This is a genomic window from Roseimarinus sediminis, from assembly GCF_050433125.1.
Taxonomy (GTDB): domain Bacteria; phylum Bacteroidota; class Bacteroidia; order Bacteroidales; family Prolixibacteraceae; genus Roseimarinus; species Roseimarinus sediminis.
In genome coordinates, this window is sequence record NZ_JBNPXV010000008.1 from 57,672 (window position 1) to 115,342 (window position 57,671).

Annotated in this window: 49 protein-coding genes (2 of these 49 cut by a window edge); 34 read left to right on the forward strand and 15 right to left on the reverse strand. The window is 45.0% G+C overall.

The genetic code is table 11. The features are described from left to right. The 6 genes from FHS86_RS11760 to FHS86_RS11785 all read right to left on the reverse strand — a co-directional run. A protein-coding gene (locus FHS86_RS11760) for a LacI family DNA-binding transcriptional regulator (RefSeq protein ID WP_429413605.1) crosses the window boundary here: on the reverse strand, window positions 1-772 show its 5' portion. 263 nt of this gene lie to the left of the window's left edge; 772 of the gene's 1,035 nt are visible here — the first part of the coding sequence; the start codon lies at window positions 770-772; its stop codon lies off the left edge, out of view. A 122-nt stretch (window positions 773-894) separates the two neighbouring features. Then, window positions 895-1,593: an SIMPL domain-containing protein gene (locus FHS86_RS11765; RefSeq protein ID WP_429413608.1), complete on the reverse strand. Its 699-nt coding sequence runs from the start codon at window positions 1,591-1,593 to the stop codon at window positions 895-897. Window positions 1,594-1,801: 208 nt separating this feature from the next. Further along, complete coding sequence (locus tag FHS86_RS11770; RefSeq protein WP_429413611.1) at window positions 1,802-3,829, reverse strand: M13 family metallopeptidase; 2,028 nt, start codon at window positions 3,827-3,829, stop codon at window positions 1,802-1,804. A gap of 378 nt (window positions 3,830-4,207) precedes the next feature. Next, on the reverse strand, window positions 4,208-5,440 hold the full coding sequence (locus FHS86_RS11775; protein ID WP_429413614.1) for an ammonium transporter: 1,233 nt from the start codon (window positions 5,438-5,440) through the stop codon (window positions 4,208-4,210). Between the two features lie 44 nt (window positions 5,441-5,484). Further along, window positions 5,485-5,841 (reverse strand): P-II family nitrogen regulator, encoded by a 357-nt coding sequence (locus tag FHS86_RS11780; protein WP_429413617.1) that lies wholly within the window; start codon window positions 5,839-5,841, stop codon window positions 5,485-5,487. Between the two features lie 40 nt (window positions 5,842-5,881). Further along, window positions 5,882-6,505: a TorF family putative porin gene (locus tag FHS86_RS11785; RefSeq protein ID WP_429413620.1), complete on the reverse strand. Its 624-nt coding sequence runs from the start codon at window positions 6,503-6,505 to the stop codon at window positions 5,882-5,884. Window positions 6,506-7,023: 518 nt separating this feature from the next. Here FHS86_RS11785 and FHS86_RS11790 point away from each other — a divergent pair. The 9 genes from FHS86_RS11790 (at window position 7,024) to FHS86_RS11830 (ending at window position 16,829) form a co-directional block, all read left to right on the forward strand. Next, a complete protein-coding gene (locus FHS86_RS11790) occupies window positions 7,024-8,322 on the forward strand; it encodes a phenylacetate--CoA ligase family protein (protein WP_429413623.1) in 1,299 nt (432 codons plus the stop codon). 74 nt (window positions 8,323-8,396) lie between these two features. Then, complete coding sequence (locus FHS86_RS11795) at window positions 8,397-8,822, forward strand: ACT domain-containing protein (protein WP_429413626.1); 426 nt, start codon at window positions 8,397-8,399, stop codon at window positions 8,820-8,822. A 467-nt stretch (window positions 8,823-9,289) separates the two neighbouring features. Next, complete coding sequence (locus tag FHS86_RS11800; RefSeq protein ID WP_429413629.1) at window positions 9,290-10,129, forward strand: prephenate dehydratase; 840 nt, start codon at window positions 9,290-9,292, stop codon at window positions 10,127-10,129. A 78-nt stretch (window positions 10,130-10,207) separates the two neighbouring features. Then, window positions 10,208-11,527 (forward strand): aminotransferase class I/II-fold pyridoxal phosphate-dependent enzyme, encoded by a 1,320-nt coding sequence (locus FHS86_RS11805; RefSeq protein WP_429413632.1) that lies wholly within the window; start codon window positions 10,208-10,210, stop codon window positions 11,525-11,527. 2 nt (window positions 11,528-11,529) lie between these two features. Next, a complete protein-coding gene (locus FHS86_RS11810; RefSeq protein WP_429413635.1) occupies window positions 11,530-11,757 on the forward strand; it encodes a 4Fe-4S dicluster domain-containing protein in 228 nt (75 codons plus the stop codon). A 33-nt stretch (window positions 11,758-11,790) separates the two neighbouring features. Continuing rightward, window positions 11,791-12,876 carry a 3-methyl-2-oxobutanoate dehydrogenase subunit VorB gene (locus tag FHS86_RS11815; RefSeq protein WP_429413638.1) on the forward strand — a complete coding sequence of 362 codons (1,086 nt, stop codon included), beginning with the start codon at window positions 11,791-11,793 and terminating at the stop codon, window positions 12,874-12,876. 3 nt (window positions 12,877-12,879) lie between these two features. Continuing rightward, window positions 12,880-13,698, forward strand: coding sequence for a thiamine pyrophosphate-dependent enzyme (locus FHS86_RS11820; protein WP_429413641.1), 819 nt, complete (start codon window positions 12,880-12,882; stop codon window positions 13,696-13,698). 4 nt (window positions 13,699-13,702) lie between these two features. Then, window positions 13,703-14,248 carry a 2-oxoacid:acceptor oxidoreductase family protein gene (locus FHS86_RS11825; RefSeq protein WP_429413644.1) on the forward strand — a complete coding sequence of 182 codons (546 nt, stop codon included), beginning with the start codon at window positions 13,703-13,705 and terminating at the stop codon, window positions 14,246-14,248. Window positions 14,249-14,423: 175 nt separating this feature from the next. Beyond that, window positions 14,424-16,829, forward strand: a complete 2,406-nt coding sequence (locus tag FHS86_RS11830) for a T9SS type A sorting domain-containing protein (protein ID WP_429413647.1) — start codon at window positions 14,424-14,426, stop codon at window positions 16,827-16,829. Between the two features lie 105 nt (window positions 16,830-16,934). Here the strand turns inward: FHS86_RS11830 and FHS86_RS11835 are convergent, their stop codons facing one another. Together FHS86_RS11835 and FHS86_RS11840 are read right to left on the reverse strand one after the other, a co-directional pair. After that, window positions 16,935-20,078: an ATP-binding cassette domain-containing protein gene (locus tag FHS86_RS11835; RefSeq protein ID WP_429413650.1), complete on the reverse strand. Its 3,144-nt coding sequence runs from the start codon at window positions 20,076-20,078 to the stop codon at window positions 16,935-16,937. A gap of 95 nt (window positions 20,079-20,173) precedes the next feature. Further along, complete coding sequence (locus FHS86_RS11840) at window positions 20,174-21,010, reverse strand: hypothetical protein (RefSeq protein ID WP_429413653.1); 837 nt, start codon at window positions 21,008-21,010, stop codon at window positions 20,174-20,176. 504 nt (window positions 21,011-21,514) lie between these two features. Here FHS86_RS11840 and FHS86_RS11845 point away from each other — a divergent pair. Further along, on the forward strand, window positions 21,515-23,875 hold the full coding sequence (locus FHS86_RS11845; RefSeq protein ID WP_429413656.1) for a family 16 glycosylhydrolase: 2,361 nt from the start codon (window positions 21,515-21,517) through the stop codon (window positions 23,873-23,875). 312 nt (window positions 23,876-24,187) lie between these two features. Here the strand turns inward: FHS86_RS11845 and FHS86_RS11850 are convergent, their stop codons facing one another. Then, entirely contained in the window at window positions 24,188-24,604 is a 417-nt protein-coding gene (locus FHS86_RS11850) for a DUF6249 domain-containing protein (protein ID WP_429413659.1), read from the reverse strand. Window positions 24,605-24,815: 211 nt separating this feature from the next. Here FHS86_RS11850 and FHS86_RS11855 point away from each other — a divergent pair, with 211 nt between their 5' ends. From FHS86_RS11855 to FHS86_RS11960, 22 genes are all read left to right on the forward strand, one after another. Continuing rightward, complete coding sequence (locus tag FHS86_RS11855; RefSeq protein ID WP_429413662.1) at window positions 24,816-25,379, forward strand: RNA polymerase sigma factor; 564 nt, start codon at window positions 24,816-24,818, stop codon at window positions 25,377-25,379. Then, window positions 25,366-25,722, forward strand: coding sequence for a hypothetical protein (locus FHS86_RS11860; RefSeq protein ID WP_429413665.1), 357 nt, complete (start codon window positions 25,366-25,368; stop codon window positions 25,720-25,722). Before FHS86_RS11855 ends, FHS86_RS11860 begins: the two co-directional genes overlap by 14 nt. A 581-nt stretch (window positions 25,723-26,303) precedes the next feature. Then, the gene (gene hisG, locus FHS86_RS11865; protein ID WP_429413668.1) at window positions 26,304-27,164 is read left to right on the forward strand and encodes an ATP phosphoribosyltransferase; all 861 of its coding nucleotides are present in this window, start codon (window positions 26,304-26,306) and stop codon (window positions 27,162-27,164) included. A gap of 142 nt (window positions 27,165-27,306) precedes the next feature. Then, entirely contained in the window at window positions 27,307-28,587 is a 1,281-nt protein-coding gene (gene hisD, locus FHS86_RS11870) for a histidinol dehydrogenase (protein ID WP_429413671.1), read from the forward strand. Between the two features lie 75 nt (window positions 28,588-28,662). Further along, on the forward strand, window positions 28,663-29,046 hold the full coding sequence (locus FHS86_RS11875) for a four helix bundle protein (RefSeq protein WP_429413673.1): 384 nt from the start codon (window positions 28,663-28,665) through the stop codon (window positions 29,044-29,046). Window positions 29,047-29,105: 59 nt separating this feature from the next. Continuing rightward, entirely contained in the window at window positions 29,106-30,140 is a 1,035-nt protein-coding gene (gene hisC, locus FHS86_RS11880) for a histidinol-phosphate transaminase (protein ID WP_429413676.1), read from the forward strand. A gap of 76 nt (window positions 30,141-30,216) precedes the next feature. Next, window positions 30,217-30,558 carry a four helix bundle protein gene (locus FHS86_RS11885; RefSeq protein ID WP_429413678.1) on the forward strand — a complete coding sequence of 114 codons (342 nt, stop codon included), beginning with the start codon at window positions 30,217-30,219 and terminating at the stop codon, window positions 30,556-30,558. A gap of 45 nt (window positions 30,559-30,603) precedes the next feature. Further along, complete coding sequence (gene hisB, locus FHS86_RS11890; RefSeq protein WP_429413681.1) at window positions 30,604-31,725, forward strand: bifunctional histidinol-phosphatase/imidazoleglycerol-phosphate dehydratase HisB; 1,122 nt, start codon at window positions 30,604-30,606, stop codon at window positions 31,723-31,725. Window positions 31,726-31,768: 43 nt separating this feature from the next. Continuing rightward, window positions 31,769-32,140, forward strand: coding sequence for a GxxExxY protein (locus FHS86_RS11895; RefSeq protein WP_429413683.1), 372 nt, complete (start codon window positions 31,769-31,771; stop codon window positions 32,138-32,140). A 55-nt stretch (window positions 32,141-32,195) separates the two neighbouring features. Then, entirely contained in the window at window positions 32,196-33,080 is an 885-nt protein-coding gene (gene purU, locus FHS86_RS11900) for a formyltetrahydrofolate deformylase (protein ID WP_429413686.1), read from the forward strand. Between the two features lie 10 nt (window positions 33,081-33,090). Further along, window positions 33,091-33,792, forward strand: coding sequence for a hypothetical protein (locus FHS86_RS11905; protein WP_429413689.1), 702 nt, complete (start codon window positions 33,091-33,093; stop codon window positions 33,790-33,792). Continuing rightward, entirely contained in the window at window positions 33,789-34,337 is a 549-nt protein-coding gene (locus FHS86_RS11910; RefSeq protein ID WP_429413692.1) for a TlpA family protein disulfide reductase, read from the forward strand. Before FHS86_RS11905 ends, FHS86_RS11910 begins: the two co-directional genes overlap by 4 nt. Window positions 34,338-34,424: 87 nt before the next feature. Then, window positions 34,425-35,024 (forward strand): imidazole glycerol phosphate synthase subunit HisH, encoded by a 600-nt coding sequence (gene hisH, locus FHS86_RS11915; protein WP_429413695.1) that lies wholly within the window; start codon window positions 34,425-34,427, stop codon window positions 35,022-35,024. Window positions 35,025-35,061: 37 nt separating this feature from the next. After that, entirely contained in the window at window positions 35,062-35,448 is a 387-nt protein-coding gene (locus tag FHS86_RS11920) for a four helix bundle protein (RefSeq protein WP_429413698.1), read from the forward strand. A 25-nt stretch (window positions 35,449-35,473) separates the two neighbouring features. Further along, window positions 35,474-36,199 carry a 1-(5-phosphoribosyl)-5-[(5-phosphoribosylamino)methylideneamino]imidazole-4-carboxamide isomerase gene (hisA, locus tag FHS86_RS11925; protein WP_429413701.1) on the forward strand — a complete coding sequence of 242 codons (726 nt, stop codon included), beginning with the start codon at window positions 35,474-35,476 and terminating at the stop codon, window positions 36,197-36,199. A 115-nt stretch (window positions 36,200-36,314) separates the two neighbouring features. Beyond that, window positions 36,315-36,941 carry a hypothetical protein gene (locus FHS86_RS11930; RefSeq protein WP_429413704.1) on the forward strand — a complete coding sequence of 209 codons (627 nt, stop codon included), beginning with the start codon at window positions 36,315-36,317 and terminating at the stop codon, window positions 36,939-36,941. 1 nt (window position 36,942) lies between these two features. Continuing rightward, a complete protein-coding gene (locus FHS86_RS11935; RefSeq protein WP_429413707.1) occupies window positions 36,943-37,626 on the forward strand; it encodes a DUF3307 domain-containing protein in 684 nt (227 codons plus the stop codon). 59 nt (window positions 37,627-37,685) lie between these two features. Beyond that, window positions 37,686-38,441, forward strand: coding sequence for an imidazole glycerol phosphate synthase subunit HisF (hisF, locus tag FHS86_RS11940; protein WP_429413709.1), 756 nt, complete (start codon window positions 37,686-37,688; stop codon window positions 38,439-38,441). A 97-nt stretch (window positions 38,442-38,538) separates the two neighbouring features. Next, on the forward strand, window positions 38,539-38,847 hold the full coding sequence (gene hisE, locus FHS86_RS11945; RefSeq protein WP_429413712.1) for a phosphoribosyl-ATP diphosphatase: 309 nt from the start codon (window positions 38,539-38,541) through the stop codon (window positions 38,845-38,847). Window positions 38,848-38,851: 4 nt separating this feature from the next. Beyond that, window positions 38,852-40,030: an MFS transporter gene (locus tag FHS86_RS11950; RefSeq protein ID WP_429413714.1), complete on the forward strand. Its 1,179-nt coding sequence runs from the start codon at window positions 38,852-38,854 to the stop codon at window positions 40,028-40,030. 131 nt (window positions 40,031-40,161) lie between these two features. Next, window positions 40,162-41,577, forward strand: a complete 1,416-nt coding sequence (locus tag FHS86_RS11955) for a monomeric [FeFe] hydrogenase (protein WP_429413717.1) — start codon at window positions 40,162-40,164, stop codon at window positions 41,575-41,577. A gap of 43 nt (window positions 41,578-41,620) precedes the next feature. Next, complete coding sequence (locus FHS86_RS11960) at window positions 41,621-42,487, forward strand: N-acetylmuramoyl-L-alanine amidase-like domain-containing protein (RefSeq protein WP_429413720.1); 867 nt, start codon at window positions 41,621-41,623, stop codon at window positions 42,485-42,487. A 3-nt stretch (window positions 42,488-42,490) separates the two neighbouring features. Here FHS86_RS11960 and FHS86_RS11965 read toward each other — a convergent pair whose 3' ends face one another. The 4 genes from FHS86_RS11965 to argH form a co-directional block, all read right to left on the reverse strand. Continuing rightward, complete coding sequence (locus FHS86_RS11965) at window positions 42,491-43,270, reverse strand: glycerophosphodiester phosphodiesterase family protein (RefSeq protein WP_429413723.1); 780 nt, start codon at window positions 43,268-43,270, stop codon at window positions 42,491-42,493. A 161-nt stretch (window positions 43,271-43,431) separates the two neighbouring features. Further along, complete coding sequence (locus tag FHS86_RS11970) at window positions 43,432-44,859, reverse strand: glutamate synthase subunit beta (protein ID WP_429413726.1); 1,428 nt, start codon at window positions 44,857-44,859, stop codon at window positions 43,432-43,434. A 58-nt stretch (window positions 44,860-44,917) separates the two neighbouring features. Continuing rightward, window positions 44,918-49,456: a glutamate synthase large subunit gene (gene gltB, locus FHS86_RS11975; protein ID WP_429413729.1), complete on the reverse strand. Its 4,539-nt coding sequence runs from the start codon at window positions 49,454-49,456 to the stop codon at window positions 44,918-44,920. A 450-nt stretch (window positions 49,457-49,906) separates the two neighbouring features. After that, window positions 49,907-51,268, reverse strand: a complete 1,362-nt coding sequence (argH, locus tag FHS86_RS11980; RefSeq protein ID WP_429413732.1) for an argininosuccinate lyase — start codon at window positions 51,266-51,268, stop codon at window positions 49,907-49,909. 118 nt (window positions 51,269-51,386) lie between these two features. On the opposite strand from argH, the gene FHS86_RS11985 reads away from it, so the two are divergent. Further along, window positions 51,387-53,057 (forward strand): ArnT family glycosyltransferase, encoded by a 1,671-nt coding sequence (locus tag FHS86_RS11985; protein ID WP_429413735.1) that lies wholly within the window; start codon window positions 51,387-51,389, stop codon window positions 53,055-53,057. 20 nt (window positions 53,058-53,077) lie between these two features. Next, window positions 53,078-54,820: an ArnT family glycosyltransferase gene (locus FHS86_RS11990; RefSeq protein ID WP_429413738.1), complete on the forward strand. Its 1,743-nt coding sequence runs from the start codon at window positions 53,078-53,080 to the stop codon at window positions 54,818-54,820. Here the strand turns inward: FHS86_RS11990 and FHS86_RS11995 are convergent. Both FHS86_RS11995 and FHS86_RS12000 read right to left on the reverse strand, forming a co-directional pair. Further along, a complete protein-coding gene (locus tag FHS86_RS11995) occupies window positions 54,797-55,861 on the reverse strand; it encodes a M20 family metallo-hydrolase (RefSeq protein WP_429413741.1) in 1,065 nt (354 codons plus the stop codon). The genes FHS86_RS11990 and FHS86_RS11995 overlap by 24 nt on opposite strands. Window positions 55,862-55,950: 89 nt before the next feature. Continuing rightward, window positions 55,951-57,671, reverse strand: partial view of a thiol protease/hemagglutinin PrtT gene (locus tag FHS86_RS12000; RefSeq protein ID WP_429413744.1) — the 3' portion only. It continues 2,764 nt past the right edge of the window; only the last 1,721 of its 4,485 coding nucleotides appear in the window; the start codon falls outside the window, past its right edge; the stop codon is at window positions 55,951-55,953.

Below are 57,671 nucleotides of genomic sequence, written 5' to 3' on the forward strand. Positions count from 1 at the left end.
CGCCCAGTGCCGAAAAGTCGCTGGCCGAGAAAATGGCTTCGGGGAGTTGGCCCGAACGATAAAGCTGTTCGGCCACCCGTTCACCTTCAACCCGCATCAGCACATTCTCGAAAACCATGCTGCTGTTCACCTCAAGCCCTGCTTCATTCATGGCTTTCAGGTAGCCCTGGTAACGATCGGCATATACATTGATATGCAGGGGCCCTGTAAAATGAACGATCTTACGGTAACCTTGTTCGATCAGGTGCCTTGTAACTTCATAGCCCCCCGAAAAATTATCGTTCATTACATGATCGGCTTCTACATTTTTCAGTACCCTGTCGAAAAAAACAATGGGTACCTTTTCGTGCATAGCGGCCACGATGTGCTCTTCATTCAGTGTGCTTGTTGAGATGGACATGATGATGCCATCGACCCGGTTGTTGAGCAGGGTTTGGATGCTGCGGCGCTCGTTCTCATAATCTTCGTTGGTCTGACAGATCATAAGATTGTAACCCGCTGGATTGGTGATGGTTTCCATCCCGGCAATGGCATGCGAAAAAAAGTGCCGGTTAATACGTGGTATGATCACTCCGATGAGTTTGCCCTTTCCTTTTCGCAAATTGGAAGCCAGATGATTGGGCTTATAATTCATCTCGAGGGCCGTTCGTTTAACCAGCTCACGCGTTTTCTCACTGATGCGGCTGTAATCATTCAGCGCCCGCGAAACGGTCGATGCCGACATATTGAGCCGGGCTGCAATATCGTGTATGGTTACTTTGCGATTTTCCACAGTGCAAAGATAACAATTTAATGCAATCGATTGTACAAATCGATTGCATTTTTATATAACACAAATATTCAGCCTGTTAACAAAAAGGCAGGCAGATCAATTTCGGAATCGCTTGAAAGGGATTATTTCAGTTCAAAATAAAGCTGGACATTGTAAGATAGTCTGATGGCTTCGAACTGGATATCGGGCACTTCTACAACTTCTGAAAGTGCGTCGCTTCGCTTGGCCATCATCATCATATTGGTATTGCGTACCGGACCGTAAAAGCTTTCGTTCTCCCGAATATACAGGGCCCTTCCGATACTTTGTCCTGCCGCAGCCGCCAGGTCGGAAGCTTTTTCCTTTCCGGCTTTTACCGCATTGACCTTGACTTCACGGCGAAAATCTTCAATTTTTGAGTGATCAACGCGATCGATACCAATATTCGAAATTCCAATTTTTTCCAGCTCACGCATAACAGCTCCCGCAGTTGGGGCATCATGAACGAGCAATTCGTATTGCTTCGAGCTGAAAATATCATCCTTCTTCAACCAGTAAGATTCAAAATTACTGGCCAGATCCTTCATGGTAAGGTTTTCCTCTACTTTCAACTTCTTTAGCACCTCATACATTTTGTTTTCGAGGACCTCAACCGATTGTTTTCCCTTGTTGTCGACTTCCTTAATGGTGATGTTCAGATAAATTTCATCGGGGGTAAGATCCATCTCGGCCTTCCCGGTTACTTCAATGTAATTTTGATCGATAAAGTTTTTGGGGCCCTGGGCGCTTCCAATTACAGTGATCAGCATCAGCGATGCCAGTACTATTCCAAATGCTTTCATGCTTACTATTTTTTTAGATGATTATTTCTTAAAACGAATGATGGGACAAACAAATTCTGTACCGCATCCATAAAATACCTGTACGCGCATTTCAAATGAATCGTCAGGCAGGTTCAAGATACATTAAAAGCCTAATTGGTTGTGTTCAAGCTAAAAAAAAGAGCCTGAATTTCTTCAGGCTCTTATAATTCATCTCTTTGTCAATATCTTACCAAATTACAGCACGCTCTTCGGGAGACAAATACATGTAATCTCCTTCGTTTACATCGAAAGCAGCATGAAACTCGGGCATGTTGCGCAGAGGCCCCAACACCCGGAAACGTCCCAGCGAGTGGACATCTTCCTTGGTAAGTCTCAGTAATTCCTTGTCGCGCACATTACTGGCCCATAAATGAGCATACGAAAGGAAAAAACGCTGTTCGGAAGTAAAGCCGTTAATAGCTTCTGTTTTCTTACCTGCATTGCGAAAAGCCTGCAAAGAAATATTCAAACCGCCCAGGTCGGCAATATTCTCACCCAGGGTGAGTTTACCGTCGGCCTTCACCGTGTCAAGTACGTTAAAATTGTTGTACTGCTCAACCAAAACCTGTGCCCGCTCATCGAAGCGCTGTCCGTCTTCGGCTGTCCACCAGTCGTTCAGGTTTCCGTCCTTGTCATATTTACGCCCCTGATCGTCGAAACCATGGGTGATTTCATGCCCGATTACCACACCAATGGCACCATAATTCACGGCATCGTCGGCATCGAGGTAGAAGAATGGCGGCTGAAGGATGGCGGCCGGGAAGGCAATTTCGTTCATCGACGGGCTATAATAAGCATTCACCATTTGTGGTGGCATGTACCATTCCGACTTGTCGACGGGTTGATTAATTTTACTTCGGCTGTAAGCAGCATTGAATGCCCGTGAGCGCATTACATTGGCCAGATAACTGTCGGTACCCACCTGCAGATCGGAATAGTCGCGCCACTTATCGGGGTAGCCAATTTTCACATTGATGGTCGCCAGTTTTTCGTGGGCTTTCTGTTTGGTATCGTCGCCCATCCATTCGAGCTGATCGATCCGCTCGCCCAGGGCGATGCGCAGGTTTTCAACAAGATTCACCATGCGTTCCTTGGCTTCGGGCGGGAAATAGCGCGCCACGTACAATTGACCGATTGCCTCACTGAGGGAGCTGCTGGTACGTCCCTGAACCCTCTTCCAGCGATCGCGGTTTTCTTCCTGGCCTTTCATCACTTTGCCATAGAAGTAGAAATCCTGATCGACAAAGTCGGTCGACAAATAAGAAGCTGCTGAATTGATGACATTCCAGCTCAAATAGGCCTTCCAGTCATCAAGCGCTACCTCATTCATCATGGCACTGATTTCTTTGAAGAAAACAGGCATACCAACATTAATTTCCTTTTGTCCGGGAAGATCCATGGCAGCGAAGAAGGCATTCCAGTCGAAATCGGGCGAGAGTTCAGTCAATGCCACCAAATCCATCTTGTTATAGGTTGCATGCGGATCGCGTCTTTCAAGGCGGGTCATCGAGGCTTTGGCCAGGCGGGTTTCAAGCGCCATTACCTTTTGGGCCTTGTTAGTCGCCTGCAGTTCATCGTCGCCGGCCAGCTGAAACATTTTACTCATGTGCACCACATATTCCTCACGAATTTCTTCCGACCGCTTGTCGTTACTCACATAATAATCGCGGTCGCTAAGCCCCAGACCGCCCTGATAGAGCTGAGCAATCACCCAGTCGCTGTTCTGTTTGTCGGCTGAGCCAAAAAATGAAAAGAGGGTTCCATTACCACTTTGGTGATAACGAATAATGAGTTCTTCTACCTCCTTGATCGTTTGCAGCGCTTCAATCTCGTTGAGATACGGCATCATGGGTGCGGCTCCGTCGGCTTCAATTTTTACCGTATCCATGCCCGTTTTGTAGAAATCGGCGATTTTCTGGCCAATTGAACCCGGCTCATGTTTCTCTGCAGCCACTTCGTCGAAGAGTGTTTGCAATTGCTTTTCTGCCTCGTCGCGAAGCTTATCGAAACTACCAAAGCGACTCTTGTCACCCGGAAGCGGATTCATTGCTTTCCAGCCACCGTTGGCATACTGGTCAAAGTCGTGTGCCGGATCAACCGACAGGTCCAGATTCGCGGGATCGATTCCCTTTGGCTCTTCTTTTGGATTACAGGCAGAAAAGAGAACTGCCGTTAAGATCATCATCATAAAAGATACAATGCTAATTTTCTTCATTTGTTGCTATCATTAAAGTTTTGCGGCAGATACAAAGCTGCCTAGTCGTGTAATTTCAGATTATCTGACACTAAAATTCAGAATAATTACAAAGATAGAAGAACAATTGTTCCCTGCTACTGCCAGATATCAGCTAAAAAAAACCATCCCGGGAATGCGGGATGGTCTGGAAACGGGAAAAAAGGGAAACACTTCATTTGGGATCTTCAGAAACCCTGTTAAGTGACATTTGGGATTTTACTTTCAGTATTTACAATCTTCCTTATCTTAAACTTATCTTAAAAAATGGTCATTGCCTATTGCCAACAAAGCATGCAAACTGGTCTCAAAACTAATCTCTCACTCACAACACGCAATAGCGCAATGACCCTAAACTTATTAGTTGTATGCCGATTCACCATGTTCGTAAACATCGAGTCCTTCTTCTTCGACCTTGCGTTCAACGCGAAGTACTTTCGCCTTTTTAAGGATGAAGAAAAGCAACAATCCGGCACCGAAGGCCCAAACAAAGAAGGCGAGCACACCAATGGCCTGAACTCCCAGTAAATGAGCTCCGTGTCCGTAGAACAGCCCCTCGGAAGTTGAGAACAAACCAACGGCAAGCGTTCCAAAGGCACCGCTTACACCGTGCACCGAGATGGCACCAACAGGATCGTCAACCTTCAATACTTTGTCGATAAATTCAACCGCAAAAGGTAAAATAATACCAGCCATGATACCAATCATGAGTGCTCCTGCGGGATTCACCGCATCGGTTCCGGCCGTAATGGCCACCAGGCCTGCCAGTGCGCCGTTTAGCGAAAGCGACAAGGTAGGACGTTTGTATCGGAACCAGGCAACCAGCATGGCAGTTACAGCACCTCCGGCAGCAGCCAGGTTGGTTGTTACAGCTATATGTCCCAGTGCTACTGCGTTGTCGGTACCGGCAGCAGCCAGCTGCGAACCGGGGTTAAAACCGAACCATCCAAACCAGAGGATGAATACACCCAAAGCACCCAGGAGCAGGTTGTGACCCGGAATTGCAGTTGGTTTACCATCTTTTCCATATTTACCGATTCGAGGCCCTATGATTGCAGCGCCAGCCAAACCGACCCAGGCACCCACACTGTGAACAATCGATGATCCGGCAAAATCGTGGAAGCCCAGTTCGCTCAACCAGCCACCACCCCAGGTCCAGTGACCCGATATCGGATAAATCAGCACCGTGATAACAATCGTGAAAATCAGATAGGCCTTGAATTCGGTACGCTCGGCCATGGCTCCTGAAACAATGGTAGCCGCTGTTGCTGCAAAAACAGTTTGGAAAAACAGGTCGGCGTAGTCGGAATAATTATCTCCAAAGCCGCTGCTCATAAAGAACAAATCGGGAGTTCCTATTAAACCGGCAATTGAATCACCATACATAAGGGTAAAACCAATTACCCAGTAGAGTATCGAACCGATGGAAAAGTCCATCAGGTTTTTCATCAGAATATTGGCAGTGTTTTTCGAGCGGGTGAATCCTGCTTCAACCATCGCAAATCCCGGCTGCATAAACATCACCAGGAAGGCGGCGATCAGCAACCACATGTTATCTATGCCTATTTGCAGGCCTTTTATAGTTTCTTCCATCATCTTAAATTTTAATCTGTTAAACTTTTAGAACTTGCCGGGTGCTACACTTCTTCATCTTTGATATAGAGTGATTCATCACCAAACTCCCCGGTCCTGATCCGGTAGGATTCCTCAATGTTGACTATGAAAATCTTTCCATCGCCAATTTCGCCGGTACGTGCTGACTTCATAATGGCCAACACCGTTTTTTCGACATTCTTATCACGAACAATGATGGACAACTTGGTCCGCTCAATGGTACTGGTATCGTATTTGATACCCCTGTAAATTCTTCCCTGACGGGCTTTACCAATTCCCCTTACATCCCAGAAGGAGAAAAAATCAATTCCGGCTTCGGCCAGTGCATCCTTGACCTCCTCGAATTTTGATTTTCTTATAATTGCTTCAATTTTTTTCATGTGTTTGAATTTTATGTTATTAACTAAGTGTCAATTTCCATTAAAGCGAAATCCCAACCACAATAAAGAAAGCCTCGGTTGAAGGATTGAGAATTACTGAGCCTGACACGGGCAGGGAAAAACTTTCGCTCAGCTTGATTTCTTTGCTGGTTCCCAAACCTACATTGCAAAGCATAAAGCCACCATCGGAGGTATATTGCCCATCGCCTGCACCTACAAATACATCAAGCGCTCCAAATGAATATCCGGCTTCGAGGTAGGTATCCGAAATTCCATCGCCAATCATATAAGCGCCAGTCAGGCTCAAACCACCGGTTTCAAAACTGATCGATGGTTCCAGAAAATGCATCGCACCATCGAAATACGGACCACCGAAATAATAGTCGGTCAGTGTGATGCCCAGACCAAAGTCAAAACTGTACGAGGCATACAAATCCATCTCATAGCCTTCATTGTCAGATACACAAACCGAACCCCATGCTCCAAGCGACAAACCACCGGTGGTATAATCAAGCCATGGCTGAACTGCCGGACCATTACCAAATTTGGCACCGCGCCACACATAGCTGCTGTAAAGGTCAACACCAGTACTCATTTGTGCTTTGGCATCGATCGATGCCAGCCCCAAAACAATCAAAACGATTAAAACGTAAAACTTTTTCATAACAGTAATTTTTCAGAGGTTACACTTCGTATTATTTATCTATTCTTTTTCCTTCTTTTTGATCTCAACCATTACGATTGTGATTATGGGTTCAAAAGTAGACTTAATTTCGATTAGCACAAATCCACGATGGGGGTCTATGCCTATTTTGATGCTATTTATGAAGTTTTACCCCTTTTTGTAATGGGGGTATTTATTGTTTTTATACTTTTTTTATACTTTTTAGTCACAACAAAAGGGGCACAACCAATGAATTGTGTGCTTTTTGGCTTACAAAATGACAGGAATGATGCAATTATGACTTTTTGTTTTAATTAAATGTTAAATTATAATTTTTACTTTTCTTTAAGCATTTTTTTAATCTTTTTGTCGTCTTTTTAGTTCTTCTTCTTTCTTTTTGACATCATCTACTGTAATGACAATTGTCAATGTTTTCATTTTTTAATTACTTTTACTCTTTCTCAAAAAACCATTGTATACTTGTTACATAAAGCAAAACCTTAGCACAAACAAACCTTATGATTTGGAACGAAAGCATTGAATGCATCTCAAGGGATAAAATGAACGCGCTTCAATCGGAGAGATTAATTGCCACTGTGAAGCGCATTTACCACAACATCCCATACTACCGGAAGAAAATGCAGGCACTTGGACTAACCCCCGACGCCATTCGAAGTGTACACGATTTACACAAGCTGCCATTTACCACCAAGGCCGACCTGCGCGACAGTTATCCCTTTGGTTCATTTACCGCTCCCATGAGCGAGATTGTGAGGGTACATGCCTCGTCGGGGACAACCGGACGCCCGACCGTGGTGGGCTACACCCGCAACGACATTGCCATGTGGAGTGAAAATGTAACCCGTGCATTATGCATGGCCGGAGTTCATCCTAACGACATGGTACAAGTAGCCTATGGATACGGCCTGTTCACCGGCGGCCTGGGAATCCATTACGGTACCGAAAACCTGGGGGCAACCGTGATTCCAATTTCAGGCGGAAATACCAAAAAGCAGATCCAACTGATGCAGGACTTTCGTTCATCGGTGCTGTGCTGCACACCTTCGTATGCACTTTATATTGCCGAAGTATTAAAAGAAATGCAGTTAAGCCCGTCGGATCTCAACTTACGAATCGGGATACTGGGAGCCGAGCCCTGGACCGAGAACATGCGCAAACAGATTGAAGAGCAATTGCAAATCAAAGCCATTGACATATACGGACTGAGCGAAATTGTAGGCCCCGGCGTTTCGTGCGAATGCGAATACCAGGCAGGCATGCACATCAACGAAGATCACTTCATTCCCGAAATCATCAATCCCGACACCCTTGAGCCGGTAGCTCACGGAGAAATTGGGGAACTTGTTTTTTCAACCATTACCAAGGAAGGAATTCCACTCCTTCGCTATCGCACCCGCGACCTTACACGCCTCATTTACGACCAATGCGAATGCGGACGAACCCTGGTACGCATGGAAAAATGCAAGGGACGCAGCGACGACATGCTCATCATCAGAGGCGTGAATGTTTTCCCCTCGCAAATCGAAAGCGTGTTGCTCGAAATGAGCGAAACCGAACCACACTACTTATTAATAATAGAAAGAGAAGGGACACTCGACACCCTGAAAATCCAGGTTGAAGTACAGGAACAGTTTTTTTCGGACGAAATAAGGGCACTTCAGCTCCTCACAAAAAAAATAAGAAACAACCTTGAAAGCACTTTGGGCATCTCTGTCAATGTGCAGCTGGTAGAACCTAAAACCATCGAACGCACGGCAGGCAAGGCCAAACGTGTGATCGACAACAGACAGATTTAGAACGGACCTTGTAAAAAAACACTGGCCAACATAAACCATCAGCGCTTAACAACAAGATCTTAAAACCAAAAGCTATGATCATAAAACAACTTTCAGTTTTCCTTGAGAACAAGTCAGGGCGCCTTAGTGAAGTATCCAGCCTGCTTGGCGAGGCCGGAATCAACATGACAGCCTTCAGCATCGCCGACACCAGCGATTTCGGAATACTCAGGGTAATGGTTTCGGAACCCGAAAAGGCAAAAGAAATTTTGAAGGCCAATCATTTCTCGGTAAGCCTAACCGAAGTAGTATGCCTCAAATGCCCCAACGAGCCGGGAGCACTTGCCCGTGCCCTCCGCATTCTTCGCGAAGAAGACATACAGATTGAGTACCTTTACGCCTTTTCTGTCGACAATTCGGCGAATATTGTAATCCGTCCGGCGAATGTTCAAAAATGCATCGACACACTCAATCATCATAAGCTGGAGCTAATAAAAGCCAGCGACTTATATCAACTATAGAGGCTTGAAAGACATACAAAAAAAGGCAAAACATTCAATTGTTTAACAAAAGTTTCTGTTTTCAATGCTTTTTTAACTATTTTTCGAACGGAAATTATGGATCATCAGGCTGATTGCCATCTGGGAAACAGCTTATAAGTAAATATTTAGAACGATTGGTTATGGCTCAAACAATGGGTTATTTGTTTTTTGCCTTTTTTATTGAATGATTCCGGGAGGAGTGATAACCAACTTGTTATATCTGTTCCCGGGCACCTGTCCGGGTTTTTTTTTGCCTGAATTACAATAAAAAACACTAACAATATCCAAAGATGACAAAAATGAAACGAGCCTTGTGGAATACATTTCGCACACAGACAAATGTTCCGTCAGCTGACGGATGGCGAGTTCCATACGGGTAGCCAGAAAATTCAATGAAAAAAAACCTTGATCCAACAGATAATTAGCAACTTAAGAAATATAAACATATGAAAAAAGTAGCCATACAAGGTGTTGCCGGTTCGTTTCATGAAGATGCCGCCCAACGCTATTTCTCAGGTGAAGCAATTGAAATCATCGAATGCCGTACCTTCAGAAAGGTATGCCAAATGGTCGACCAGGATCAGGTGGACATTGCCGTGATGGCCATCGAGAATGCCATTGCAGGCAGCCTGCTCGAAAATTATGGACTGATGCGTGATTATCACTTAAAAATCACAGGAGAAATTTTTCTTCACATTAAGATGAATCTGATGGTGCTCCCGGGTGTAAAAAAGGAAGACATTCAGGAAATCCACTCCCATCCAATCGCGCTAAAGCAATGCGCCGAATACATCGATGCCTCGTTTGGTGAGATTTCACTCGACGACAATTTTGACACTGCCGGTGCTGCAAAGAATCTTGTGAAGCATAATCTTCGAAATGTTGCTTCCATCGGAAATGAGCGCACAGCCGAGCTATACGGACTTGAAATTCTTGAAAAGAGCATTGAAACCAACAAACGGAATTACACCCGTTTCTTAATTCTGTCCAAGCACAGCACGCCCAGCGAAGAAGCCAACAAAGCTTCCATTTGCTTCGAAGTTGGTCATTTCCATGGTTCATTGGCCAGGGTGCTGAATATTTTTGCCGAAAACAAGATCAACCTCACTAAAATTCAGTCGGTTCCCATTATTGGCAAACCCGACGAGTATTCCTTTCATGTTGACATCGAATGGGAAAACATCGAAAAATACGAACATGCCATTCATAAAGTGCTGAAGAATGTTTCAAGTCTGACCATCTTTGGAGAATACATCAGGGGCGAGCGTAAAATTCATGATGCCTGATTATAAATATCACTGAAAGCTATCATATTTTGTCACTTTTAATTTTTTTATCTTTCAATACTTTTTTTACATCGTAAAATGAAAAATACACCGATACAGGCCAATATCGTAAAAGCGAAACTTGAAGCACTCAACATCACCGACATGAACAAGGCTTCGATCAGAGAAGTAGTCGAAGTAGTGAACATGATTGAGGCGGAAAGTGGTGAGCGTTATGTTCGTATGGAAATGGGCGTTCCCGGTCTGCCGGCTGCTCCCATTGGTGTCGAAGCTGAAATTGCTGCATTGAAAATCGGAGTCGCCTCAAAATACCCCAACATCAATGGCATTCCCGAATTAAAAAACGAAGCAGCCCGCTTTGTTAAAAACTTCATGAACATAGATGTTGCGCCGGCCCACTGCGTTCCTACATCGGGAGCCATGCAGGGAACTTATGCCCTTTTCAGGGTTGCCTCGGTGTGTGATCCGAAAAAAGATACTGCCCTGTTCATCGATCCCGGTTTCCCGGTACAAAAACAACAGTTGATGGTAATGGGCGCTCAGTTCGAATCGTTCGACGTATACAATTACCGGGGCGAAAAACTGAGGGCAAAGCTTGAAAGTTTCCTGAGCAAGGGCAACATTCACTCCATGATCTATTCCAATCCGAACAATCCAACCTGGGTATGTTTCACCGAAGAAGAACTGAAAATCATTGCAGAACTGGCCGATCGTTACGATGTCATCGTGATGGAAGATCTGGCCTACTTTGGAATGGACTTCAGAAAAGATCTGTCGAAACCTGGCCAGCCACCGTACCAGCCATCGGTTGCCAATTACACCGATAACTATGTGCTATTCATTTCGGCTTCGAAGATATTCTCTTATGCCGGTCAGCGCATTGCCATGGTTGTGATGTCGGATAAACTGTACCAGCGCAACTATCAGGCAGCCGAAGAACGTTTCAAGATCAAAGGTTTTGGCAATGCAGTCATCTACCGTGTACTGTATGCGCTTTCGTCGGGGGTTACCCACTCAACGCAATTCGCATTGGCCGCCATGCTCAAAGCAGCCAACGACGCCCGTTTCGATTTTGTGGAGACACTGAAGGAATATGGCGACCGGGCGCACAGCATGAAAACACTTTTTACCGATAACGGATTTAAAATACTATACGACAAGGACGTTGATCAGCTCATCGCCGATGGCTTTTATTTTACCATCAGCTACCCGGGAATGGATGCCGGAGAATTGCTTTACCGACTCATGTTTTATGGCATCAGCGCCATCACGCTTTTGAGTACCGGCAGCACCATGGAAGGCTTAAGAGCCTGCGTTGCCCCGGTTGGCAGAGAACAGTTTCCGGTGCTGAAGCAACGTCTTGAACAGTTTAACAATGATCATCAAAAAAACCAATAAACATGGCACACGTCAGAGGAGCTGTTGTGGTTGAAAATGAAGCATGCAAAGGATGTAACCTTTGTGTGGCTGCCTGTCCGCAGGAAGTACTTCAACTCAACAAAAATGTAAACAGTAAAGGTTATCACTATTCGTACATGGCCCATCCCGATGCCTGCACCGGATGCACCAACTGTGCAGTGGTATGTCCCGATAGCTGCATAAGCGTTTACCGAACCAAAGTTGCTTAAATAAGCATATTAAAAACCAAAAATCGAAATAGAATGGGAGACTTACGTTTAATGAAAGGTAACGAAGTAATTGCAGAAGCAGCCATCCGCTGTGGCTGTGATGCATATTTCGGCTACCCGATCACTCCCCAGTCGGAAGTGATGGAAACACTCATGCTCCGCCGCCCATGGGAAGAAACAGGCATGGTAGTATTGCAGGCCGAAAGTGAAGTGGCCTCCATCAACATGCTCTTCGGGGGTGCTTCGGCTGGTAAAAAAGTAATGACTTCATCTTCGAGCCCCGGGATCAGTCTCATGGCCGAAGGTATTTCCTATATTGCAGGTGCCGAACTTCCGGCCCTCATCGTGAACGTTCAACGGGGTGGCCCCGGACTGGGAACGATTCAACCCTCGCAGGCCGACTATTTTCAGGCTACAAAAGGCGGAGGACATGGTGACTATCGGTTGATTGTTCTGGCTCCGGCATCGGTGCAGGAAATGAACGATTTTGTCGATCTGGGTTTTGAGCTGGCTTTCAAATACCGCAACCCGGCCATGATTCTTACCGATGGAGTGATCGGACAAATGATGGAAAAAGTTGAGCTCAGCGAATATAAACCACGTTGGACCAACGAAGAAGTTGAAAACAAAAACGGACACTGGGCGGCAACCGGCAAGAAGAGCCACCGTGAACGCCACATACTCACCTCGCTCGAGCTGCAATCGGAGAAGCAGGAAGCACATAATATCAAACTTCAGGCTAAGTACCGCAAAATGGAAGAAGAAGAGGTAAGGTATGAGCTCTTCGACTGCGATGATGCTGAATATGTAATTGTTGCCTTTGGCGTTTCGTCGCGCATAGCACAAAAGGCGGTAAGCCTGCTAAGGAATCAGGGAATCAAAGCCGGGCTCTTGCGCCCCATTACCCTCTACCCTTACCCTACAAAAATTATCGAAGAGCTGGCTGGCCGCGTCAAAGGTTTTCTTTCGGTTGAAATGAATGCCGGACAAATGGTTGAAGACATCAGGCTGGCTGTAAACGGACGCGTGCCTGTTAGCCACTATGGACGCATGGGGGGCATTATTGCCACTCCGGCCGAAGTGGTCGATGCAGTTAAAAACCAATTAATCGGAGGATAAATCATGGCAGAAACACTGAAAATAGAGGATATCATCCAGGATCAAAACAAGGTTTACGGCAAATCGAAAATCATGACCGACGTTCCCATGCACTATTGCTACGGTTGTAGTCATGGCGTAGTTCACAAACTGATTGCCGAAGTGATTGAGGAAATGGATATCCAGGGCGAAGTAGTAGGCGTCACTCCGGTTGGCTGTTCGGTATTGGCTTACAACTATCTCGACATCGACTGGATGCAGGCAGCCCACGGACGTGCACCGGCAGTGGCCACCGGCTACAAAAGGGTGAATCCCGAAAAATATGTATTTGCCTATCAGGGCGACGGCGACCTGGCTGCCATCGGAACCGCCGAAACCATGCATGCCGTTAACCGGGGTGAAAACATTGTAATGATATTCATCAATAATGGCATTTATGGAATGACCGGCGGACAAATGGCTCCAACCACCATGCTGGGCCAGGAAACTTCGACCTGCCCCTTTGGAAGGGATGTTGACCTGAATGGCTACCCGTTAAAAATCACTGAGCTACTGGCACAGCTCCCTGGTTCAGCCTATGTTACCCGACAGAGTGTACACACCCCGGGCAATGTGCGCAAATGCAAAAAAGCCATCCGTAAGGCATTCGAAAATTCAGCCAAAGGCATCGGAACCTCATTTGTCGAAGTGGTTTCAACCTGTAACTCAGGATGGAAGTTAACCCCCGAACAATCGAACCACTGGATGGAAGAAAACATGTTCCCCTTCTATCCACTTGGAACACTTAAGGACGGTGAACGTGACCAGCCTGATCAATACCTTGTGCAAAAACTAAAAAAGTAAAACCATGACGGAAGAAATAATCATAGCAGGTTTTGGCGGACAGGGCGTTTTGTCGATGGGCAAGATTCTGGCCTATTCAGGCATCATGCAAAACCAGGAAGTCTCATGGTTCCCTTCGTACGGACCCGAGATGCGCGGTGGAACAGCCAATGTAACCGTTATTCTGAGTGACGAACGTATTTCGTCGCCGGTATTAAACAATTACGACACAGCCATCATCCTCAACCAGCAATCGCTCGACAAATTCGAGCAAAGCATCAAGCCCGGCGGCACGCTGATTTTCGATCCCAACGGAATCGTACACGAGCCCACACGAAGCGACATTAAAATTTACAAGATCGAAGCTACAAGACTGGCTGCCGAGAAAGGACAAGCAAAAATATTTAACATGATCGTATTGGGTGCTTTCCTGAAAGCCAAGCCGATTGTTCAAATCGAAAATGTAAAGAAAGGACTTGAAAAGTCATTGCCCGAAAGGCACCACCATCTGATTCCAATGAACATTGAAGCATTGAAATACGGTGAAGAGGCCATGGTTGATTTAAATTGAAACAACAAATAAATCAGATTTGCATAAGGTGCGTGGCTTTTGTCATGCACCTTTTTTTACAAAAATAAGCTTTATAACATAATTCATCTTCATCTAAGCAAAACAGTTTCGTCGTAAATTGCTCACCACAAGAGGTTAATTATCCATCAATTTTATCAACTAACACTTTACGGGGATGAAAACAATAAGCTTATGTTTGCTGGCACTGCTCATATGCAGTGTTGGTTTTGCACAGGGTGTGGTAAAGTCGGCTGCACCAATTAAAAATGAAAAACTGACACCATCACTCCCTCCGGAGCCTTCAGGGCTGAAGGAACATCTATATAAAAGCAGCCATTCAGCCACCGACGACCCTGAACCCAGTGAATGGCATGTAGGCGGCCCGACGCTCAGTCATTTTCACAACCTGCAGGATGCCATTAACTCTGAAGAGGTAAAATATGGCGACATCATATACATTTACACCAATCATGTTGCCAACGGCTATCCTGTTGAAGGCATCTACATTTATAAAGATCTTGAGATCGTTGGCATAACCGACAATGAATTCGTTGCCCTTAATGGCGGCGCTAACAAACTTTCATCCGACCGACGCTGTGTTACCATTGCACAAGGGGTAAAGGTTACCATGCGGAATATCTCCATGTGCAACGGGAATGCCAGTGATGGAGAATATGGCATGGGCGGTGCAATTTACAACAACGGCCACCTGATTCTCGACGATGTCTTCATCTATAGCAACTTATCGAACTATGGCGGAGGCGCCATACACAATGCCGGCATACTGGAAGTAAGCAACAGTTTCTTTAACACCAATGACTCTTATCTGGGCGGAGCCATCTCCAACTCGGGCACCATGAAGCTCGACAACATTATTTTTTCTTACTGCAGGGCAAGCGGATTTGGTGGAGCCATTTATACCTTCGAAACCGGTAGTGAAGAGATCAGCAATTCACGCTTTGAACATTGTTCGGCTGAAAGTTCAGCAGGCGTTCATTATAACTGGGGCTACCCCGTTTACAAGAATTGCAGAATATGGGACAACAAAGCCATCAACTACCTGGGTGGAACCATTGTAAACGAAGGTCAGATGAATATCTCAGCTTGTGTCTTTTATGATAATACAGCAGAAACACTGGGTGGTGCCATTTCGAATTCGGGCATCCTGTTTGTCGATCACAGCGCATTCTATAACAACAGGTGCAATCAGTACCAGGGCGGTGCAATCGCTAATTTCGCAAACATGTACCTATACAGGGTAACAGCCTCGGGCAATTCAGGTTATGGGGCCATTGGCAATTCAGCCTTTTATGATGATACAGAAAAAAATGCCAATGCCTATCTGATAAACTGTACCGTTACAAACAACACCAATCCCGATTGCTCGGGCATCAGCCTTCACGAGGAAACAGGATCATCCTATCTGTCATTGGTCAATTCAATAGTGGCCAACAACAAAGGAGGTGGCTACGATATTGAACAATACAATGCCTATTTGTCAACCGATGGATGCAATATTCTTGGTAGCAGTGATTCCTCCTACCTTTTTATGGTAAGCGACATGCCGGGCATCGATCCCCAACTTGATGAATTAAGCATTACCGGCCTGGAAGTTCCTTTCCACCAGCCGCTGCCTCACAGTCCGGCCATCAATGCCATTGCCAATGAAACCAGGAATGCTGAACAAGCCACCGGTGATCCCTATTTCTTTAACAGCCCAATTAGCCCCAATGGACTTTACGACATCGGGGCTTATGAAACGAATGAAAGTCAGATGAATTCGGCCGTATGGTCAATATGGGAAAATTACAACCCCGGTACCAGCATCCCCTACAATGTAAGTATTCCCTGGGAAACTGATCTCATCTGGCACCCGGCAGTCAACAACCTGCACATAGGAACAGAGGGTATTCTGCATGTTACAGAAGCACTTGAACTAGAAGGAAAACTTTTCTACAATGGAAAAGCCAGCAGCCTTGTATTGTATGAAGGTATCGAATTTAAACAGCATGAGAATTACCTTGTTGTTCCTGAAATCGCATCGCTTGATTGCCAAACCGGCGATGATGAAAACTTCACCCTCACCATTGAAACACACAGCCACGGGCTGGCCTTTAATGCAACCTTTGAATATGGGAAAAGCAGTGCCGATTACGATCTCCGACAATACAACGACACCATTCGTTTGGAAGAAAAAATAGATGGTAACATCCTGCGCACCTACACCTATCATTTTAAGGCGCCCGGCCTGATCGATGGTTACTACAGAATTCGTTTAACAGGCGAACAGTTTACTTTTGTCACTGCGCCGCGCAGGGCCACCAACAAATCAGATTTTGATGAAAAGCTGTATACGATGGGCATCAAAATTTTAAGCACCAACAACACCTTACGCATTGAAAACAGGAAGAACGAAATAAGAGCATTTCGCTTAATCAACATGGGCGGACAATGTGTTTTCACCTGTGAACCGGCAAGCCAGCAACAACTTATCGAAAAGCACAACCTGGTATCAGGTTGGTATATTGCAACAGTGAAAACAACAAAAGGCGACTATGTTTCGAAGGTATTGATCAAATAAAATTCAATTTGGAGAAAGCGCTGTTTACCATCCGAATTTCATCGTGTGACCGGCAGCCCGCTCACTTCAAACAGGCAATTGAGAGTAGCTTTTAATGGGTAAAAGCTACTCTTTCCTTTTTATAAAATCCATGGGATTGTAGAAGATTTTATCGCGAAACTTCGACAGCTGCAAGAGGCGCCATTCTTCTACGTAACCGATGGTCTTGTTCAGCAGATCGAAGTAGAGCGAAACCATCAGCAAAAAAGTAAACAACCATATAAGAAGTATGTTGAACAATACGGTGCTGATTCTGAACTTACCGAGGTATTTGTAGGAAGCATAGAAATGAGCACGTCCGTTGTCATAAGCAGGCTTGCGGTACACGGGCTCATCACCCTGCAATATCCGGTTCCCGGCCAGATAAACCTTATAACGTGAATACTTATCACGAACCAGGGCTTCGAGCTGTTCATTGCGGAAACGATCACGATAGGCCGCCAGTTGTTGATGATCATTGTTGAATTTGGCCAGCAACAGCTCATACTGTACAGTTAATTGTTGATTAATTGCATTGAACTCCTGCTCGTTTGTTTTTTGTGCACTGTTCAGCCATGCCTTTACAGCGGCAGCATCTTTCCGGTCAAGTGATCCTGCAACGACAGCGGCTATAGCAGCGTCAGGCAGGGCTGCTGTTTGCTTATCACCTTGTATGAGCTCGTTAAATGCCTGCAGTAATATTGCCTGTGTGCGTTGAATCTTTGCACTGTCGGCCTGCTCAACTGCCTGCAAAAAGCTTTCAAGGTAATCGTTCACCTGAGGAAACCAGTAATAGGTTCTGAAATTAAGATCGTTTTTTTCCCTTTCCAGATCGAAAAGCACCTTTTCGTATTGATTGTTCTTGTATTGATTCACGGCCAGAGCTTCGTACGACCAGCGCGATGTCATCAGGTCGCCAATAAGCGGTGTTTGGGTATAGCTGCTCATCGACGAATGCATCTTGTTGAAATCGACAATTACACCACTGAGTAACAATTGAGGCACCAGCATCAGCGGAATCATTACATAAATGGTAACAGCCGAGTTAAGGCCGGCCGATAAATTCAATCCAAGTAAATTGGCAAAACAGGTTGTGGTAAACAGGATGGCCCAGGTTGAAAAACCGAGCCCTTCGAAGCCCAGCATCGAGTAGGCAATCAATACAAAGGTCAGCACCTGAAAGGCAGAGATACTAAACAGCATGAGTATTTTTGAACTGATATAAGCCCCCCTGCTCAGTTCGAGAAACTCTTCGCGCTTTAGTATTTTACGATCCTTAAAAATCTCCTCGGCACTAATGCTTAAACCTAGAAACAAGGCCACGACCACACTCATGAAAAGGAAGGCGGGAATATTGTCATTCAGTGCAAAAACATACTTTCCGGCAGGGGCGTATTTTGAAAAGAAGCCCAAAATCAGGGCAAGCAGAGGTGCCTCGAGAAGGGCAATGGTCAGGTATTGCCGGTTCGATTTCTTGCTTGCGAAATCCCGTTTCAGAAACAGACCCAGTTGTTTGAACCAGTTGGGGGTTTTAAACTTCACCTTTGGGAAGGTTTCCTGTTCTACAGGATTGTCTTTCATAAACTGAACAACCCGGGGTTCTACTTTTTCCTTGTAGCGCTCGTACCATTCTTCGGGTGCTATTTTACGCCGCCTGATACTTTTCCCAAACGGATCGACCATCCGCTCTTCGATAATACGCAAGGGCTGCTCTGTTTTCACATTTCCGCATGAAAGACATTCACTTTCATCGGGATTAACATAGTTGGCTTCATTCTTAAAATAGGTAACCGCCTCCATGGGGTTACCAAAAAAGACCACCCGTCCCCCCTTGTCCATCACAATCATGCGGTCGAAGAGCTTGTAAATGTCGCTGGCCGGCTGATGAATGTTGGCAATTACCAGCTTGCCTTTCAAACACTGCCTTTTGAGTAAATACATGATCTTTTCGGAATCGGATGACGAAAGTCCCGAAGTAGGTTCATCGGCCAGCAAAACAGAGGGTTCGCGCATCAGTTCAAGCGCAATATTGAGTCGTTTTCGCTGGCCTCCGCTCAATATTTTCTTAAGCGGACTGCCCACTACCAGATCGCGCGCTTCCACCAGATCGAAATCGATCAGCGTTTGCTCAATGATCTTATCAATTTCCTCGTCATTCATGTTCCCAAAACAGAAGCGGGCATTGAATTCGAGGTTCTTATAAACGGTTAACTCTTCGAGCAGCAGATCATCCTGAGGAACATAGCCAATTACCCCTTTTAAAAGGCTTTCGTTTTGGGGATCGTGCAAATCGAGCCCGTTAATGGTGATTTTTCCCCTGTAAGGTTTCAGCTTCCCGTTTAACACATTCAGCAAAGTAGTCTTTCCTACACCACTTCCCCCCAGAATACCAACCAGGTCGCCCGAGCGTTCCTGAAAGCTGAAGGGATGAAGTCCGTATACCTTCCGGGAGAAACGGTATTCAATGTTTTCGGCATTGTACACAATAATAGGATTACCAGCCTGCCGAATAAAGCGCGACATAATGCTGCTGTAATAAATCGGGATGATACGCGAGGTGCGCAGAATACCTCCCTGAGGAAAAACATACATCCGGTTTTGGGCCAGGCGATGACCATTAAGATAGAGGTTCCGGGGGCCCCAATACTTAAAAAAGAGGGTGTCGATACTGCTGATTCTGATCAGTTCAAGTTCAATTTGCTGATCTTTCCGGTACAAATGTTTTATGTCAGGATCGTGATACTTTTCGTTGCCGTTTACAACAAAAAGACAATTCTTGTCCTTCACCGAGGCGATGCCATTCAGGTAAAAACTGAACAGCTTTTCGTATTCCCTGCGATCGATCTTCAGCCCGTCGGCCACCACCCGCACCGTGTGCAGGTCATTCTGATCGATGCCGGCAGGTTGCTTTACGAAGTTGAGCAACTGCACCAGCATCATAAAGCGGGCTTCAAGATTGAACAATTCAACAATGCCCGCACAAATTTTTTCGATGTAACGGTGGTTAATCAGTCGCTCATCGGCATTGTATAGTATTTCGCGGTTCGTTACATGATAGTATTCAACAAACTCGTGGTAAAGCTCAAGGTACTTCCCGGCCATCTCGTTGCTGAAATTCTCCTTCAGGTACGATTTTACAAGTTCATCAGCATCATTCACCTTACGTTCGCTATGGTAGTCGGTGATGATGGCAAACAGCTTGATGAGCGTTTCAATAATGCCTTCGTACATTGATTCTATTTTAGTGTACACCATCAACTACAGTCTGCCGGAAGCAACAGCTGTACCTGTAAAATCAAAAGACAAGCGGGAAGTCCCGGAAACTATCAGCGTAGATTCTTTTCTCTGATAGTTTCAAGCATGTCGGTCAGCTTAACGATTTGCTCCTCCGTCATCGAGCTCGAACCTTCTTCCATGGCATACACCTCATTGATTGAGCGAATGTATTCAAACGATTCGGCCGACATTTCGCTTTCACGGTACTGAGCCATCTGTGTTTCGAGCTTTTTCAGATAGTCTTTCTGATAAAGAATCACTTTGATGATTTCAGGATTATTGAAGGTATTTTCCGAAATGTGCGTAGTGAGGTACAGGCCTTCTACTGCGGTGCCGCTTACAATCAGATACGACAGCTCATCACGTCCCTGCTTGTGCAAAAACTCATAAGCATCTTCGGTGTAGTTGATAATCAGGTTGGTTAATTCTTCCTGCTTGTCGAGATTCTCCCTGATTTTAGAAGCCACATCGCGTTTAAAAGCCGCAGTAAGATCCAGTTCGCCTACCAATTGCTCGATGGCTTCAAAATAACTTTGAACCTCGGCTTTTTGATTGTAGGTAGCTGCATAGGCCAAATCGGCCAGATAAATACCCAGATTTAAAGCCTTGTTCTTATCGGTAAAATATTTACCTGCATTCTCTGCATCATGTGCAATGTCGAAAATATAAGTAGCTTCAATCTCATTCAACATTTTTGTTACATCAAAAGTTGAAGAAATGGGGTACACATAAGCTTCAATATCTTTTCTGATTTCGTCGGCAGCAACTGCCTCGGCCTCAACCGAAGTTGCTTTCTTTGTTTTGTTATTGCATGAAATAAAAGTGTTTGTCAATAACAAAGTTACCATCATTGTCAAAACAAAGCTGACCGTCTTTCTGGTTTTCATAGGTATAATTTTCATCTGTTTATATTTCTTAAGTTGCTTATTACCTGTTGGATCAAGATTACTTTCTTTGAACGCTCCGGCTAGCCGCATAGCTTGCCCCGCTTTGGCGGGGCAACCCGCCATCCGTCAGCTGACGGAACAATTGTCTGTGTGCGAAATGTATTTCACATGGCTCGTTGCATCTGTGAGTAATTTGTTTTCAAAGCCTCACCCGCTTAATAGTCAGGCCGGGCTTTTGATTTGTTAAAATTATAAATTACTGATGAATTACATAATATTTGTGCCAATTTTAGAGTTAGCAAATTCTAAAATTTCACACAGGCCGGGTCCGCTGCTCACGATAAAGAACTCAACAATGCCTGCTCATGCTCCCTCAAGGGGCGTTTTCAATTGCACAAAAACACATCAACGGTAAGATAAAGTAAGTATTTAGGAAATGTAAAGAACGAAATTGGATATTTTCGTAACAACAAATGCAAACACAGTACAAATCAAATTTTATTTATGCGTTCGATACAATTTATTTTATTGCTGATCATTACCTTATCACCAGCCCTTATTGCAGCACAAAACTACACACTGGTTTGGGAAGATCAGTTTGATGGCACACAACTCGATGCTACGAAATGGAACATTGAGCAAAACGAAGGCATCTGGAATACCGGAGGCAACCGGGAATTACAACACTACAAAAAAGAAAATGTAAGTGTGGGTGATGATGGAAATGGAAACAACTGCTTAATCATAAGCGCGAAAAAGGAAGCATACAAGGGGTACCAATTCACTTCGGGAAGGGTTAACACCAGAGGAAAATTTGCTTTCCGAAGAGGAAAACTTGAAGCCATGATTAAAATCCCCAATCTGGCCAACGGCTTATGGCCTGCTTTCTGGACCCTGGGCTACACCCCGGTTGGATGGCCCGATTGTGGTGAAATTGATGTGATGGAAATGGGACACTATGCAGCAATCAACCAAAACAAGGTCAACAGTTTTATTGGGGCTCACCTTTTCTGGGGGCCACATCCCAGCGACTATGGAAAAGAATACATTGCACCTTACGACTTGTCGAAAGCTTTTTTTAAGCACACCGTGGTTTGGACCGAAAACAACATCTCAGTTTTCTTCAACGATGCAGCAACACCCTATTTCTCAATGGGAATCAATGGTGCAAACACGGAAGAATTCAGAGACTACCAGCATTATATTTTGCTGAACATGGCTGTGGGCGGTTCGTTGCCCGGACTATTCAATGCCAGCAACATCAGTGCCGGGTTACCCGCCAGCATGTATGTCGACTGGGTGAAGCTTTACCAGGAAACACCCGACTTTGCCGAAGAAGAGCTTCCCTTATTCGGTGACTTTGGTGTTTATGAAGAAGAAGGCAACACCGACATGCACATGAGCCCCGACTACGACCTCACAATTAGCAGTCAGGGCTTAAACACAAGCGAATTGGACCCCTACAGGGGAGCAAGGGCACTGAACTACCAAACAACAGCGAATCAGGCATTTGAAATAAAACTGACATCACCAATTAAGCGCAACTTCATCAACTATGCCAATGGAAGTTTGCAGCTTCATCTCCGCACCACCATGCAGGAAGCCATTAGCCTGGGCATTGCCGATGGAGATGGCAACGAAGCGCTGATCACCCTGGCCGAAAACGAAAGTCAAAATGTAGCACGCGATGGTAAATGGCATCTGGTGTACCTTCCGCTGGCCGGACTGGCCGATAAAGCAGATTTAACAAGTGTGATCGATTTGCTCATTGTAAAAGGTGAAAGCGCTGACAATGCCCAACTTTCAATCGACGAGGTGATATACAGCCAACAGATGCCCACGAGCGGATATTTCGGAATTTATACCAACAACCCGAACATTGCCAACCGCTTCATCACCGACAATGTAAACGGACATTTGTACAACTGGGAAAATACAGTGACCTTCAACAAGCAGTTTTCGGCCTACGACGGAGAAGACGTCCTTTCGTTCCGTTCATCGGGAGCAGCTGCCTGGTGGGGCTTTGGTTTTTTCAGCACACAGGCACTCAATTTTAAAAATTATGCCGAAGGCACCCTTCACCTGGCACTCAGGACAAGCAGCAGCCAAAACTTTACACTGGCCATTCAGGGTGCCAACAATACCAGCGGTGAGGTCATTTTCAGTAACAACAACGACCCCTACGGCTTCAAACGCGACGGAAAATGGCACCGGGTTTCGATCCCCATGAGTACACTCACAGCACAAGGACTCGACCTTTCGGCCTGTGGCAACATTTTTACCATGAGCGGCGGAACCATTGGCGACCTTGCCGTCGACGATATTTACCTTTCGCAAGATGGATCACTGATTGAAAATCCCAACAGGTGTTACCCGGTTTCGATCAGCATCAGTCCGGAAAACAGCACCATCAAAACAGGGCAGGAAATACAGTTTACCGTAGCACTGAAGGATCAGTTCGGCAACGAAACCGATGCCGACATCAGCTACAGTGCCAGCGGTGGCAGCATCAGCAGTGAAGGTCTTTTCACCTCGAACGAGGCAGGCACCTTCACCGTGCAGGCCAGTGCAGGCGACCTGAAGGCTTCAACAAGCATCAGGGTGGGTCAGACTTCAGCCCCGGCCACACAACTTGCCCCTAAACCCGAAGTGCATTACTTCAATGCCTCTAAAACCTTGCAAATAAAGCACAGCGAAGCAATTGAAAGGGTGGTGGTTTACAACCTTAAAGGCGAAAAGATCACCGAAGAGGCATTTAAAAACACTTACGCCGAAATTGATTTCAGCGCTTACCCCGCTTCGGTTTACCTGGTGCGTGTGCTTAGTCAGCGGGGATTGCATTTTGTAAAAATCAGTACCCGCTGATACCTTATTGTGTTTGAATCATAGTCGATGCATTGGTCTTTACTTTTCATAATAAAAAACCCTTACCGGGTAAGATAAAAAACCCTTACCGGGTAAGATAACAAACCCTTACCGGGTAAGATAACAAACCCTTACCGGGCAAGATGATAAAACCTTATCGAGTGAGACTGAAAAACCTTACCGGGAAAAATAATTAATCCTCTGGCAGTTTAATGGACTTGCCCTGTCGGATGAAGGAAGCAATATAAAAAAGAAGGAAGCACGTAAGATTCACTGTGCTTCCTTCTTTTTTCAACAAGTATTGAACCCTTGTTAAGCTTCGAGCTTTCTGGAGTATTTCATTTCAATTGCAAACGCCAACAACAGACTAATACCACCAAATAAAAGTACTGCGGCTCCGTAAACAACGCCAATTGTTTCCCGCATCTGCCAGTCAGTGCCCTTATTCATATTATCGAGGGGCACAAAGTTGGTGATCAGAAAACCAACCATCAAACCAACCCCGACGCCAAGCAGCAGGCATCCGGCCTTTAAGCTTCCCGACGAAAAACGGTTAAAGACTTTTACAGGCCTGCTCAACTGATTTTGGAGCAGGTTCAGGTCCTGTTTCTCGCCCGCTTTTTCGATGATCATCAGGCGTTCTTTTTTCCGGACAAAAAGCTCGAACAGTTTGTAAATTCCCAGGGTAATCATCCCGACTACCAGTGGAATGGTAATGAAATCCATCATGATTATTTGTGTTTAAATTGTTTGTTCTTTACTCCTTTGGACGCAGGGTGAAGATTTTGGTTACAGGCAATGGGATACGGTTGCTGATTTCAAGATCGTTTAAAGTCTAAAATCTTCAAATAGACGAAAAACCCTGACTCCCGGTCTTATTCATTATTTGGTATATTTGTAGATCGTGTAACCTGTTTTTGTACTTTGCGTCTAAAACAACATGGAGCATCAGGATGAAATGGAAGTGATCAAACGGATTCGCAATGGCGAAACCGCGTTGTTTTCCGTTTTTCTTGAGCAACATGCAGGCAAGGTACATGCACTCATTGCCCGGATAGTACCCAACCGTGAAGATGCCGAAGAGTTGACGCAGGATGCTTTTGTCAAGGCCTTTAGCAAGTTGCACACCTTTAAAGGCACTTGCAGGTTTTCGACCTGGCTTTTTCGGATTGCCTACAATACGGCCATATCGGCTACCCGAAAAAAACGGCTTGTTTATCCCGCAGTGGATGAAGCCCGCATTGAAAATCTGGCCGACGAAGAAGTCGACCTGATACTCGAACAGGATGAAAGTGAACAACGAATGCGCCAGCTAGAAAAGGCCGTCAGACAACTCGATCCCGAAGATGCAGCCTTGCTTGCCCTGTATTACCAGCAGGAAAAACCGGTGAATGAGCTGGCTGAAATTTTAGAAATCAGTGTATCGAACGTAAAGGTAAGACTGCACCGCATAAGGAAAAAGTTAGTTTTGTTAATTAATGAGATGAAGGATGAAGCAGGATAAAGCAATCAAAAAACTAATATCGGCTACGAAAAGCGAAGGCCTTTCGTATGGTTTCGAAAACAAAGTTATGAAGGCCGTTTACAGGGAGGCCGAAAAGCAGACAAAACGAAGATTTGCACTCAACATGGCCCTGGTTTCGCTGGTTTCGCTCGCACTGGTTGCTGCTGCAGTATATGTGCTGCACCACTTTTATTCGCTCAGTTTTTCGCTGAAAATGCCTCAACTTTCGATGGCGGGTGATAACAAAACGCTTGTTTTGTTTAGCCTGTACATAGCCGCCCTGGTTTTGTTTTTGCTGGGTCTCGATCTGTATTTCAGACGTTTAAGAAAGAAGCTGGAATAAGCTTATTTCTGATCTTCGTTTTTTTGAAAATGTGTACCGGCACTTTTCATCTTTTCGCAAAAGCGACCGGGCCGGGCGGAGGCGTTTAGCTGACCGATGCCGCGCCCGCTGGTTGAACCGCCGCAAGGTGGCGATTGAAATGAGCCCCCCTTGCGGTGTGTGAAACCCGGGCACGGCGAGGGCACTAAAAGCCGCAGACCGAAAAGCCCGCCATATTAAATCAAATAGAAAATCGTCTTTTTTTAAATTAAAGCAATACATGCAGGTACAAGCGTCAACTCTTCCCCATGGCTTTTTAACCAAGGACTGGCTGACGGACGAAATGTTAAGCCAAGTTTAGAAAACTGAGATTCATCAGTATTTTTGTTTGCAAACTTTCAAATTATAATTATACTTGCACAGCTAATAACAAAATGCCATGACAATTTTATTTGGACATCATCACGGCCATCATGTAAACCTGCAAATGCGGTAGGCTGGTGCGATTATGTCTGAACTTTTTTAAGATACTCGTTAACTTTAAAGGCTTACCAACACGGTGAGCCTTTTTTATTTTGTAACATTTGGAAACAGAAAATACTATGGACACTATTTTAAGAATTGCAATTCAAACCAAAGGCCGGTTAAACGAAGAATCGGTAGGATTAATCAACGAATGCGGCATTAAACTGACCGTAGGAAAGCGGCAGTTGCTCTCGCCTTCGAAGAATTTCCCCATCGAAATTCTGTACCTGCGCGACGACGACATTCCCGAAACCGTAGCCGACGGTGTGGCCGATATTGGCATTGTGGGTGAAAACGAAATGCTCGAGAAAGACAAAGAGGTTGAGCTGGTCAAACGATTGGGATTCAGCAAATGCAGGTTGTCGCTTGCCATCCCCAAAGGCGAGGATTATACCGGTCCCGAATGGTTTGAAGGCAGAACCATTGCCACTTCGTACCCGGTCATTCTGCGCAAGTTTTTCAGCGAAAAAGGAGTAAATTGCGACATCCATGTAATTAACGGATCGGTTGAAATTGCTCCCGGAATTGGCCTGGCCGATGGAATTTTCGACATCGTCAGTTCGGGAGGAACCCTCATCTCGAACGGTTTGAAAGAGGTAGAAGTGGTTACCCCCAGCGAAGCCGTGCTGATAAAAACGCCGGGGCTCCCCGCTGAAAAACAAGCCATACTTGATGAGCTGCTTTTCCGCATCGAAAGCGTGGAACGTACCCGCGGGAAGAAATACATACTATTGAATGCGCCCAACGATCAGCTTTCGGAAATTGTTAAAATGCTCCCGGGCATGAAAAGCCCTACCATTCTACCTCTTGCCGAAGAAGGATGGAGTTCGGTGCACTCGGTCATTGAAGAGAAGTTCTTCTGGGAAAATATCTCGAAGCTGAAAAAGCTCGGGGCTGAAGGAATTTTGGTGCTGCCCATCGAGAAGATGATTATGTAATAAAATCGAACACGGAGAAACAAAGACACGGAGAAACGATCTCTTAAGCAGGATTTCAAAGAAACAAAAAAAGCATTGTGCGCTTTGTGAAAGACCTTGGTGTCCTTTGTGCTTATTTTTAAATGACGAATCACTTTGAAATATGAAAGTAATAAAGAATCCAAAACAGTCCGAATGGCCATCACTTTTGAAGCGTCCCGTTTTTGAAACGGCCTCGCTCAACGAAAAGGTCAAGGGCGTGCTCGACGAGGTGAAAGCGAAGGGTGATGCGGCCTTACGCCAATACACTGCGCAGTTCGACAAGGTGGAATTGAACGAGCTTCAGGTTTCAGAAGCCGAAATGGAAGCAGGCACTGCTGATCTTTCTGCCGAACTGAAAGCAGCCATTGAAACTGCTGCGGCCAATATCCGCAAATTCCACGAAGCACAGCGTTTTGAAAGCAGCATCGTCGAAACAACACCCGGTGTTAAATGCTGGCAGAAAAGTGTGGGCATCGAAAAAGTAGGTCTTTACATTCCCGGAGGTACTGCTCCCCTCTTTTCCACCGTGCTAATGCTCGCCATTCCGGCTCAAATAGCGGGCTGTAAGGAGATTGTACTTTGTACCCCGCCGCAAAAAGACGGCAAACTCCCTGCCCCGGTCTTGTTCGCGGCCAGGCTTTCAGGCATCACCAAAGTTTTCAAAATTGGAGGGATTCAGGCCATAGGAGCCATGGCATACGGAACGGAAAGTGTTCCCAAAGTGTTCAAGATTTTTGGTCCGGGCAACCAATATGTTACTGCCGCCAAGCAACTGGTGAGCATGAGTGATGTTTCCATCGACATGCCTGCCGGGCCAAGTGAAGTCGCAGTGATGGCTGACGAAACGGCCAATCCGGCCTTCGTTGCTGCCGACCTGCTTTCGCAAGCCGAGCATGGTACCGATAGTCAGGTGATTTTGGTCAGCACTTCAGAAAAAATCATCGATGAGGTGCAAGTTGAATTGGAAAAGCAACTTAAAGATCTCCCAAGAATGGATTACGCGCTGAAAGCTTTGGATAACAGCAAGATACTCCTGGTTGAAAGCGAACAGAAAATGATCGATATGATGAACCTGTACGCAGCCGAACACCTCATCATCCAGATGAAAAATTATGCCGAAGTGGCGGGGCAAATCATCAATGCCGGCTCAATCTTTCTGGGGCCTTATACGCCCGAAAGTGCCGGCGACTATGCCTCGGGAACCAACCACACCCTGCCCACCAACGGATGGGCAACCAGTTACAGCGGTGTCAACCTCGACAGTTTTATCCGCAAAATCACCTTCCAGGAAATATCCAAAGAAGGGATGCAGCAGCTCGGGCCGGTGATTGAGCAAATGGCCGGGGCGGAGCAGTTGTACGCGCACAAGAATGCGGCTACACTTCGTATTGAAAGCGATTGAAAGCAATAGGAAGCAATTGAAAAAAGGGGAGGCAGTTGAAGGCGATGGGAAGTAGTAGAGCAAAATAATTGGAACATGAAATTAGAAGATCTTGAAATATACCAGATTGCACTTCGTTTAGGCGATGAGGTTTGGGATATAGTCATCAAATGGGATTACTTCGAGAAAAAAGGACTTGGTGCACAATTAACCGATGCAGCGGACTCAATTAGTGCTAATATTTCGGAAGGATATGGTCGCCTATCACCACGCGACAATCGTAGGTTTTGCTTATTTGCCCGTGGTTCATTGTTCGAAACAGCAACATGGATATCCAAAGCTCATTATCGTAAATTAATTGACGATGCCACCCATAGCAGGTTAATGAACGAGTGCACTAACCTGAAAATTAAACTATGGAACTACATACAAGTGTTAGATAAACGCAGTATAAATGAGAAAGGCTATGGACAATCGTAAAGAAACAATAGCATTCTATTGCTTTCAATCGCGTCCAATTGCTTTCTAAAAAATGAGAAATGAAACCAATAAAACAACTTTTACGCCCAAACATACTGGCTCTCAAACCCTACTCCTCGGCCCGCGATGAGTTTAGCGGCAGTGCCTCGGTGTTTCTCGATGCCAATGAAAACCCTTACGATACGGGCTACAACCGTTATCCCGACCCCTACCAAATGGAGGTTAAAAAGCGCATTGCCGAAATAAAAGGCACACAAACCAATCAAATCTTTCTGGGCAACGGCAGCGACGAAGCCATCGACTTGCTGTTTCGTGCATTTTGTAACCCCGGGGTTGACAATGTGGTGGCCATTGAGCCATCGTACGGAATGTACACGGTTTCGGCCGGCATTAACGATGTTGAAGTGAAAAAAGTGCTGCTTACCAAAAACTTTGAGCTCGATAGCCAAAAGTTGCTCGATACAGCTAACGAAAAAACTAAACTGGTTTTTCTGTGTTCGCCCAACAACCCATCGGGCAACCTGCTCTCTAAAACCGAAATGATTAACATTCTCAGCAATTTGAATGGTTTGGTAGTAGTCGATGAGGCCTACATCGACTTTGCACCCGGTGAAAGCCTTTTGTCTAAATTGGAAAAATACCCCAACCTGGTGATTCTGCAAACCTTCTCGAAAGCCTGGGGACTGGCCGGAATCCGTTTGGGAATGGCCTTCGCATCGCCCGAAATCATTGGCATACTGAACAAAATCAAGTATCCCTACAACATCAACCAGCTCACTCAACAGCGGGTGATGCAGTCCTTACAAAATGCTGAACAGAAAGAGGCCTGGGTCAAAAACATCATTGACGAGCGTGAAAAATTGGCCAATGAGCTAAGGAAATTGCCCTTTGCACAGAAGATTTATCCCAGCGATGCCAACTTCTTGTTGGTAAAGATGGAAGGTGCCCGTGAGAAATTCGAGCACCTGATGAACGAAGGAGTGATTGTTCGCGACCGATCAAAAGTAACCCTTTGCGAAAACAGCCTGCGAATAACGGTGGGAAGCCCGGAGGAAAATCGCGAGCTACTTAAAAAATTAGAAAGTCTAAAATAAACAAGGAATAAAAAATAAGAAATAAGGAATGAGAAACTAAAAAGGAGAAGCTTTTATCAATGAACGAAAGTATGATTTGGAAGACCGTTTAATTGATTTTGCCATCAGAATTAGTGAGATTGTAGAATCTTTGCCTAATACGAAATTAGGAAACCACATTGGTGGTCAATTAATTCGTTGCGGAACTTCACCTGCTTTGAATAATGGCGAAGCTCAATCGGCAGAATCAAAAAATGACTTCATTCATAAACTGAAAGTTATTCTAAAGGAATTAAGAGAAACCCGTATTTGTTTAAAAATCATTATTCGAAAACCACTATTGAAGCCTGAACGAATAAATGATATCTTAAAGGAAAATAACGAATTAATCGCAATTTTTCTAAAAAGCATCGAAACTGCGAAGAAGCGTAATTCCTGATTCCATGTTCCTTATTTATTATTTCTTATTTCAAAAAATGATACGATGAAGAAAGCACTTTTTATCGATAGAGACGGAACCCTGGTTATTGAACCTCCTGTAGATTACCAACTCGACAGCCTCGAAAAACTGGAGTTTTACCCGGGTGTGTTTCGCAACATGCATTTCATTGCCAGGAACCTCGACTATGAGCTGGTAATGGTGACCAATCAGGACGGACTGGGAACAAGTTCATTCCCCGAAGAAACCTTTTGGCCGGCGCACAACAAAATGCTGAAAGTCTTCGAGGGCGAAGGGGTGGTTTTCGATGACATCCTTATTGATCGCAGCTTTCCTGAAGATAATGCGCCTACCCGCAAGCCACGCACCGGCATGATGGAAAAATACATGGACGGCAGCTACGACCTGGCCAACAGTTACGTCATTGGTGACCGTTTGACCGATGTGGAACTGGCCAAAAACCTCGGTTGCAAAGCCATCTGGCTCAGCAACGAAGCGGACGAACTGCTTGCCGAGAAAGGCCTATCCGAAGTTTGCGTACTGAAAACCGCCAACTGGGACAAGGTGTATGCCGAAGTGGCCAAAACTGACCGAACGGCCACCGTAAAGCGCACCACCAAAGAAACCGACATTGATATCTGGCTCGACCTTGATGGAACAGGCAAAACCAACATTTCTACCGGACTGGGCTTTTTCAACCACATGCTCGACCAGATTAGCCGTCACTCGGGCATCGATCTGAAAGTAATGGTGAAAGGCGACCTGGAAGTGGATGAACACCATACCATCGAAGACACTGCCCTTGCGCTTGGTGAAGCTTTCTTAAAAGCGCTGGGCAACAAGCGCGGCATTGAACGCTACGGCTTTTGCCTGCCCATGGACGACAGCCTCATACAGGTGGCGCTCGACTTTGGTGGCCGGCCCTGGCTGGTGTGGGATGCCGAATTCACCCGCGAGCGGGTTGGCGACATGCCCACCGAAATGTTCCTGCACTTCTTCAAATCGTTCAGCGATGCCTCGAAATGCAACCTCAACATCAAGGCTGAGGGACAAAACGAGCACCACAAAATTGAAGGCATCTTTAAAGCCCTGGCCAAAGCCATCAAAATGGCGATTAAGAAAGATGTGTTTAACTTTGAGCTGCCATCAACCAAGGGTGTACTTTAACCACAAAGAACACAAAGTACAACACGAAGAAACACTAAGTAAAATGGATCAAGAACAAATATTCAAAGTGATACTGGATTGTGCCTTTAAGGTTCACACTGCGATAGGTCCAGGTTTACTTGAAAGTGCTTATGAAGAATGTTTGTATTATGAACTCAGAAAAGCGGGACTTAGCGTTGAAAAACAGAAAATCTTACCTTTAATTTATGAGGAAATAAAATTAGATGCCGGTTATCGGATCGATCTGCTGGTAGAAAACCAAATAGTAATAGAATTAAAAGCTGTAGAAACACTCAATGAAATTCATCTTGCCCAGGTATTAACCTATTTGAAACTTTCTAAATGCAAACTTGGCTTACTGGTCAATTTTAATGTAAAACATCTGAAAGACGGAATTAAACGTGTTATTTTATAACCCTTTGTGTACTTAGTGTCGTACTTTGTGCCCTTTGTGGTTAAATCAATATATTATGAAACGCATTCAACCAAAAACCGAACAAAAGAAAACAGCCATCCTGTTGCTGCACTGCCCCGACAAGCAAGGCTTGCTGGCGCTGGTGACCGAATTCATCAATACCAACAACGGAAACATTCTCTACCTCGACCAGCACGTCGATCGGGAAGAAAAACTTTTCTATATGAGGGTTGAGTGGGAATTGGAAAATTTCACCATCCCTAAGGAGAAGATTTCGGATTATTTCGAAACACTCCTGGCTCATAAGTTCAATATGACCTTCAACATCTATTTCTCTGAGGAAAAGCCACGAATGGCCATCTATGTTTCAAAAATGTCGCACTGCCTGTTCGACCTTTTGGCACGCTACACAGCCGGAGAATGGAATGTCGATATCCCGCTCATCATCAGCAATCACCCCGACATGCAACCGGTGGCTGAAGGTTTCGGCATTGAGTATCACCATTTCCCAATTAACAAAGAAAACAAAGCCGAACAGGAAGAAAAAGAACTGGCTTTGCTACGTAAAAATAAAATCGATTTCATTGTACTGGCACGATACATGCAAATCATTTCCGACGAGTTTATCACCCACTATCCCAACAAGATCATCAATATCCACCATTCATTTTTACCCGCATTTGTAGGGGCAAAACCCTATCATGCGGCCCATCAGCGAGGTGTTAAAATCATTGGGGCTACCAGTCATTATGTGACCCCCGAACTCGATGCCGGGCCTATCATCAAACAAGATGTGGCGCGCATCAGCCATAAGGACACCGTGAACGACCTGGTTGCCAAAGGCCGCGACCTGGAAAAGATTGTCCTGTCGAAAGCAGTAAACAAACATATTGAACGAAAGATCCTGGTTTACAACAACCGGACGGTAGTATTCAGCTAATTAACGAACAATGAACCAAACCATCTTCACTCCAACTGACTGGAATAAACTTTGTCGCTTAGGCGGCATCATGGCACTCATCGTAGTGGCCATCATTCCGGTACAAATAGTCATTTTTGGACTGTGGCCACCACCATCCAATGTGCTCGATTTCTTTAAATTGTTTCAGCAGAACTGGTTCCTGGGCCTGTTGAGTCTCGACCTGCTCTACCTGGTGAACAACATTTTGCTGGCTTTTGTGTACCTGGCCTTGTTTGCAGCTTTGCGAAAAACCAAAGCCTATCCCATGTTTATTGCCCTGGTACTCGGCTTCATTGGCATAGCCGTATATTATGCTTCCACTGCGGCTTTCGAAATGTTTTCGCTGAGCAAACAGTATTATGCCACCACCGATGCCATGCTCCAACAACAGCTATTGGCTGCAGGTCAGGCCATTCACGAGGCATACAAGGGGACAGCCTTCGTTGTTTATTACATTCTGAATGGCATTGCGTTGGTTATCATTGGCTTTTCGATGTTGAACGACCCGGCAAAAACATTCAGCAGAACAACTGCCATCTGGGGACTAATTTCAGCTTTTTTAATGACCATTCCTTCTACCTTTGGAACCATTGGGCTTATTTTCTCCATTGCATCGCTGGTTCCCTGGATTGTATTCTCAAAATTAATTGCAAAACGTTTGTTTCAAATTAGCAAAACCAACGAACAATGAAGCACTTACTTAAAATATTCATTTTGCTATGCATTTCGCTTTTCATCATGAATAATGCTGAAGCGCAAACCTTTCAAAAAGAAATCCCGGCCGATTACGGTTATATTGTAACATTGGGACAAACCGTCCCCGATTTCGATCTGCTACTTCCCAATGAAACCCAAACCAGCATGAAAGCCTTGCGCGGGAAAGTAGTGATGCTACAATTTACCGCCAGTTGGTGCGGTGTTTGCCGTAAGGAAATGCCGCATATAGAAAAGGATATCTGGCAAAAACACAAAAACAATCCCGATTTTGCACTGTATGGTATCGACCTAAAAGAACCGGCAGAGAAGGTATTGGAATTTCAACAACAAATGCAAATTACCTATCCCCTTGCGCTCGATTTGGACGGAAGTATTTTCTATGCGTTTGCCGAACAAAACGCAGGGGTGACCCGCAATGTGATCATCGACAAAGACGGTAAAATTGTTTTCATGACCAGGCTCTTTAAGGAAGAAGAGTTTGAGGAGATGAAGCGGGTAATTGAAAAGTTATTAAAATAGTTCCTGAGTGCCTAAGTACCAAAGTCCCTAAGTATTTTACTCAGGAACTCAGGAACTCAGGAACATAGGAACATAGGAACTCAAAATATGAACATCGTCATCATCAAATACAACGCGGGCAACATCGAATCGGTGAACAATGCCCTCATGCGCCTGGGGGTAAAGGCTGAAATTACTGCCAACCACGACAAAATCCGCGCAGCCGATAAAGTCATTTTTCCAGGGGTGGGTGAAGCCAGCACCACCATGGCCTATTTGCGCGAGCACCAACTCGATGTGCTGATCCGAAATTTAAAGCAGCCTGTACTGGGCATCTGTCTTGGCCAGCAGCTCATGTGCGCTCATAGCGAAGAAGGCGACGTAGCATGCCTGGGTATTTTCAACGAAAAGGTGAAACGTTTTATCCCCCAACCAGGACAGGAGTTTATTACCAAAGTACCGCACATGGGATGGAATAGCATTCACAAGCTAAACAGTGCCCTCATGACGCCTGACCTGGAAAACCAGTTTGTCTATTTTGTTCACTCCTACTATGTTGAAGTGGGTGAGCACACTGCGGCCACCTGCGATTACATCAACCCGTTCAGCGCGGCCCTGCACAAGGACAACTTTTACGCCACACAGTTTCACCCCGAGAAAAGCCAGAAGGTGGGCGCGAAAATATTGGAGAATTTTATTAATATTTAAGATTAACGATTTGAGATTAACGATTAAAGAAGTTGTTATGACACCTAAAGAATTAGAAGACCGATTAATTCGATTTGCTATTCAAATTATTAAGCTTTCCGAAGGGATAAATCCATCAATTGCAGGAAAGAGAATGGCAGATCAGATTGTTCGTTCTGGTTCGTCACCTGCATTGAACTATGGTGAAGCACAAAGTGCTGAATCCGGACGTGATTTTATTCATAAACTAGGAATTTGCTTAAAAGAACTTCGTGAAACGCATATCAACCTCAGAATTATTGATGGAGCAGATCTTCATTCTAATAAAAATATACTCAAAGAACTTATTGCCGAAAGCAATGAATTGATTTCAATCTTTGTAAAAAGTATTGAAACCAGCAAACGCAAACAAAATAAAATCACCAATCTACCAACCAATCGTTAATCTTAAATCGTTAATCACACATCCCATGATAACAATCATTCCAGCCATCGACCTCATCGACGCCAAATGTGTTCGTCTTTCGCAGGGCGACTACCAACAGAAAACGGTGTACAACGAAAACCCGCTCGAAGTAGCCAAAATGTTCGAAGATGCAGGTATCAAACGGCTGCACCTTGTTGATTTAGATGGCGCCAAAGCCAAGCACATTGTCAACCATAAGGTGCTCGAAACCATTGCATCGAGAACCAATTTAGTGATTGACTTTGGCGGTGGCTTGAAAAGTGACGAAGACCTGCGCATTGCCTTTGAATGCGGTGCAAGCATGGTAACAGGCGGAAGCATTGCCGTTAAAGACCACGAGACTTTTCTGCATTGGATAGCTACCTATGGTGCTGAAAAAATCATCCTGGGTGCCGATGCCAAAGACAAAATGATTGCCGTGAGTGGCTGGCAGGAGGTGTCGGAACTGCCCATTCTCGATTTTATTGAAAGCTATACCAACCGAGGTATCCAAAAAGTCATTTCGACCGACATTGCCCGCGATGGAATGTTAACCGGGCCAAGTATTGAATTGTATAAAGAAATCATGGCTAAATTCCCCTCCCTCGAATTGATTGCCAGCGGAGGGATTGCCAGCATGAAAGACATTTACGAGTTGGATGAAATGGGTGTTCCGGGCGTCATTACCGGGAAAGCAATTTATGAGAACAGAATATCTTTGAAAGAAATTGAACGGTTCCAGAAGAAATAGATTAACCTTTTTAGGTTAATTCCTACATTATTAACCATTTTAGGTTAATTTAATCACAATTAACCTTTTTAGGTTAATTCTTGTTTATTTAAAACGAATAATTTATTTTTGGAAAGTGAAGAAAAACAAAAACATAGCAGTCCTCACTGGCGATTTAGTGGCTTCTTCCGAAATTTCATCAGATCAGTTCAGTTGCATGAACGAAGAGCTGTCGAAATACCTCGGCAACAATCCGTTTGTAATGCTACCGCTAAAGTTTTACCGGGGCGATAGCTTTCAACTGATGGTCATAGCTGAGAAATCGGCCGAAGTTGCGCTCACCATTCAATCCATCATTCTCTGGAAAGCCGAAACTTGGGCTCGAATCAGCGTTGGCATTGGTACTGTTTCGAAAATCGAACCCGGCAATGTGCTCCAGTCCGAGGGCGAGGCTTTTCAACTATCTGGCCATCAAATCGACACCATGAAGGACGAAGGGCGTTTGTTCAAAATTGCCACCAATTCGCCCAGACATCAACCCATGCTGGATGCGGCATTTCACCTGGCCGACAGCATGATTTCGAGTTGGAAGCCTGGCCAGGCATCCACCATCGCTATGGCCACCCAGTGTAAAACCCAAAAAGAAATGGCACAACGACTCAGTGTTAGCGAACCAGCTGTAAGTAAGTCACTTAAATCAGTCAATTGGCCTGCCTTCGAAACATTTCTTAAAGGCTATGAAAAAACTATTAAATTGATCTGATATGAATTCCCTCTTTCTAGCTCTATTCACCGGACACCTGGTTGCCGATTTTTGGTTACAACCTGCGAGCTGGGTCAACAGCAAGCGCGAGAACGGTTTAAGATCGAAAAAATTATTGTTTCATGCAGCAATTGCTTCAGCTTTACCAGTCATTTTCACTTTACAAATAGCTTTGTGGTGGTTCTTCCCCATCATTTTTATCAGCCATTACCTGATCGATTTTGCGAAAACCAAAACCCGCGATAACCTGTTGGCTTTTATTGCCGACCAAATGCTCCACATTGCTGTTCTAATGATACTTGCACGATACGCTTCACTTGGAGGCCCAGTTATTCAACACCCGCTGTTTTGGAAATTTGCCGCTGGGTTTGTGCTGGTAACAACTCCTTCGGGAATATTGATCGGAAAATTTCTTCAAAGCATCACCAACACACAAAGCACACCACTCAAAAGCAATGCTTCGGCGTGGATTGGTTTTATTGAACGCATCCTGATCTTGATTTTCATACTTTCCGGGCAATTTCAGGCTATTGGATTTCTGGTAGCCGCAAAATCGATCTTCCGTTTCAGCGAAATACAAAAAGAAGGCAACCCCAAAGCCGAATATTTCTTGTTGGGAACGTTGGTGTCTTTTTTGGTGGCAGTTTCGGTGGGACTTGGAATAAAGATGCTATTAACAAACTAAATTTTCATTGTGCCCTTCGTGAAAACCCTTAGTGGCCTTTGTGTTTAAAACAAACGATTATGCTAGCAAAACGAATCATACCTTGCCTTGACATCAAAGACGGTCAGACCGTGAAAGGCATCAACTTTGTCGGAATCAAAGCCGTGGGCGACCCCGTTGAACTGGGTGCCCTGTATGCCGAACAGGGCGCCGACGAACTGGTTTTCCTCGACATTACCGCCACGCACGAAGGCCGTAAAACCTTTGTGGACCTGGTGAAACGCATAGCCCGCGAAATCAACATTCCATTTACTGTGGGAGGTGGCATCAGTGAACTGAAAGATGCCGAAGCGCTCCTCAGTGCGGGTGCTGATAAGGTTTCGATTAACTCATCGGCTGTGCGCAATCCAAAGCTGATCGACGAGCTGGCCCTCAATTTTGGAACCCAGTTCGTGGTGGTGGCCATCGATGCCAAAAATTACGACGGGCGCTGGACCGTGACCGTCAACGGCGGCCGCATTCCCACCAACAAGGAATTGTTTAGCTGGGCCAAAGAAGCCGAAGACCGGGGGGCCGGCGAAATTCTGTTCACCAGCATGGATCACGACGGCACCAAAAACGGCTTTGCCAATGCCGAACTGGCTCAAATGGCCGACATGTTGAAAATCCCCATCATTGCCTCGGGCGGAGCAGGATCGATGGAACATTTTGTAGAGGTGTTCACCACCGGAAAAGCCGATGCCGGACTGGCTGCCAGCATCTTTCACTACAAGGAAATTGCCATCCCCGATTTAAAGAATTTTTTAACAAGTAAAAACATACCCGTAAGATTGTAAAATTAAACCGCAGTGAACGCGGAGAAATCGCAGAGAAATTTCCTTTGTGTTCTTTGTGTCAACCTTTGTGTTCTCTGTGGTTAAAAAAGGAAATATCATGAACGAATTAACTCAAAATCAACAAGACATCCTGTTCCTGACTCAACTACAGGATTTTATTGACAAACGCAAAGCCGAGATGCCCGAGGGCTCGTACACCACTTCCCTGTTTCAGAAAGGTACACGTACCATTACACAGAAAGTAGGCGAAGAGGCCGTTGAAACCATCATTGGTGCCATGGCCAACGACGATGAAAACTTCCTTTATGAAGGTGCCGATTTGCTGTATCACCTCATTGTTTTGCTCACACACAAAGGATATCGTATAGAAGATTTGGCAAAGGAGCTTCAGAAAAGACACAAATAAACAAATGTCATTTTCAAGAAATACATTTAGCACAAGCAAGGTTGCTTCGATTTCGGCTGCTCATCATATTCACGATATTTACACTTCGTTTTTAGCGCCGATATTGCCTCTTTTGATGGAAAAATACGGCATTAATTATTCGATGGCCGGATTGCTAAATGTCATTCAACGAATCCCTTCGCTTTTCAATCCGTTTGTAGGAATGATTGCCGATAAAATGAGCGTCCGTTATTTTATAATCATAACGCCGGCACTCACAGCCATTTCGATGAGCTTAATTGGGCTCGCTTCTTCCTACATTTTTGCAGCAATCCTCCTGTTTATTTCAGGTATCAGCTCTACGCTTTTTCATGTGCCTGCTCCGGTTATGATAAAACATGTAGCCGGAAATAAAATTGGCAAGGGAATGAGTTTTTATATGCTTGGAGGTGAACTTGCACGCACCCTTGGCCCTGTAATCATCTTAGGGGCCATTTCGTTGTGGGGGCTCGAAGGCAGCTACAAGCTCATTCCTCTGGGAGTATTCACTTCAGTGATACTATATTACAAATTTAAAGACATCAGTATACGTCATGATTTCAAATCAAAAAAAGAAGAGAAAGCCCGTGAAACTTATGGCCTAAGCTTAAAACGTTTTATGCCGGTACTGATAACCACTACCAGCATCGTTTTATTCAGAGGTGGAATGAAGTCAGCACTTACGCTCTACTTACCAACCTACATCAATGAAGCTGGAAACAGCTTGTGGTTTGCCGGAATTTCGCTTTCGATTTTACAGCTGGCCGGTGCTGCCGGAACTTTGCTTAGTGGTACCTTGTCAGATAAAATAGGTAGAAAAAATCTATTTATAATTTCAGCAATTGGAGCTCCTGTATTAATGCTGTTTTTTATGCTTTCAAGCGGAATCGCTACCATTCCTCTGCTCATATTGCTTGGTATTTTCATTTTTGCCCCCGGGCCTGTTATGCTTGCTGCCGTTCACGATAAAAAGACACAAAACGGAGCCTTTATCAACGGCGTTTACATGGGCATGAATTTCTTTATCAACTCATTGAATGTGCTGGCCATCGGATGGCTTGCCGACAGAATCGGACTGAAGACTACCTTCATTCTTTCAATCGCCTGGGCTTTACTGGTAATACCATTTGTTTTAAGATTTAAAGAGACCCATACACAACGTTAGTTTAGATTGTTTAATAATTAGTCAACAATCACTATTTTTTATGCTGTAAAACATGTTTTCAACAAAATTATCAGCAATTTTGCCGACACAAATTCCAAACAAGGGTTGATATGGTGGTTGAAAACAGGGCAATGCAAATCAGAAGAGACATTCAGCAACGAATTGTTAAACTGATATTTGATGAGACACTTCTCGACGAAATAGACAAGATCCCTCTGAACATGCGTCCCAGGGGAAGTGAGAGCTTTCGTTGTTGTGTTTACCGCGACCGTGCATTGATCAAGCAAAAAATCATGGCCATGCTGGGCTTTGAAGTAAAATCGGAAGAAGATGAACTCAGTCCGCTTTCCGACTTCATTTTACAATCGTTTGTAAAAGCAGGCAGCGAGCGCGAAATCATGCATGTGGTTGAAGATGCCTGTCATGGTTGTCAGCAAAACAATTACATTGTCACCAACATGTGTCGTGGCTGCGAAGGTCGTCCCTGCGAAGTAAACTGTCCGAAAGATGCCATCGACATCATTGGCCGCCGTGCCGTGATTAATCAGGACAAATGTGTAAGCTGTGGTATTTGTGAAAGCGTTTGTCCGTACCACTCCATTATTTATGCACCGGTACCCTGCGAGCAGGCCTGCCCGGTTGGCGCCATTTCGAAGAGTGAAACCGGCAAGGAAATCATCGATTTCGACAAGTGCACCTATTGTGGCAAATGCCTGATGGCCTGCCCCTTTGGAGCCATTGTTGAAGAAACACATCTTTTCGATCTCACCTTTGCCATCAAACGAAAAAAGAGGGTCGTGGCCATGCTGGCACCTTCAGTTGCCGCCCAGTTCAACTGCACACTGCCGCAAATGAAAGCAGCCTTAATCAGTATTGGTTTTCACGATGTGATTTATGTGGCCGAAGGTGCCGATCTGACTACCCGTCATGAAGCCGAAGAGTTCATGGCCAATCAGGGTGAATTGATGACTACCTCATGCTGTCCGTCGTTTGTTAGCATCATCGAAAAACACGTACCCGAATTAAAGGAACATGTATCGCATACGCCTTCACCAATGGTATACACCGCCCGCCTGGCAAAACAAAAACACCCTAACGCCCAGACGGTCTTCGTTGGACCTTGCATAGCCAAAAAAGCAGAATCGTTTAAGGTGAACGAGGTCGACATGGTCATTAACTTTGAAGAGCTCGATGCTGTACTCATGGCCTCGGGAATCGAGCTGGCCGATTATGCAAGCGATGCATCTGAAATTGAAGCCAGTGGCGATGCCTGGGGTTTTGCCGGCACCGGTGGCGTGTTAAATGCAGTGAAGAAGCGCTTGCCCGAAAACAGCAACATTCAGCCCCTGGTGCTGAACGGCATCGACCGAAAAGCATTGAAGCAACTGAAAATAATTAAGAAACAAAAGCAATACAATTTCATCGAAGGAATGAGTTGTGAGGGAGGTTGTGTTGGCGGATGCTACATGAATGTTAAACCGGTTGTAGCCCAGAAGCGACTTTCGAAATTAAGCGATGAACTAAACAAAAAGCTTGATCAAAATTGAATTTTCTTTGTTACTTAGGAAAATTGAATCAAAACTTTTTGTAATGCGCCAACTACTGGTACTTCTATTCGTAAGTGTGGGAACTTTGGGATGCGGAAAACTGATCCCTAATACACAAAATGATTATAACATGATCTACACTCAGCAGGATTCGCTGCTGGTGCTTGAAAAAAGAAAAGAATTCAAAGAAACGAGTCTCGACCGCATGTCGTTTCTGCTTGAAAAAATTGCCCGATCGTTTGTTGGCAGTCCGTACAAAGCCCAGACACTCGAAAGCGGAAACCCCGAGTCGCTGGTGATCAATCTGCGTGAATTCGATTGTACCACCTTTGTGGAAACCTGTCTGGCACTGTCCACCACTTTTAAAATGGGTGGCTACACCTTCGACAGTTATCAGTATATACTCAAACGAATCAGGTACCGCAATGGCTATCTCGATGGATATACCAGCCGCTTGCATTACTTCACCGACTGGATCAGCGACAACAGTGTCATCGGCTATGTAAAGGATGTTACTCCCCTCTTCGACGGAATACCCTTCGATAATCAACCAGACTACATGAGCACTCATCCGGAAGCTTATCCTCAACTTGCTGCAAAGCCGGAACTGATTGGCGACATTAAAAAAATTGAAGGGGAAATTGCAGCCCGTGAATACTTTTATATACCCAAAGAAGCACTAAAGAATACCGAAGTATATCTGGAAGAAGGAATGATTGTAGCCTTCACCACCAATATCGACGGACTGGATGTAATTCATACCGGAATCACCACGCGCGTAGAAGACCGCATGCACCTCATCCATGCGTCAAGCGATGCCGGACAAGTTGTAATTAGCAAAGAACCATTGCTCGATTATGTGATGAATAATTCGCTTCAAACCGGAATTATACTGCTTAAAGTAGAATAATAGTTAATTTAATCCTTCAACCTGTTCGCGGAGCCATTTCGGACGATTGCTTGTAAAGGTATTCACCCCCAATTTATTAAGCTGAAGTATCACTTCCGGCTCATCAATGGTCCATGCAAGCACCTCAAGATTAAGATCCTGCGCATGCTTAACCACCTTCTCGTTAATGATCTTATAATAAAGATTGACACCCGCCAGTCCGAGTGCTGCAGCTTCGTCCATCTTTCCCAGTAAGCCAAATGGAACCATTTTCAGATAGTAACAACGATTATCGGGGAAGGCTTTTTGTGTGGCAACAATGGTTTCCCAGCCAAAAGAAATAAAGGTTACCTGTGTTTCTTTTCCTGAAAGCCGGATCGCCTTTTTCAATGCCGGAAGAATCTCTTCACCACATTTTATCTCAATAACGAGTGTTTTACCGTCAGGAATGGTTTCGAGTACTTCGTCAATTAAAGGAATGGTTTCACCTTTGTATTGTCCTCCCTTAAAGCTCCCCACATCAATCTTTTTCAAATCGCTCAGTTTACTCTTGGAAATTTTGTCCCTGGCAGTTCCGCCGGAGGTGCGTTTCAAGTCATCGTCATGACATACTACCACCCGATCATCAGCCGTAAGATGCACATCCACTTCTACCGCATCAACTCCAAGTTCCCACGCAAGATTAACGGCTGCCAGCGTATTTTCAGGAGCCAGATACGATGCACCGCGGTGGGCAATGTAGGTATTTTGCGAGAACACTGCCAGGGCAGTGAAGCAGAAGAAAATCAAAAGCGAAATCCTCATAACTGTTGTTCTTTGATTAAAGCATGGTAAGTTATAACAAAAATATTTAAGCACAGGTTTACCATCAAAGAAAGCTATTCGTTGAAAAGAGAAAAAGCCGACCTTATTCGATCAGCTTTTCCCGTGAGAATATTTTCTCCGGAATAACTATTTAGTCGGTGCTACTTCTTCATCAAAAAGTCATGAATATGTGCGGCTGATTCGCGCCCACTGGCAATGGCATGAACCACAAGGCTGGCACCATTTTTGGCATCTCCACAGGCAAACACCTTATCAACTGAAGTTGATGTTGCTTTAGGGGCTGTTTTAACATTGCCACGTTGATCGTATTCCAGTTTCAACTCATCGAGTAAACCGTCGTGCTGCGCATGCACAAAACCCATTGAAAGCAGGATCAATTCAGCTTTTATTACCTCGTTGGTTCCCGGAATTTCACTCATCTTCCATGCACCTTTTTCATCTTTTTTCCATTCAACCTGGACCACTTCGGCACCACTTACTTTTCCATTTTTCGAAAGAATCTTTTTGGTAGCCAGGCTCCATCGACGCTCACAACCTTCAAGATGCGAACTTGAAGTGCGCAATACATTCGGCCAGTAAGGCCATGGATTATTGGCTGTACGTTCTTTGGGTGGTTGCGGCATGATTTCAATCTGAGTCACACTGTTTGCTTTCTGACGCACCGAAGTGCCCACACAGTCTGAGCCCGTATCACCACCTCCAATTACCAGCACATCCTTTCCGGTAGCCAATATTCGTTCTTCATCATTTATTTTAAGACCACGCACTACCTTGTTTTGTTGTTTCAGGAAATCCATGGCAAAATAGATTCCTTCGGTATCTCGTCCTTCGGTAAGCAGATCGCGCGGCTGCATTGCTCCCACCGCCAGGCAGACGGCATCATATTGCTTTAAAAGTTCCTGCTTCGAAATATCAGTTCCCACCTTTGTATTCACAACAAAGTTAAGGCCTTCGGCTTCGAGCACTTTTTGCCGGCGATCGATCATTCCTTTGTTCAGTTTAAAATCGGGAATGCCATAACGCAGCAAACCACCAATGGCATCGTCGGCTTCGAAAACCGTGACCTCATGTCCAAACTGATTCAGCAAATCAGCTGCCGAAAGCCCGGCAGGTCCTGAACCTATTACAGCCACTTTTTTACCCGTACGAATTTCAGGAATGCGCGGCTGAACGAGGCCCAGTTCAAATGCCTTTTCAACAATGGCTGCTTCATTCTCACGAATGGTCACCGGCTCATTGTGTATATTGAGTACACATGACTTTTCACACAAGGCAGGACAAATTCTTCCGGTGAACTCGGGAAAAGCATTGGTTGAAGAAAGCAATTCATAGGCTTCCTTATAATTTCCTTTGTAAAGCGCGTCCTGCCATTCAGGTATTTTACTACACACCGTGCAGCCCCAATGACAAAACGGAACGCCGCAATCCATGCATCGTGATGCCTGTGCTTTGCGATCGTCGTCATTTAAAGTTTGTTCAACTTCGCCAAAATCACCAATGCGCTCCTGCACCGGACGGTAGCCGCTTAATTTGCGACCTATTTCCATGAAACCTGTTGGTTTTCCCATAACTTTCTAAATTTCAAATTCAAAATAAGCAATTACAACTCACTATACGATGGCAGCTTTACTCATGACGGCGATCGTCGACCGACTTTTGCAATTCCATCTCAATTCTTCGCAATTTATCTTCTTCGAGAATTTTCCTGTATTCAAAAGGAATCACCTTTACAAACTTGGGCAGGTATTCATCCCAGTTGGTTAGAATCCGGGCTGCGAGATTACTACGGGTTTGCATCAGATGCTCGCTAATAAGCGTTTGCAATTCAACCACATCGGCCTTGTCTTCAACCGTTGTCAGTTCAACCAGCCCCTTGTTGCAGTAGTAGTCAAAATCACCATCCACATCGAGCACGTAGGCAATTCCGCCGCTCATGCCTGCAGCAAAGTTTCGTCCGGTTTTACCAAGTACAACCACACGGCCACCAGTCATGTACTCACAACAGTGATCGCCGGTACCTTCAACTACTGCATTGGCACCTGAATTACGTACTGCAAACCGTTCGCCAACCACACCGCGTATGTAAACTTTACCACCGGTTGCACCATAAAGTGTTGTGTTACCAACAATAATATTTTCTGAAGGATCGAAGGTTGATTTTGAGCGGGGCACGACGGTAATGTTTCCTCCCGACAAGCCTTTACCCAAATAGTCGTTCGAATCGCCCTGCAGACGGAATGTAACTCCTTTTACGAGGAAAGCCCCGAAGCTCTGGCCTGCCGAACCATGGAAAATACAATTGATGGTATCTTCGGGGAGGGCTGCTTCGCCATAACGTTTCGAAATTTCACCCGATAAGGTTGCACCCACTGCGCGTTGCACATTGCTGATGTCTTTTTCGATCCACACCCTTTGTTTGCTTTTGATGGCCGGATTGGCTTCACGAATCAGGGTGCGATCGAGGTGGTCGTCAAGATTCAGCGTATTGGGATGCACATTGCGTATGGAATAAATTTCAGCTTCTTTGGGTTTGTATAGGATGTTGCTGAAATCTATTTTTTCTGATTTCCAGTTTTGAACACGCTGGTCTACTTCGAGCAGTTCAGGGCGCCCAACCACTTCGTCGAGTTTTGTATAGCCCATCACGGCAAGCGTTTCCCTAACCTCTTCGGCCAAAAAGCGGAAGAAATTGATCACGTAATCGGCTTTCCCAATGAAACGGTCGCGAAGCTCCTGACGCTGGGTTGCGATACCCATGGGACAGGTATTCAAATGGCATTTGCGCATCATCACACAGCCCAGGACAATGAGTGCCGAAGTGCTAAAACCAAATTCCTCGGCTCCCAGACATGCCATTTTTACTACATCGAGCCCCGTTTTAAGCTGCCCGTCGACCTGTAGTTTCACCCTGCGACGAAGATCGTTCATTACGAGGGTTTGCTGGGTTTCGGAGATGCCCAGTTCGGGAGGCAAACCGGCATGTTTTATCGAGCTGGCAGGAGAAGCTCCTGTTCCACCATCATGACCGGCAATGATAATGATATCGGAGAAGGCCTTGGCCACACCCGCAGCAATGGTTCCAACCCCGGCTTCAGCTACCAGTTTAACTGAAACTTTTGCTGAAGGATTGGCGCATTTCAGGTCGTAAATAAGCTGTGCAAGGTCCTCTATGGAATAAATATCGTGATGAGGCGGTGGCGAGATCAGCGTAATACCGGGTGTTGAATTCCGGGTTTTAGCGATGATCTTATTGACCTTAAATCCGGGCAACTGTCCGCCCTCTCCCGGCTTTGCTCCCTGAGCTATTTTAATTTGTAATTCTTCGGCATTGGCCAGGTAATTATTGGTCACCCCAAAACGTCCCGAAGCAATTTGCTTGATTTTACTGTTTTTAATGGTTCCGAAACGTTCGGGGTCTTCGCCTCCTTCGCCTGTATTGCTGCGTCCGCCAATGGTATTCATGGCGATTGCCAGCGCTTCGTGTGCTTCCTTGCTAATAGAACCATACGACATGGCCCCGGTTACAAAACGACGCATAATGTCTTCAACTGGTTCTACTTCGGAGATATCAATTGGCTTCGTCGCTGGTTTTACTTTTAGAAAACCCCTGATAAAGTGGGTTTTATTTTCTTCATTAATGCGACTTGAGTATTCTTTGAATTTAGCATAATCATTGGTTCGTGTACTCCATTGCAGTAAGCCAATCGTTTCGGGATTCCAGGCATGTCGTTCGCCATCGCGGCGATAATGGTAGACGCCCGAGCTTTCTAAATGAAATTTCGCATTGGTTTGTTCAAAAGCTTTCTGATGAAACATTAAGGCCTCGGCAGCCAGTTCCTTTAAGCCAACACCGCCAATTCGGCTGGGCGTTCCCTTAAAATATTTATTAATCAGATCGGGATGAACTCCCAGTGCTTCAAAAATCTGTGCACCATGGTAGCTTCTCAGGGTGGATATACCCATTTTTGAGAAAATCTTGAGCAAGCCCTTTTCGATTGACTTGATGTAATTTTTACGCGCTACACCATATTCCATTTCAATCTCACCAGCTTTTACCAGATCGTCGATGGCTGCAAAAGCCAGGTAGGGATTTACAATACTGGCACCATAGCCGTATAAAAGCGCAAAGTGCATGACCTCGCGTGCTTCGGCTGTTTCTACTATGATACCAATCTGCATCCTCTTTTTTACCTGAATAAGGTGATGGTGCACGGCAGCTGTAACCAGCAATGAAGGCAGCGCAGCCATTTCCTTGCTAATGTGCCGGTCGGAAAGAATAATGAAGTTCTGCTCATCATCGACCGCTTTTTCAGCCAGGGCCAGAATGTTCTCCAGTGCTTTCTTAAATCCTTTTTCTCCCTCTTTCGCAGGAAAAACCATGGGAATGGTGGCATGCGTGAAGTACTCATCCTTGATGTCCTTTATTTTACCAAGGTCGGTATTGGTAATTATCGGATGACGAAACCTGATCATTTTGGCATGCTCAGGGTTTTCTTCCAGAATGTTTTTATTAACTGAGCCAATGTAATTGGTGAGCGACATTACCAGTTCTTCGCGTATGGGATCGATGGGCGGATTGGTCACCTGCGCAAACAATTGCTTAAAATAGTTGAAAAAACGCTGTGGCTTTTCTGAGAAGGCAGCCAGGGGCGTATCATTTCCCATCGATGAAGTGGGCTCCATACCATTGACCGACATGCCCTTGATCATTATTGACACGTCCTCTTTTGAATATCCGAATTCTTTCAGATAGGTTTCATACTCACTCCCCATCGATGAAGGTACCCTTTGTTTTACCTCGATGTCCTCGAGCATCAGACGGTTTTCATTGATCCAGTTCTGGTAGGGATTTCGCTGGGTTAACTCTTTTTTCACTTCCTGGTCGGGGATGATAATTCCCAGTTTGGTATCGACCAACAATATTTTTCCCGGGCGCAGTCTTCCTTTTTCCTTCACATTTTCGGGGGCGATATCCTGAACACCTACCTCGGAGCCCATCACTATCATATCGTCGTGGGTGATGATGTAGCGCGAAGGCCGCAAACCGTTTCGGTCGAGCGTACCACCAATGTAACGTCCGTCGGAGAAAACAATCGATGCCGGTCCGTCCCAGGGTTCCATAATGGTGGAGTGGTATTCATAAAATGCTTTTAAACTATCAGGGATCGGATTTTTATCATTGAACGATTCCGGAATCATCATACACAGGGCATGATGCATCGGCCGTCCTGCCATGTATAAAAACTCAAGTACATTATCGAACGAGGCAGAGTCGCTTTTATCAGGTTCAATAATTGGAAGTACTTTTTTCAGATCATCGCCAAAAACTTCCGATTTCAGTAACGATTCACGGGCATGCATCCAAAGGCGGTTGCCCTTTACCGTATTGATTTCACCATTGTGGGCAACAATGCGGAAAGGCTGTGCCAAATCCCAGGTGGGAAATGTGTTGGTACTAAAGCGAGAATGTATCAGAGCAATCGCACTTTTTAAAGCAGGATCCTGCAAATCGAGAAAATAACCCGGCACCTGATCAGGGGTTAGCATTCCCTTATAAATCATCACCTTGGTCGACAGGCTGGGGAAATAAAACGCCTTTTTGTATTTCAGTTTTGAATTTCGGATTTCATTTTCACTCAACTTACGCACCACATACAGCTTGCGTTCGAGCGCTTCCTGTTCGCGCTTCACAATCGACTTTACAAACACCTGAACCACCTTTGGTTCGGTTCTTAGAGCGATTTCACCAGGTGCTTTTGAATCGACGGGTACATTTCGTACATGAAACAAATCGAGATCTTCTTCGAGACAAAACTTCTTAAAGGTAGAAATACACAAATCGGCCTCTTTTCTGTTTTTAGGCAGAAACAACAAGCCGGTTCCATACTGACCTGGTGCAGGTACATCAATCCCCAGTTTGCTTATAAAATCGTGAGGTACCTGAATTTGTATGCCGGCCCCATCGCCTGTTTTGGCATCAGCTCCTGTGGCACCACGATGATCCATGCGGGCAAGCACCTCAAGTCCCCGCTTTACTATATCGTGCGATTTAAGCCCTTTGATGCTGGCTACAAATCCAATTCCACAATTATCATGTTCGTTCGACGGATCATACATACCCTGTGCCGAGGGCAATCCCATTTGCATTTCGATTTCCTTTTTCATATACCTTTGCTTTAGTACACCTCAAAAATAACAACAATTAATTTGTCATCTTTTTTGATCATGTCATTACATTTAGTAAGCAATAAATCCCGTTTTCCTAAAAAGTGAAATCAAAAGTAGGATTTTTGTAAATATAAAACAATGGATTGAAAATACACGGCAAGGTATTAAATATAAGAAAAGGAGAAGACAACTGGACACACAACTCAAGCAAACAAGGCCAAGTTGCTCTATTAATGCCACTTACATAAAACATCCTTTAATAAACGGGATAATACAGGCGAAGCTAATTTATACTGGTTTTTTCGTGCAAAAAAGCATCGATCTTCTATTTTTGTTATTCTATGTATTGATTTCGTATTCTTCTACCCTACAACGCCTTAAAGAAAGAAAAGCCGGACATGTATCTGGATAGCGCCACCCTTCAAACAATTCTTTGTTAATTTTATATTACGAAATCGTGAGCAGGGAAGCGATGGCTTTATCGACTTTCTCAAAATTAAAATCAGCAATAACCTGCTCCATTTTTTGAGCAATTTTATCGTTGCAAAGGTTACCAATACTTCCTTCGTGGGTATGCTTCACTTTTTTCACCGGTACGTAGTTGCCATCCATGATCTTTTGAGCCACGTGCTTGTATGCATCGCGAAATGGCATGCCTTCATTCACCAGTTTATTCACCTCTTCAACACTAAAAATAAGGTCGTAACGTTTGTCATCGAGTGCATTCCTGTTGATTTTCATATTATCGATGGCATAAGCAGCAATTTTCAGGCAATCTTTCAGCTCATCAAAAGCAGGAACAAATACTTCCTTAACAATCTGCAAGTCACGAAAGTAACCACTGGGCAAGTTGTTTGTAACCGATGTAATGCTTACCGGGAGTGCCTGTAATTTATTGCACCGGGCCCGCAGCAATTCAAATACATCGGGATTTTTTTTGTGCGGCATGATACTCGAACCAGTAGTCATATTGTCGGGCAGCTTAACAAAGCCAAAATTCTGACTGGTAAAAAGACACACATCATAAGCCATTTTTGAAAGGGTTGCAGCAATGGACGAAAGGGCAAAAGCAATTGTTTTTTCAACTTTCCCGCGCCCCATCTGTGCGTAAACCACATTGTAGTTCATCTGGTCGAAGCCCATGAGGTCGGTTGTAAGTTGACGGTTCAATGGAAAGCTTGAACCATAACCGGCTGCCGAACCCAGCGGATTCTGGTTGGTTATTTTCCATGCAGCATTTAAGAGCTGAAGGTCATCGCTAAGGCTCTCGGCATAGGCTCCAAACCACAATCCGAACGACGACGGCATGGCTACCTGCAGGTGGGTATAACCGGGTATAAGCACGTCGCGCCCTTCTTCACTGCGGCGAATCAGCACCTGAAACAAATCGTCGGACAGGTCGACCAGTTGCCTTATTTCACTTCGAGCATAAAGTTTCACATCAACCAGCACCTGATCGTTGCGCGACCTGCCGCTATGGATCTTTTTGCCCATATCGCCCAATTTGCGTGTGAGCATGAGCTCTACCTGCGAATGAACATCTTCAATTCCTTCTTCAATTTCAAAAGTGCCCTGAGTAATCTGCCGATAAATTGAATGCAGTTCGTTGATCAACTTAGGCAACTCATCGTCCTTGATTAAACCAATGCTATGTAACATCTTCACATGAGCCAACGACCCGATTACATCGAAGGGAGCCAGCACCTTATCGAGTTCCCGATCGTTGCCAATGGTAAATTTTTCGATTAGCTCATCAACAGGAATTCCCTTTTCCCAAATTTTCTCAACATGCTTTTTATGTTCACTCATGGCTTTAATTGCTAAATTGAATTACAAAAATACGCAAAAGACAGCAAGATAACGAAAATGTTAAATGCCGAAACTAAGGCTTATTCGTAAAGTTTTATTTATTTTGAAACTACAAAGTATGAGATACAATAAACAAATAACATTCCTCCTGATTCTGATTGTTGTGTTGGTACAACTTGCAGGAATGACGCTTCCCTTTACGGGAGATGCAGGAAAGTATGCAGCCATCAGTAAGAACATCTATCAGGATCATGAGTTTCTGAAACTAAGCATCCACCAGGCTCCCTATTATCAAAAACCCCCCTTGCTGATGTGGTTATCAGCTGCAGGCTATTTCCTTTTTGGCGAAGTCAATAATTTCACCACACGACTGTTTCCGCTACTCTTTTCCCTGCTGATGTTACTGGCCGTTGAGCGCCTGGGCAGCATGTTTTACGACCGGAAAACCGGAAAAAGAGCCGCAATGTTTATGGGAACCAGCCTGATTTATTTCTTTTACAACAGCGATCTTCATACCGATGTAATTCTGGCAAGCTGTACCACGGTTGCCATTTGGCAACTCGCAGTTTTCGTTGAAAAACGTTGCTGGCTTAATCTGATTGCCGGTTTCGCTTTTACCGGACTGGCAGTTTTAAGTAAAGGGCCTCTCGGTTTAGCTGTACCAGCCTTTGCCCTTGGATCACATCTCCTGTTAAAAAAAGATTTTCGTTCAATTTTTCACCCAGCCTGGCTGGTTGGTCTGCTCATCACTACAGCGCTTGTATTTCCGTATATGAAAACACTGTACGACACTTTTGGCTGGGAAGGACCTAAATTCTTTTTGTGGACCAACAATGCAGGGCGCATATCAGGAGAATACCGCAGTAACAGTGCCGATCCTTTCTTTTATTTATACAATCTGGTAGTTTTCACCGTACCCTGGGCCCTGTTTTTTGCCGGAGGACTTGTACAACGACTTATCCATTTATTTAAGAAAAACAGTGTTTTCAACAAGGAATATTACACACTGGGAGCAGCACTTTTGCTCATCATCATCCTTTCGTTTGCCAGTATGCAGGCACCCAATTATTTCTATCCGGCCATTCCTTTGCTTGCCATCGCTGCCGCACAGTTTTTTGGCAGCATCTTCGATCATGAATCACGATTTCAGCGACTTACAGAACGACTCCAAAGGGTTCAAAACGGCATACTATGGGCCATTGCACTGCTCGCCGTGATTTACCTCTTCCCTCTTCACAACTGGCTTTACCTGACCATTCTGTTACTGCTGGCGATAGCGGGTATCGTACTAAGCCTGAGAGGAAGCGGAAGTTGGCAACGCATTGTTGCTCCATCGGTAATTTCAATTGTTGCCTTGTTTTTTGTGATCAATGCCCATGTGATGCCACAGCTCTTCAGCTACCAGGCATCGATCAGGGCCGCTGAAATATACAACCGGGAAGCCAGCGATGATGCAGTATTTTATACTTTTGGCTATGCACAGTTTGAGCTTTTTTTCTATGCCAAAACCGAAGGGCATAAAATAATCACCGAAGGGCATCAGGACGACCCGGTAAACATTACACTTGATGAGGCCCTTGCACAAGATCCCGATGCCTGGTACCTGACTGATGAGAATAGTTTCAGACAGCTTGAACAAAAAGCCATGCATATAGAAAAGGTTTACAGCTTCGACCATTATTACCTTACCGATGTAAACCTGAAATTACTAAATCCCAAAACCAGAGCACAGTCCTTTCAAAAAATCTACCTGGTTAAAACAGGCGAAGGAAAGAAGGGCCCCAATTGAACTGAAGACGTCTGCAAAATATGAATAAGAAATTGCCTGATCTCTATCTCACACTTCTGCTTGTTATACTGGCAGTGATCTACATTTCAGGGTTGTTTATCGATGTAACCCGCGATGCTTCAAAATACGCCTATGTAGCGCGTGAGATTATACAAACCGGCAACTGGATTGATCTAAAGATTCATGGTGAAGCCTACGAACAAAAGCCCCACCTGATGTTCTGGCTCTCGGCACTGTCGTATAAATTGTTGGGGTATTCGAATTTCTCGTACAAGTTGCCTGTTTTTTTGTTTTCACTGGCCGGCATCTTCTTCACCTACAAGCTTGGGCAAAGTACAGCCGGGAAAGAAGCAGGGCGTAAGGCTGCCTTGTTTACTGCTTTCTCTGTTATATTTATACTTTACAATCAGGATTTACATACCGATACTGTACTTTTTACCACTTCGGCTCTTGCCTTATGGCTCTTGCATGAATACATTAAGAACCAACATGTCAGCCATCTGATTCTATCGGGGTTTGCACTGGGTTTGTGTCTCCTTACAAAAGGTCCCTTTGGTGTTATGCTGCCCTTTTTGTCGGTTGTCGCATTCCTGCTTTCACAAAAAAAATGGAAGATATTTTTCAATCTGCGATGGCTGCTTATGATTGGCATTGCTTTCCTGGTTGCCAGCCCGGTTTTCTACCAGATGTACAACAACTGGGGGTTTGAAGGAATCCGCTTTTTCTTTTTTGGAAACACCATCGGCCGTTTTACCGGTTCGTACCTGGGACATACCCCCGACCCTACTTTCTATTTTCACAACATGGCCTACCTGCTCCTGCCATGGACCATTGTGTTTTTTGCCGGGCTTTACCAGCATATTCGTCGCGGACTCAGAAAAACACTTTCCCCGGGATTACAGTATCTTACCTGGGGTTTTGTAGTGTTTTTGCTTTTAATTTCGATATCGGTATCGAAACTGCCCAATTACCTGATGGCTGCCCTTCCGCTGATGACAGTCATCATGGCTGTTGAATGGAACCGGCTGGCGCCGTACAACAGGCTCTTTTTTAAAATCCAGCAGGCAGTCATTGTACTGATTTGGATTTTGGGAGCAGCTGCTGTTTATTTCTTTGGAAAAAAGCAGCTACCCATCCTGCTTCCTCTTCTTGCAACAGGATTTTTAGTTGTGCATTACACAACCAAGAAATATAACACCGAGCGCAGGCTCCTGCTACGGTCACTTACCGCACTTACTGTTCTGGGCTTATTACTCAACCTGATGATATTGCCGGTGCTTTTTGGTTATCAGGCACAACCAAGGGCTGCAGCTTATCTGAACCAACTGCCCGACAGCAAGATTCACTTATACAACTACCAGAAATCGGAGCTGAAACATCTAAGCTATTTGTGGGACGAAGAAGCTGCCGATACCATGCAGTTCAATCAAACTCCGGCAAAAAAGCATTTTTCCTTTAATTACGAATTGTTGTTTTACTGCCGTCATCAGGCGGCTCATATTGAACGCCCCGAAGAACTGAAAGCAGCACTGGCCATGCCCGATGCCTGGTTTTTCACCGACGAAGAAGGAAAAGCCGATATTTTAAGCCGGCAAGAAAGAATTGACACCATAATTAGCTATCAGCATTTCAGCCTTAAACGAACGGCCAAATACCTCTTTCCCGATGAAGGAAAGTCGCCTTTTGTAGCGCGCTATCTCATTCATCTTCCGAATCCCGAAACTGAAAATGCAGCGCAATCAAAGTTGCAGGCCGCTGAGTAAATCGATGTAGATAGAAATCCCCTTTCTGATTTCTTCCAGTTCGATGTATTCGTTTGCAGTATGTGAACGAGCGGAATCGCCGGGTCCTATTTTAACCGACTGGTACGTCATTAGAGACTGATCGCTGAGTGTAGGCGATCCATAACAATCGATATTCATTTGCAAGGCCTTTTTTACAAAAGGGTGTTTCATGTCAATCCCCGAAGAGTTTAAGCGGGTCGACCGTGCTTTTAGCTCACTACCAACCAAAGCATTGATGATTTCGATGATTTCATCGTTGGTATAACACTCGTTGGTACGCACATCCATTACAAAACGACAGGTATCGGGAACCACATTGTGCTGAAATCCGGCTTCAATCTGGGTAACAGTCATCTTAACCGGTCCAAGCAAGGGGGAAATTTTCTCAAAACGATGGTTTTTTATTTTTTCAATATCACTCATCGCCAAATAAATACTATTAATCCCTTCTTCCCGTGCTGCGTGTCCGGCTTTGCCTTTGGCTACAGCATCAATTACCAGCAAGCCCTTTTCGGCCACCGCCAGTTTCATTTGTGTAGGCTCGCCTACAATAGCAAAATCAACCTTTTCGAGTTGTTTCACCAGAAAGGCCATGCCATTGGGACCGGAACTTTCTTCTTCGGCCGTTGCTGCAAAAATTAAATTAAAAGGAAGGTTTTGAAGGGGATAAAAATACTTGAAAACGGCCAACAGACTTACCAGAGGGCCTCCGGCATCATTACTTCCCAATCCGGTCAAACGATCGCCCTCGAGCGTCGCTTTAAAGGGATCGTAGGTCCAGCCATCGACCGGCTTTACGGTATCGATGTGTGAATTCAGCAGAATGACCGGTTTTTGATCGTCCCAATACTTGTTGAAACACCAGGTATTGTTCATTGCTTCGTGATACGGTATGGCAGCCTGCTGCAGGTTACTACGAACAAGTGCCGCTGCCGCCGCTTCGTTGCCCGACAACGAGGGAGTTTCAATCAATTCCTTCAACAGTGCAACACTGTTTTGAAAAAGTACATCCTGATCCATGGTGGGTTCCAAAAATTTGATTCGATCAAAGATAAAGATAACAAGTCATGTATACCGTTAGTTTGCCAAGAAAACAGCCCGATTAACAATCACTTCACAAGCAAGCGCCTGGTAATTTGCTGCTGTTGATATCCGAAAACGAAGAAATAAACACCGGGCAACCAGCCATCTACCTTGATCTGTTCGTTGTGTTTACTGAGTACACATGAAGTAATCAGCCGCCGATAGACATCAAACACCTGCAAATCAACAGTTCCAAAGTCATGACCTAAAACGACATGAACCCATTCGCCGGCCGGATTGGGATAAAGCTCAAATGATAAATCGGGTAACACTTCGACTTTGGTAGACTGGTAAATGTAGAATTCAAAGCGCTGTTCGCCTGCAAGGTAGTTTTCGTTTCCACCGTGCTTTGCCAGTATAACAACCCTCCCGGGAAGCGTAAAAATAAGGGAGTCGCCACGTGCCAGCACACCTTCACCTTCAACTACAAGCAACTCACTTAGCGGCAAGCCTGACGTGGCACTGAAGTCGCTTATTGTCAAAACTGAGTCAAGGGCCAGTGAATCGGGAGCAAGGCATTCAATAAGTTGAACTGCTTTGCTTACATGCAGAACAAAAGAAGCATTACCTTGATTCCAGTTGCTGTTTCCTTCCTGCGAAAGGTAAACATTGGTGCTTCCTGCGCCATGAATACTGATCCCCTGTTCAGCATCATAGCTTGCTATATTTTCATTTTCAATTTTAATTTCGGGTTTCAGTTCAGAGTTTATTTCGAATTCAGGGAAAAATGCATCATCACCAAAGGTCTTGTGAATGCTGTCGGCAACCGAAATCAACTGATCTGCTTTTACAACGCTCACATGCCATTCAACAGGCGAAGCGGCCAGGAAGTTCTCATCTCCGGGCTGCTCAAACAAAAGCGTGCATTGCCCGGCATTGACGGGTCGCAAATAACTCCCATCAATTTTTACTATGCCCGTATCACTGCTGCTCACCAGCACTTCGAGCCCCGCAGTGGATTTCACCTCGAAAGCAGCAGGCTCCGAGGCATACGGGTAAAGACTGTCGATGGCAACAAGCAAAATCTCCTGTCTTCCTTTCACCACAACAAATTCACTGGCAAGTGGTTCAGCCGGTTGATAGCATGCATTTCCGGTCTGAAGTGCCAGCAATCCGGCCTGGCCAGTGCCTAAAGTATACAACGAATCGCCGGCAACGCGGACATTGTCGGTGGTCGTTTCGTAAACAAGCGGCAAACCCGAATTTGCGATGCCCTGCAGCACATAAGGCTGCTTGCTGTATGCCAGTGAATCTGTCTGATCGAATACAATTTGCTGTCCTGCTCTTTCAATGGTTTGCCATTCGGTAAAAGCAGAACTTTCCACTGCCAGCTCATGGCCACAACCCTGATCACTTATTATAACTTTTGCCCTCACCGCTTTTCCACACAGGGTATCGGCATTTAAGAGCAGCAGGCTGTCGGTCACCCCAAGTTCACTAATTTCTTCATTCAAATCTTTCACTTGCCATTGAAATGCGTACGACCAATCAGCGTTACAGGCATCGAGCGAATCGGACCAGCTTCCCGTTGCTGCAAAAAGCGTTTCTCCATAAACAGCAGCTCCGGTAAGTTTTGGTTCTTCAGTATTCAGTGGCGCATCGTTGATCGATTCTACCTTGAGCAAGACCATGGCCGTATCGCTGTATTCAAAGCCATCGCTCACACGAATTGCCACCTTACGCAGGGTGCTTGTTTCGGGAGCATCGGAATTGACAAAATAATACAGGTGTTGAAATAAGTCACGAA

Excerpts from the sequence above, each read along its gene's own strand:
- FHS86_RS11765 (WP_429413608.1), bottom strand. The coding sequence starts at position 1,593 with ATGAAAGCATTTGGAATAGTACTGGCATCGCTGATGCTGATCACTGTA.
- FHS86_RS11770 (WP_429413611.1), bottom strand. The coding sequence starts at position 3,829 with ATGAAGAAAATTAGCATTGTATCTTTTATGATGATGATCTTAACGGCA.
- FHS86_RS11775 (WP_429413614.1), bottom strand. The coding sequence starts at position 5,440 with ATGGAAGAAACTATAAAAGGCCTGCAAATAGGCATAGATAACATGTGG.
- FHS86_RS11780 (WP_429413617.1), bottom strand. The coding sequence starts at position 5,841 with ATGAAAAAAATTGAAGCAATTATAAGAAAATCAAAATTCGAGGAGGTC.
- FHS86_RS11785 (WP_429413620.1), bottom strand. The coding sequence starts at position 6,505 with ATGAAAAAGTTTTACGTTTTAATCGTTTTGATTGTTTTGGGGCTGGCA.
- FHS86_RS11790 (WP_429413623.1), top strand. The coding sequence starts at position 7,024 with ATGATTTGGAACGAAAGCATTGAATGCATCTCAAGGGATAAAATGAAC.
- FHS86_RS11795 (WP_429413626.1), top strand. The coding sequence starts at position 8,397 with ATGATCATAAAACAACTTTCAGTTTTCCTTGAGAACAAGTCAGGGCGC.
- FHS86_RS11800 (WP_429413629.1), top strand. The coding sequence starts at position 9,290 with ATGAAAAAAGTAGCCATACAAGGTGTTGCCGGTTCGTTTCATGAAGAT.
- FHS86_RS11805 (WP_429413632.1), top strand. The coding sequence starts at position 10,208 with ATGAAAAATACACCGATACAGGCCAATATCGTAAAAGCGAAACTTGAA.
- FHS86_RS11810 (WP_429413635.1), top strand. The coding sequence starts at position 11,530 with ATGGCACACGTCAGAGGAGCTGTTGTGGTTGAAAATGAAGCATGCAAA.
- FHS86_RS11815 (WP_429413638.1), top strand. The coding sequence starts at position 11,791 with ATGGGAGACTTACGTTTAATGAAAGGTAACGAAGTAATTGCAGAAGCA.
- FHS86_RS11820 (WP_429413641.1), top strand. The coding sequence starts at position 12,880 with ATGGCAGAAACACTGAAAATAGAGGATATCATCCAGGATCAAAACAAG.
- FHS86_RS11825 (WP_429413644.1), top strand. The coding sequence starts at position 13,703 with ATGACGGAAGAAATAATCATAGCAGGTTTTGGCGGACAGGGCGTTTTG.
- FHS86_RS11830 (WP_429413647.1), top strand. The coding sequence starts at position 14,424 with ATGAAAACAATAAGCTTATGTTTGCTGGCACTGCTCATATGCAGTGTT.
- FHS86_RS11835 (WP_429413650.1), bottom strand. The coding sequence starts at position 20,078 with ATGTACGAAGGCATTATTGAAACGCTCATCAAGCTGTTTGCCATCATC.
- FHS86_RS11840 (WP_429413653.1), bottom strand. The coding sequence starts at position 21,010 with ATGAAAACCAGAAAGACGGTCAGCTTTGTTTTGACAATGATGGTAACT.
- FHS86_RS11845 (WP_429413656.1), top strand. The coding sequence starts at position 21,515 with ATGCGTTCGATACAATTTATTTTATTGCTGATCATTACCTTATCACCA.
- FHS86_RS11850 (WP_429413659.1), bottom strand. The coding sequence starts at position 24,604 with ATGATGGATTTCATTACCATTCCACTGGTAGTCGGGATGATTACCCTG.
- FHS86_RS11855 (WP_429413662.1), top strand. The coding sequence starts at position 24,816 with ATGGAGCATCAGGATGAAATGGAAGTGATCAAACGGATTCGCAATGGC.
- FHS86_RS11860 (WP_429413665.1), top strand. The coding sequence starts at position 25,366 with ATGAAGCAGGATAAAGCAATCAAAAAACTAATATCGGCTACGAAAAGC.
- hisG (WP_429413668.1), top strand. The coding sequence starts at position 26,304 with ATGGACACTATTTTAAGAATTGCAATTCAAACCAAAGGCCGGTTAAAC.
- hisD (WP_429413671.1), top strand. The coding sequence starts at position 27,307 with ATGAAAGTAATAAAGAATCCAAAACAGTCCGAATGGCCATCACTTTTG.
- FHS86_RS11875 (WP_429413673.1), top strand. The coding sequence starts at position 28,663 with ATGAAATTAGAAGATCTTGAAATATACCAGATTGCACTTCGTTTAGGC.
- hisC (WP_429413676.1), top strand. The coding sequence starts at position 29,106 with ATGAAACCAATAAAACAACTTTTACGCCCAAACATACTGGCTCTCAAA.
- hisB (WP_429413681.1), top strand. The coding sequence starts at position 30,604 with ATGAAGAAAGCACTTTTTATCGATAGAGACGGAACCCTGGTTATTGAA.
- FHS86_RS11895 (WP_429413683.1), top strand. The coding sequence starts at position 31,769 with ATGGATCAAGAACAAATATTCAAAGTGATACTGGATTGTGCCTTTAAG.
- purU (WP_429413686.1), top strand. The coding sequence starts at position 32,196 with ATGAAACGCATTCAACCAAAAACCGAACAAAAGAAAACAGCCATCCTG.
- FHS86_RS11905 (WP_429413689.1), top strand. The coding sequence starts at position 33,091 with ATGAACCAAACCATCTTCACTCCAACTGACTGGAATAAACTTTGTCGC.
- FHS86_RS11910 (WP_429413692.1), top strand. The coding sequence starts at position 33,789 with ATGAAGCACTTACTTAAAATATTCATTTTGCTATGCATTTCGCTTTTC.
- hisH (WP_429413695.1), top strand. The coding sequence starts at position 34,425 with ATGAACATCGTCATCATCAAATACAACGCGGGCAACATCGAATCGGTG.
- FHS86_RS11920 (WP_429413698.1), top strand. The coding sequence starts at position 35,062 with ATGACACCTAAAGAATTAGAAGACCGATTAATTCGATTTGCTATTCAA.
- hisA (WP_429413701.1), top strand. The coding sequence starts at position 35,474 with ATGATAACAATCATTCCAGCCATCGACCTCATCGACGCCAAATGTGTT.
- FHS86_RS11935 (WP_429413707.1), top strand. The coding sequence starts at position 36,943 with ATGAATTCCCTCTTTCTAGCTCTATTCACCGGACACCTGGTTGCCGAT.
- hisF (WP_429413709.1), top strand. The coding sequence starts at position 37,686 with ATGCTAGCAAAACGAATCATACCTTGCCTTGACATCAAAGACGGTCAG.
- hisE (WP_429413712.1), top strand. The coding sequence starts at position 38,539 with ATGAACGAATTAACTCAAAATCAACAAGACATCCTGTTCCTGACTCAA.
- FHS86_RS11950 (WP_429413714.1), top strand. The coding sequence starts at position 38,852 with ATGTCATTTTCAAGAAATACATTTAGCACAAGCAAGGTTGCTTCGATT.
- FHS86_RS11955 (WP_429413717.1), top strand. The coding sequence starts at position 40,162 with ATGCAAATCAGAAGAGACATTCAGCAACGAATTGTTAAACTGATATTT.
- FHS86_RS11960 (WP_429413720.1), top strand. The coding sequence starts at position 41,621 with ATGCGCCAACTACTGGTACTTCTATTCGTAAGTGTGGGAACTTTGGGA.
- FHS86_RS11965 (WP_429413723.1), bottom strand. The coding sequence starts at position 43,270 with ATGAGGATTTCGCTTTTGATTTTCTTCTGCTTCACTGCCCTGGCAGTG.
- FHS86_RS11970 (WP_429413726.1), bottom strand. The coding sequence starts at position 44,859 with ATGGGAAAACCAACAGGTTTCATGGAAATAGGTCGCAAATTAAGCGGC.
- gltB (WP_429413729.1), bottom strand. The coding sequence starts at position 49,456 with ATGAAAAAGGAAATCGAAATGCAAATGGGATTGCCCTCGGCACAGGGT.
- argH (WP_429413732.1), bottom strand. The coding sequence starts at position 51,268 with ATGAGTGAACATAAAAAGCATGTTGAGAAAATTTGGGAAAAGGGAATT.
- FHS86_RS11985 (WP_429413735.1), top strand. The coding sequence starts at position 51,387 with ATGAGATACAATAAACAAATAACATTCCTCCTGATTCTGATTGTTGTG.
- FHS86_RS11990 (WP_429413738.1), top strand. The coding sequence starts at position 53,078 with ATGAATAAGAAATTGCCTGATCTCTATCTCACACTTCTGCTTGTTATA.
- FHS86_RS11995 (WP_429413741.1), bottom strand. The coding sequence starts at position 55,861 with ATGGATCAGGATGTACTTTTTCAAAACAGTGTTGCACTGTTGAAGGAA.